The following is a 57,671-nucleotide window of genomic DNA, read 5'->3' as shown; positions in this document are numbered from 1 at the left end:
AAGCGCCTTGGCGGTCTGGTCGGAAAGCGTCGCATTGTCGTGTTCGGCAATCAGAAGAATTGTCATCTTTTTGTCCCTTCCCAGCCCTACAGCACGCCTGCTTCGTTCTTGAGCTTGTCGACCAGTTCGGCGACGCTCTTGACCTTGACGCCCGCCTTGCGGCCGCCCGGCTCCTCGGTCTTGATCACCTTCAGCCGCGGCTTGACGTCGGCGCCGTAATCGGCGGGAGACTTCTCGTCGAGCGGCTTCTTCTTGGCCTTCATGATGTTGGGCAGCGAGGCATAGCGCGGCTGGTTGAGGCGAAGATCCGCGGTGACAATCGCCGGCATCTTCAGCTCCACCGTCTGCAGGCCGCCATCGACCTCGCGCGTCACCTTGGCCTTGTCGCCATCGATGACGACCTTGGAGGCAAAAGTGCCTTGCGCCCAGCCCAGAAGCGCGGCCAGCATCTGGCCGGTTTGGTTCGAATCGTCGTCGATAGCCTGCTTGCCGAGAATGACGAGACCGGGCTTTTCCGCCTCGACCACGCCCTTCAGCACCTTGGCGACACCCAGCGGCTCGGTCTGCTCGTCGGTCTTGACCAGGATAGCGCGGTCGGCGCCCATGGCGAGCGCGGTGCGCAAGGTCTCCTGCGCCTGCTGCGGCCCGATCGAGACAACGATGATCTCCTCCGCCTTGCCGGCCTCCTTCAGCCGGATCGCCTCTTCGACCGCGATCTCGTCGAACGGGTTCATCGCCATCTTGACGTTGGCGAGTTCCACCGCCGAACCGTCAGCCTTCACACGAACCTTCACATTCGCATCCACAACCCGCTTCACGGGCACAAGGATCTTCATTTGCCTGTCACCTCTTTCACGATAGCCACCTCTTTCAAGGATAGTCACCTCTTTCAAGATAGTCGGCGCGCTATAGCAGTGCGCGCGTCTTCAGAGTTGTCGAAAGCCGACATTCCGGACGGAATTTTGGTCTCCGACCGTCTAAAGCGCGTCGCATTTGACCGACCTCACGCGCCTTGTTGTTTGTTTTATGCATGCCGCTATCGCAAAACCGCTGCACAGTTTTGCGCGACATGCATTGGTGTGGGAAAGCTTCCGTAGTTGCGGCGACCCCGCACGTCAATATCCGGGGCGCGCCCAAATCATCCGCGCCGCACTCAAATCGGTTCAGTCCGGCAAATCGGTTCAGTCCGGACTGGAGGCGCTTGCCCGTCCCCAGCGCGGTGCCGGCTGCGCCGGCAGCGGCTCGCCTGGCGCCGGCTCTGCTGCAACAGGCATTTGGCCGGCGACCACCACTGCCTCTTCGTCCGCACCGGCAAGCAGCGGTACGGCGCGGTTGCGCAAGATGAGCACCAGCACGGCCCCGGCGATGATGCCGCCGACATGGCAGGCCCAGGAAATCTGATCCTCGCCACCGGCGGCGAACATCACGATCTGGAACAGGATCCACAGGATGAGCGGGATGAAGGCCGGGATGCGCAGCGGAATGCGGGCGAAGGCCAGCACCCATACCTTCACCCTGGGATAGAGGATCAGATAGGCGGCGACCACGCCGGCAATGGCGCCTGAGGCGCCGATCAGCGGAACCTGCGAGTCCCACGCGATCAGGCCCTGGAAGAAGGCGCCGGCTGTAGCGCAGAGCAGGTAGAAGATGAGAAAGCGGATATGACCGAGCGCGTCCTCGACATTGTCGCCGAACACCCACAGGAACAGCATGTTGCCGCCGAGATGGAAAATATCGGCATGCAGGAAGGAATAGGTGACGTAGCTCAGGCTCTCCGGGATCACGACAAACTGCGGAGCCAGTTCGGCGCTGTCGTGGACGACCGACGGGATGAAGCCGAGGCCCAGCACAGCGGCGTTGGTGAACTGCTCGCCGCCAAGCGCGGTGGCGAAGTAGATGAGCGTGTTGAACGCGATCAGGCCGATCGTCACATATTGCTGCTTTATGTGGCGCAGCCGGTTGGTGTCATAAAGCGGGATGAACATCGGACCCCCTCCCGGCTCGGCAGATTCAGCGGTTCTTGCCGGGAACCCATAGCACGTCGGCGTTTCCATTGTCATTGACCGCGCGTGCGGCGACGAACAGAAAGTCCGATACGCGGTTGATGTATCTTACCGCCTCGCGGTTGACATGCTCGCCCGAGGCCTGCGTCAAAGCCACCATTATGCGCTCGGCCCGCCGCGCCACCGTGCGGGCGAGGTGAAGGGCCGCCGCCGCCGGCGTGCCGCCGTTGAGCACGAAGGATTTGAGCGGCTGCAGGTCCTTGTTGAGCAGGTCGATGTCCTTTTCGACGCGGTCGGTCTGCACAGCGGTGATGCGCAGCGGCTCATTGCCGAGCGGCTGGCCGTCGTCCGGCACCGCCAGATCGGCGCCGAGGTCGAAAAGATCGTTCTGGATGCGGCCGAGCATCGCGTCGATCGCCGGGTGTGTTGCCGCGGTGTGGATGCGGGCCATGCCGATGCAGGCATTGGCTTCGTCGATCGTGCCATAGGCGTCGATGCGCGAATCGGATTTCAGCCGCCGTTCACCGGTGCCGAGGCCGGTGGTGCCGTCGTCGCCGGTGCGGGTGTAGATCTTGTTGAGCTTGACCACGCTCTGCCTCCCGAAATCGCCGCCCTCGTCACTTGCGGGTGAAATACACCGCCAGCATGATCAGCACCAATGCCACGAACTGCAGCAGCACGCGCGTCTGCATCAGCTTGTTGGAGGTCATCCCGGAGCCGCCGCGCATCATGTTGATGAGGCCGCGGATCAGCACGATCACCACGGCGACCATGACGAGGACAGCGAGGATGTTGAAGACGGTTGCCATAGTGTGTTTCCAGTCGATTGCGTTCAGGCGCGTTTGGCAAGCAGGCGGTAGAGCATTGATGCCGGCAGGATGCGTTTGAGGACGACGCCGATCCTGGCCGGCACCGTTACCACATAATGCGGACGCGGGCGCCGCGACAGAAGCGCATGGCGCAAGGCCGCATGAACCACCTCCGGCCCGGGCTTCAGCCGTGACGTGCTGCCGCCGGCTTGCAGCCGTTGCAGCTGCGCCTCATAGGCGAGGCGGTGGACGGAAGTCTCACGCTCGATATTCCTGAGAAACCACACAAGGCCGTTGCTGGCGATCTTCGATGTCACCGGCCCCGGCTCGATCAGCGAGACATGGATGCCGCTGCCCTGGAGTTCCTGATGCATGCTCAGCATCAGCCCTTCGATCGCGTGCTTCGATGCCGAATAGGCGCCGCGAAAGGGCAGCGGCGCCAGGCCGAGGATCGAGGAGCAATGGACGAGACGGCCATGGCCCTGGCGGCGCATCACCGGCACGACACGGCGGGTGAGGTCATGCCAGCCGAACACATTCGCCTCGAATTGCTCCCTGAGTGCTGCGACCGGCAGGTCCTCGACGGCGCCGGGCTGTGCGTAGGCGCCGTTGTTGAACAGGGCATCGAGCCGTCCGCCCGTCCGCTCCAGCACCGACGCCACCAGCGTCTCGATGGATCCGGCTTCGCGGTAGTCCAGATAGAAGGCCTCGATGCCGTCGACCTCGAGGGCGGCGATGTCCTCCGGCTTGCGCGCCGTCGCGAACACCCGCCAGCCTTCCGCCTTCAGCGCCCGGGCGCAATAGGCGCCTATCCCGGAAGAAGCACCGGTGACGATGATGGTGCGCAACTCTTCTCCGGGAGGAAGCGTGGGTTGACCGAGGCTTGCCATTTGCCGCAATCCCTTCCCATATTCGCGGCGTCGAGACAATCGAAGGGAACGCGGTTCTTGTTGCGGAAGATCGTAGCCGTCAAACGCGTGCTCTATGACGCGGTCGGCCATTTCGATGCAGACGATGGCTGGGCGATGGCCAGCCATCTGGCGATCACGGCGCTGATGGCGCTTTTCCCCTTTCTGATTTTCGCCACGACACTGGCCAGTTTCCTCGGCGCACAGGCTTTTGCCGACACTGCCGTGCATCTCGTCTTCGACACCTGGCCCGAGCAGATCGCCAAGCCGATCGCGCGCGAGGTGCTCAACGTGCTCACCGTGCAGCGCACCGACCTGTTGACCTATGGCGTGCTGCTTGCCGCCTTCTTCGCCTCGAACGGCATTGAGGCGCTGCGCACCTCGCTCAACCGCGCCTACCGCGTTTCCGAAACGCGCGGCATCATCTATCGCCGGGTGCAGAGCATCGCCTTCGTTCTGATCGCCACGGCAGGTTTTCTGGTGATCAGCGTGCTCGTGGTTTTCGCGCCCATACTGGGACGGCTGGCCGAGGCCAATTTCGAATGGGTAAAACCCTATATGGGGACGATCACGCTGTGGCGTTACATTATCGCCTCCGCCGTCATCGTCGGTGGGCTGTTCGCGGTGCATTACTGGCTGCCCGCGGGCAAGCGCCGCTTCGTTTCGATCGTCCCGGGCATCATCTTCACGCTGATTGCCTGGCTCATCGGGTCGACCATCTTTGCCGCCTATCTCGATCGCTTCTCGTCCTATGTGACGACCTATGCCGGCCTTGCCTCGATCATGGTCGCGGTCGTCTTCCTCTATATCGTCTCGGCGATCTTCATTCTCGGCGGTGAACTCAATGCCGCGATCAGCCGCTATCTGGAGGCACGCGCCCGAGTTGGCTGATTCTTGGTTTGAGCATTATCTTCTCCGAAACCGGTTCCCACTTTTTGCTTCGCTGACCTTCGGTTCGGGATCATGCTTTGGTCGGCTGAGCGGTTGCCAGCCCGACGCCGAGCGTCGCGATCGCCATGCCGACGATCTGGACCAGGTTCAACTGTTCGCCGAACAATAGCCAGGCGATGAGTGCGGTGACGGCCGGGACCAGATAGAACAGCGAAGCGACTTTCGACATCTCGCCGTCGCGGATCATCACCATCAACAGGAAGATGGCGCCGATCGACAGCACCAGCACCAGCCATGCCATGGCGAAGATCAACTCGCCATTGACGACGACGGTTCGCGTCTCGAAAGCGAGCGAGGCCAAAGCCATCACCGATGCACCGCCGACATATTGCCAAGTGGTGGCCGCCACGAGATCGCCGCCGGAGGCGAAGCGCTTCTGCCAGATCGTGCCGGCGCTCATGCCAAGCACCGAGACAAGTGAGGCGGCCAGCGTCTCGGCCGTCACGCCGCCGCCGAGCGTCCCGAGCTTCGGCCAAAGCACGATGACCACGCCGGCAAGTCCGACAGTGAGGCCGGCCCAATGGCGCGGCAGGATGGCCTCGCCGAGAAACCGGCCGGCCATCACCGCCGTGATCAGCGGCTGCAGCCCGACGATCAAGGCCGAAAGCCCGGCCGGCATGCCCCTGTGGATGGCCCAGAAGACGCCGCCGAGATAGACGCCATGCATCAGGATGCCGGCGCCGGTCGCGTGAAGCGCCTCCTTGCGCGTCGCCCGCCTGGAGCCGAGTGCTGCCATCAAGGCGGCCAACAGGACGGCGGCCAGAACGAAGCGCGCGGCCAGGAAGGTGAAAGGCTCGGCCCACGGCATGGCATAACGCGCGCCAATGAAGCCAGTCGCCCACAGGACGACAAAGGAGGCGGGGATGAACCGCTTGATGCTGTGCATTTTTGGAAGGCTGCCGCGCTTGGTGACGATCGGGTGTCGCGACTGCTGTAATGTGGTTCAACCCGGCAAGCAAAACCAAACGGTTGATCCATAGGCTCATCCGAGTTGAAGGATGCGCTCTGGGTCGGGGATAAATGCTGATCTGCAGTGATCCTTCGCGCCCCCCTCTGTCCTGCCGGACATCTCCCCCACAAGGGGGGAGATTGGCCTTCATCACCGATTTCGCCAGCCACCAACCTTGCAAAAATGACGCTGTCCGCGAAGCTGCCGATCTCCCCCCAAGTGGGGGAGATGTCCGGCAGGACAGAGGGGGGCGCCTCGCTCTGCCATCAAAGGTTCTGCACCGTCATGACGCTGTGATGTAACGGAATGGACTAAATCCGAACCAGCCGGCGGACGTCTTCCGGTGATGCGCCGGCCTCGCGCAAGGCGGCAAGGCCGGTATCTCCAAAACTCTTCGACAGCTTTCGTCCGTCCGGGCCGAGGACCAGACGATGATGGAAGTAGCCTGGTTGCGGCAGGCCGAGGATCTCCTGGAGCAGGCGCTGCACGCCGGTGGCGGAATAGAGGTCCTGGCCGCGCACGACGTGGCTGATGCCCTGCAGCGCGTCGTCGACGACGACGGCGAGATGATAGCTTGTCGGGATTTCACGGCGCGCCACGATCACGTCGCCCCAGTCCTGCGGCCGGGCTTCTATCGTGCGTGTCGCGGAAAGGCTTTCATCGGAAAATTCCAGCCATGACAGACCCGTGCCGACGCGCGCCATCGCAGCGCCAACGTCCAGTCGCCAGGCGAAGGGCGCATTCTCGGCGATACGGCGCTTGCGCTCGCCGACCGGCAACGCCTTGTCGACGGCGGGATACAGCGGCACCCCGTCCGGGTCCCGCGGCCAGTCGCGGCCGCGCCTTTCGCTGTCTGCAATGAAGGCGCGGATTTCGCCACGGCTCATGAAGGCCGGGTAGACGAGCTCTTCCCTGATCAGCCGATCGAGCACCGCCCGATAGTCCGAAAAATGCTCGGACTGACGGCGCACCGGTTGTTCCCAGCCAAGCCCGAGCCATTCCAGGTCGCGAAAAATGCCGGCCTCGAATTCCGGCGTGCAGCGCGTCGTGTCGATGTCCTCGATGCGCAGCAACAGCCGCCCGCCGGTTGCGCTGGCCAATTTTTGATTGAGCAGCGCCGAATAGGCATGGCCGAGATGCAGTTCGCCATTCGGGCTCGGCGCGAAGCGGAATGTCAGGAGTGTCATCGTTCGGCGGCAATCGGGTTGTGCGGCGCTTTCGCCAGTTGCTACTTTGCGGCTGATTACATCTGACATTTTGCGCTGGGAACAAGCTGACATGCAACGCATCGCCACGCTCGACGACATCGCGCAAGGGCTCGACGCGCTCTGCCTGCTCGACCCGCGCCTGGAAAAGGTGCGTGGCATGGCCGGCGAGGTGCCGCTTCGGCTTTCCGACCCGGGATTCAGAAGCCTTGCCTCGATCATCGTCTCGCAGCAGGTTTCCCGCGCCAGCGCTGATGCCATCTTCGGGCGGCTGACAAAACTCGTCGATCCGCTGACGCCGCAAGCGATCCTTGCCGCCGACGAAGCCGTGTTTCGCGAGGCCGGACTGTCGCGACCGAAGCAGCGCGGCCTGATCGCCGTCGCCCAGGCGGTGGTCGATGGGCTCGACCTCGATCATCTCTGCCTGCTCGACGCGGCTGATGCGATCACGGCGATGACCAAGGTGTCGGGCATCGGCGCGTGGACGGCGGAAGTCTATCTTTTGTTCGCCGCCGGCCACCCCGATGTCTTCCCGGCACGCGACGTTGCCCTGCAGAACGCGGTCGGCCACGCGCTCGGCATCGATCCGCGTCCGCCTGAGAAAACACTGATCCAACTCGCCGAATCATGGAGCCCGTGGCGAGGTGTCGCATCGCGGCTTTTTTGGGCCTATTATCGCGAATTGAAGGGCAGGGACGCCGCGCCTCCGGCCTGAATTCGCAAAAAAGCATAGAAATCAGGCGCTTTTGGCGTGGCGTTTGATCGACAAGCCGCTTCACATCCCTGTCATGTCGGGCTTACAGTATCCGCGCCGACAGGCTACAGCGCCGCGCATCCGATCGGATGCGCAAAGGACGCTGTAGGACTTTTGAATCTGTGCATGATCCTTTCCGAAAATCAGTCGATTTCGGGGTCATGCACTGGACCAAGGAGGTCAATGACGTGACGGTTGCCGTATCTCCGGATGGGCTTCCAGCACTGGTGCTGAACGCGGATTACCGTCCGCTCAGCTATTACCCCCTGTCGCTCTGGTCGTGGCAGGACGCCATCAAGGCGGTGTTCCTCGAGCGGGTCAACATCGTCGCCGAATACGAGCACGCGGTGTCGTCGCCGACCTTCTCGATGAAACTGCCGAGCGTCGTCAGCCTGAAGGCCTATGTGAAGCCATCGCGGCATCCGGCCTTCACCCGCTTCAACGTCTTCCTGCGCGACCGTTTCCAGTGCCAGTATTGCGGCACGCCGGAGGATCTGACCTTCGACCATGTCGTTCCCCGCCATCGCGGCGGCGCGACGACCTGGGAGAATGTCGTCGCTGCCTGCTCGCCCTGCAATCTGAGGAAGGGCGGCATGATGCCGGCGCACGCCAAGATGTGGCCGCTGCAGAAACCTTTTCAGCCGACGGTGCACGATTTGCACAACAATGGCCGCCTGTTCCCGCCCAACCATCTGCATGAAAGCTGGATGGATTATCTGTACTGGGATGTCGAACTGGAGCCTTGAGATCATCCGATAATTCGGGAGGTTGGCCGTCTGAAGCGATTGTCTGCGCTTCCGATGCTCACGGACCAGCGCATGACCCCGGAAACCGATTTCGGTCTCCGGAAAGGATCATGCGCAAATGCAAAGTTTTAGAGCGTCCTTTGCGCGTCCAATTGGACGCGCCGCGCTCTAATGTCCGCTGCGCTTCGGTTCGCGACAATCACTCCATACGACTCAGCCTGCCGAATTCTTGAATGATCTCGCGCCGCACTAGATTAATCGCGGGCAAAGGCGCCGCGGAAGGCGATGACGGCCAGCACAAAACTGGCGATGGCGTTCCAGCCGGCCAGCGACAGGCCGAGGATGCGCACAGCCGCCTTGTCGCAGGAGGGCGGGACGAATCTGTCGAGCGCATCGAGCACGCCCTTGCCGCCGGTGTCCACCGGTCCGGCAGCCGCTGCACAGTCGGTCGGCCCCGGCCACCACGCCCATTCGACGCCGGAGTGATAGACGCCGAGATAGACGCCGTAGACCATCAGCAGCCCGCCGACGGCCAGCAGGCCGCGTGTCAGCCATGCGGGAGCGCGCAATGTCGACGCAAGCGCCGCCAGCAGCATCAGCGGCACGCCGATGTAATAGGGGGTGCGTTGCTCCAGGCAGAGCTTGCAGGGGATGTAGCCGCCGAGATGCTGGAAGGCCAGCGCCGAGCCAACGGTGGCGGCCATGGCAGCGGCGAGGAACAACGCCGTCCGCATGCGCTGGCCTCCCCTGTCGGCATTCACGGTCGCCGTCATCGATCTGCCGTTCGCCTTCTTGTTGAGCATGATCTTTTCCGAAAACCGCTTTTCGGGATCGTGCCTTAAAACGCGTATTTGACGACGATATAGAGCGAAATCAGGGCAGCGGCGCCAGCGCCGGCGATCAGGCCGAGGCGCTTTTCGATGAACTCGCGGATCGGTTCGCCATAGCGACGCAGCAGCCAGGCGAGGAACAGGAAGCGGGCGCCGCGCGCCACGATCGCCAGCACGATGAACAGCAGCAAAGGCGTGCCGATGACGCCGGACAGGATCGTCACCACCTTGATCGGCGGCAGATGGGCGAGGCCGGAGGTGATCAGCATCAGGACGATGAATCCGGTACCTGCCGAGCCGCGCAGTGGCTCACGCAGTGTCTCGAAGTCGTCATACTTGCCGTAGAATTCAAGGATCGGCCGCGCCACCGTGTCATAGGCGTAGTGGCCGATGTACCAGCCGGCTATGCCACCCAGAACGGAGGCCAGCGTGGCGACCAGCGCGTAGCGATAGGCGCGATCCGGCCGCGACAGCGCCATCGGCAGGTAGAGCACGTCGGCCGGCACCAGAAACACCGAGCTTTCGACGAAAGCGATGAAGGCCAGCCACCATTCGGCGGATTTCTTCGCCGCCAGCGACAAGGTCCAGTCGTAAAGTCCGCGAAGCATCGGCACTCCTGATGCACGTCGCCCAAATGCGCAGCGGTTTTGGGATAACAATGCATAAAAACAAAGACCAAAAGCGCGCCACATGAATCTCTCCGGACGCGACGCGCTTCAATGCGCTGCCTGTCTAGAAAGATTTTTCGCGCTGCACAATGGCCGCCGCTTCACGAAATCGAAAGGCCGCGGCCGAGCGAAAGCGACATGCCCGGAATTGGCCACCCCGAATTGGCCAGTTGACGAACAGGCCTCCAACCGTATAGTCCGCGCCCATCCAGGCCGCCCGGCCTGAGCCCCTATGGCGGAATTGGTAGACGCGCTCGACTCAAAATCAGGATGCTACCTTCAGCCCGCAGGGTAATAGGATTAGAGGTCAATAGGTTAGGAGTTGAGGGTCGCTCAATTCTCAAACTGCCACCTTCTACCTAGGTGCAGGATGAGAGCGTTGAGAGGTCAACGAGTTAGTGCTTTGCGGGTGTGGTGAAACTGGTAGACGCGCTGGATTCAAAATCCAGTTCCGAAAGGAGTGTCGGTTCGATTCCGACCACCCGCACCATTCAATTCTTAGTTGGCACGGCCGCACCTTGAGCGCTGCTCTCCGAAGGTGGAGTTGACACGTTCGAATCGTGTCGGGCGCGCCAAAATTTCGAACCCCTTGAGTTGAAACGGTTTTTCGAAGAGGCGCCCGAACAAAAGAGAGAACTGTCTGGGAGCCCATTCGTCACCAGCGAATAAGGTGACTCGGCGTTGCCGTTTGAACGCGAAGATCTGACCCTGAGCTGTCGTTGCGGGAGGTTGGCTCGAACGTCTCAAATGGGTGCTCGAAGCCGCCAATGGCACCAGTGGCGCAGAGGCGCGCCTAACCCTTTGCGCCGATGGCATTTGCATCTGGAGCTAAATCCGGCCCCATGCCTCGCATCTTGACATTATAGACGCGTACGTGCCCGTCGAGGCCTTTGAGGTGGCGAGTGCCGAGCTCGATGATCGGAACCTTGCCACCCACAAAGCGCGCCACGGAATGATCGATGAGGATTTGTTGATCATCAGCGGACGAACACAGTCTCGACGCCAGGTTCACGACATTGCCGATCGCGGTGTAGTCAACGCGGGCTTCATAGCCAATTCGGCCCACCGTTGCCCACCCCATTGCGAGACCTATGCCGAAACCAATCTGATGGCCACGCAGTCGCCACCCAGAGATGAGGCCTTGAATGGCATCCCGCATGTCGACAGCCATTTTCACAGCATGAAGCGCCGGCTCTTCGCACGGAACCGGGGCGTTGACGAGAACCATCAACCCATCCGCCGAAAAACTGGTCAGCGTTGCCTCATACCGGGTGATGATCGCGCCGAGCGCCTCATAGTACTCACGCAAGACCTGCATGATGTCCTCAGGCTCGGCATGCGCTGAAAAAGCGGTAAAACCACGCAAGTCGCAGAAAACAGCGACCACTTCCGCGCGCTGGCCAGCGAGCACGCTCTCGTCGCCAGCCTTTTCTACGAGCTCCGCGACCTGCGGTGCGAGGAAGCGCTTCAGCCGCGTCATTCGCTCCGCGCGGTCCCTCGATATGGCGAGTTCGTGCGCCATTTGATTGAACTGCGCCGCCAGCCGCTCGAGTTCATCTCCAGTGGCGATGTTGATCCGGTGATCGAACTGTCCGGCACCGATTTTGTGGGTGCCCTCTTCCAATAGTCGGATGGGGCCGCTCATCCGTCTGGCAAGCCAATAGGCGAGTGCCGCCGCAAGGACTGTGGCGGCGAGCAATAGACCACCGGTCCGCCACAATGAAGCGTATAGGGGCGCAAAAGCCTCTGCCTGCGACTGCTCGACAAACACCGTCCAGCCGGCTGCGGCAATCGGTGCAACAGCGGTCACAACGGGTTCATTCTCGGCGTTGCGGGTTGCAATCGCATTGCCGCCCGCGGCGGCGATTGCATCCCGCAATCTGCGCAGGGCTAACGCCGCTTTCTCGTCGGTGCCCTGCAATACCTTGGTGATGTCTCGGTGAGCTACTAGGCCGCCGGTCTGGTCGACAACAAATGCCTGGCCGCTGCGACCAATGCGAATTTCGGAAACGATGAGCCAGACAGGCTTCAGGCTGATTTCGGCGACGACTGTGCTGCCTGAGTATGCGGCCACCGCCATGGTCATGAGCGGTTCGGAACCCTGGCGATAGGTGACCGGGCCATACCAGAATTTCGCCGACCTGGCACCCACGACAGCGGGATCGCCGGAGCGGTCCGCTCCGCCTTCCGTCCTGTTCAAGCCAATGCGGGAGACGTGCAGCCGCTCTGCGCCAGTACTGTCGAGAAAACTGATGCTGACAATTCCCGGGGCTTGGTGCATCGCCCGTATGGCAAGGAACCGATACTGTTTCACGGCGTCCGTGGTCGACCGGATCTGGTTCACCGTCGGGGCGAGCTGACGCTTGATCTCGTCGAGAAAGCTCTCAATCTTGTCGGCTGCGGATGTTGCCTCGGACCGCAGCAGGGCGCTGAGGATCGCACGCTGGTCGCCATAGCTGAACCAGGCGTCGCTGATGCCGCCGGCAGCCATCGGAAAAATGACGGCGGCGAATAAGACTAGAAAGTACTTCCGGAATAGCGATCGACGCATGGGAGCGGCTTCGAGATTGATCGGCCCCCCAGAAGCGACCGACGATACGTCGGACAATTCAACCCCGGAAAGATACCCTATGTTCTTGTGGATTGGTATAGGCTGGGCCGTTCCCCGCCCATATGGGGGGCTTCCTACCTTCCCACCACTCCTAGTGGCACGATCGCTTTTTTTGGATCGCTCGCGACCTTTGCTAGCGAGACCAATGAGCTTTCGCAAATGGCGTCAAAACGCGACCTTCACGGCATCACGGCAAAGGTCCGGAGGTGGCGCAACCACGCCGTTGAGACAAATCGCGCTCCATCGAGGGACAGGGCATGAAACCCTTGACCCTAAGGTTATCATGCTGACGAGCCAGTTCTCATCTTCATCCTCTCCGGCGCGCCACTAAATACCCTGCAAAAACACAGGGTTGGAGGTGCCTCCCCACTCCCGAAATAGCTCTTTGTTGCGGCCGGTCACAATCTCGTCACATCAAAAGGAGCAACGCGTTATGGCATCCATACGCAAACGAAACGACAAGTGGCAGGCGCAAGTCCGCGGCGTCGGGGGTGCTCGGCGACACAGGCACAACGACCGGGCCATTACCCGGTCGTTATCACCATGCGGAACCGGGCTGCGCCGCTCATCATCCTCTCATAGGCTTCTGCCGCGCGCTCAAGCGGCATCGTTTCGATCATTGGGCGAATGTTGGCGAGGGCGCTGAAAGCCAAAGTGTCTTCGGAATCAGCCGAGGTTCCAGAAGGCCATCCCTGGATCGCCCGGCGGCCGCCGATCAGAAGGAATGGCGAGACCTCGATGGGGTCGGGTGAAGCGCCAACGACGATCATCTTGCCATCAACAGCCAGTCCGCCAAGCACCGCGCTCATCGCCTGCGAATTGGTGACGGTGGACAGGATCACGCGAGCCCCACCCAGCTTATTCAGTTCGGCGGCAGCATCCTGGGTGGTGCTGTCGAAATAGTGATGAGCGCCAAGCTTGTGCGCCAGCGGCCGCTTGTCAGCGCCCCGCGCAATGGCGACCGTGCGGCAGCCCATTTTGGCGGCGAACTGCACACCGAGATGACCTAGACCGCCGATGCCGAGCACCGCGACGGTATCACCCGCACGGATCCCGCTATTCCGCAACGCATTGTAGGTCGTGATGCCCGCGCACAGGAGCGGCGCGGCTTCGGCGGCCTGCAGATCATCTGGGATCGCAGCCAGGGCTTCGAACGGCGCGATCATGTAATCGGCATACCCGCCATCATAGGTGATGCCGGGAATCTGCCCATTCGCACATGTGATGAAATCACCACGACGGCAGGAGGGGCAATGGCCGCAATGACCGCCGTGCCAGCCAACGCCGACCCGCTGCCCAGGCTTCCAATTGGGCACACGCTCGCCGACCTTGTCGATGACACCCACAACTTCGTGGCCTGGCACCCGCGGATAGGCGATTCCCGGGAATACCCCCAATTTGGTCAAGGCATCGCTGTGACATACTCCACACGCTTGGACCTTGATCAGGACTTGGCCCGGAGCCGGGATCGGAATCTCGCGTTCGACCAGCTCGAATGGTCCATTGGCGTTTTTCACTTGAACAGCACGCATACGTGGCATTGGGGGCCTCCTGTAGTTGGGGTTGCGTCGGGCAAAGGGTTGATATCGATTGATCGCTCTCTAAGTCTTGCCCTGCTTAAACTCTGCGCTGGCATCACGTAAATCGCTTCAATCACCCGCCGCGGTGATCGTTGAGATCGAACTGCCAGCAATGCGCGACTATACGCCTGAATCCGAGCGCTGTGGCGCCGACCGAGGTCTGTCAAGCAGAAATAGCGCAATTTCTGCCTAAGACGCCCGTTTTCCAGACTGTGTCAAAGCTCAGAGAGGCCCGCCACAGGCCGGATGAAGCCTCGTGACGGCGCTGTCGTGTTTGACCCCTTCACGCGATTCCGACCTCGCGCCGCAATGGATGGAGCTGACGATGCTGACAGCCCTTGTTCTCATTTGCTCGGTTGCAACTACACCCAATCGACAGGACTGCACCTCTGACAATGCGGCGGCAGTCTTGCGTGCCCGTCGAGTTCGCGAGCCCGACCACGTGCTTCATGCACGGGCAGGCCTACCTGGCCGGCGGGACGACCCTCAAGCATAGACCAGCCACGCCGCTATTGTATTTTGCTAGATTGAGCAGATGCTTATTTAGCTGGAGCTCGGGCAACCCGGCATGACCCGGCTGCTTCGACTCCCACCCGATTCCCTGGGCAGCCGGGTCGCCTTTTCAGACCGTGGCAATCTCAGGGGATGTTCGCCGAGCCAACGTCTGCCCTGTCGCGCGCCAGTCACGCAGCCTTGCGACTAACGAGCCAGCAACTCCGTCTCGACCCGACTAGACGTGCATTGACGCAGATCAAAGAACGTGGCGCGGTTTCAGACCAACATGAAGTTTCGCGTAACTTACATGCTGCTTATCGACAGTGTGATGCATTGAGAAGATGTTGCGCCAGGTGGTCAGCACAGTCCGTTCTGCACCGGTTCGTTTGCATGCAAAGGAGGAAGGCTTGAAACGTCACCTTGGCAAAATAGCTACTTGCTCAATGAGAACGGTAGTTGCGGCGACCGGCATGGTTGTTGCCCTGACGGGCGTTGGGCAGGCACAGCAATCCGATGCGCCGCTGGGTTCTCCGGCTGCCACGCGAACGATCGACGGGCTCCAACTGCCTGCGCCCGACATGCCGTTTGGCGGCAAGACCGAGCGCAACGCGCTTGAATCGACCCCGTTCTGGCAGCCGCGCGTCGCCCCGCCAGAAGGAGCTCCGAACGTCCTGCTGATCATCACCGACGACGTCGGCTTTGGCGCTCCTTCAACGTTCGGAGGCGTAATTCCAACCCCGACACTCGACAAAATTGCTGACATGGGGCTGCGCTATACGAACATGCACTCCACGGCGCTTTGTTCGCCGACGCGGGCCGCCCTGATAACCGGACGCAACCACCATTCGACGGGTTTCGGGGTTATCTCGGAACAGGCGACCGGGTATCCGGGCTACGATAGCGTCATCACCAAGGACAAGGCGACCGTCGGCACGATCCTGAAGGACAACGGCTACAATACCTCGTGGTTCGGCAAGAACCACAACACGCCAGGCTATCACATCAGCATGGCCGGTCCCTTCGACCAGTGGCCCACAGGCATGGGCTTCGACTATTTTTATGGCTTCATGGGCGGCGACACGAGCCAATGGACGCCGGGCAACCTGTTCCGCAACACCACCCAGATCTACCCGTTTGAAACGCAGAAGGGCTACAACCTGATCACCGCGATGGCGGACGATGCCATCGACTATATGACCCAGCTAAATACTCTGTCGCCGGACCAGCCTTGGCTGGTCTACTACGCACCCGGCGGGACCCACGCGCCGCACCATCCGACGCCCGAGTGGATCAAGAAGACCGAAGACATGCATCTCTTCGACGGTGGCTGGAACAAGCTGCGCGACACGATCTTCGCCAACCAGAAAAAACTCGGCGTGATCCCGCAGACAGCGGATCTTACCCCTTGGCCTTCGGACCTTCTAAAGAACTGGGACCAACTGACGGATGACGAGAAGAAGATGTTCATCCGGCAGGCCAATGTCTATGCCGCCTATCTTTCCTACACCGACGCCGAGATTGGCCGGGTGGTTCAGGCTGTGGAGGATAGCGGCGACCTCGAGAACACGCTGATCATCTACATATCCGGCGACAACGGATCGTCTGCGGAAGGCACATTGATCGGCACGCCGAACGAAGTGGCGATGTTCAACGGCATTGAAGTGCCGGTCGACGTGCAGCTGAAGAGCTTCTACGACATCTGGGGCACCGAGTTCACCTACAACCACATGGCGGTTCCGTGGTCCTGGGCCTTCGATACGCCGTTCAAGTGGACCAAGCAGATTTCGTCCCATTTCGGCGGCACACGGCAGGGCATGGCGATTGCCTGGCCCAAAGTCATCACTGACAAAGGCGGCATCCGCAACCAGTTCGCCCACGTCATCGATATCGCTCCGACCATCCTGGAGGCTGCGGGAATCCGCGAACCCTCGGTCGTCGACGGCATTGCGCAGAGCCCGATGGAAGGATCGAGCCTCAGCTACACTTTCGACGCAGCAAACGCCGACGAACCCTCGCATCACGTGACCCAATACTTCGAGATGTTCGGCAATTACGCGATCTACCACGAGGGCTGGATGCTGGTGGACAAGGTGAGCCGTCCGGCGTGGGTGACGGCGGGTCCGCAGAACACCAACCCGGCCAAGGCTGACTGGGAACTCTACGACATCAACACGGACTGGACGCAGAACCGCGACTTGGCGGCGCAAAGTCCGGACAAGGTCAAGGAGCTTGAGGCGGTCTGGTGGCAGGAGGCCAAAAAGTACAACGTGATGCCGCTCGACGCTTCGGTGGTAAGCCGTCTCGTCACGCCGCGGCCATCAATCACAGCTGGCCGGTCCGAGTTCGAGTTCCCTGGCAAAATGACAGGCATCTCGAATGGCGTCGCGCCCGCGATACTGAACTCCTCGTACACTTTCACCGCCGAGGTAACGGTGCCCGATGGCGGCGGCGACGGCATGATCATTACGCAAGGCGGCCGCTTCACCGGCTACGGTTTGTTCGTCAGTAAGGGCAAGCCCACCTTCGTCTGGAACCTGCTCGGCCTGCAGAAAGTGGCCTGGGAAGCACCCGACGCCCTGACTCCCGGCAAACACACACTTGAGTTCGACTTCAAGTATGACGGGCTAGGGGCTGCGACGCTCGCCTTCAACGACTTCAGCGGCATCGGCAAGGGTGGCACAGGCGAGTTGAAGGTGGACGGCAATGTCGTGGCGACACAGAAGATGCCGGCCACCGTTCCGCTCATCCTGGCCTGGGACGAGAATATGGACATCGGCTCCGATACGGGGACGCCGGTGGACGACGCTTCCTACTCGGTGCCCTTCGCCTTCACGGGCACAATCGACAGCCTCAAGCTTGTGATCGATCGGCCTCAGCTGAGTGATGCTGACAAGGGACGGCTTGAGGAAGCTATGAAGAAGGCTGCCGAGTAACGCCTTTGGTTGGCCTGGCTTGCGCCATGGTCAACCTTTGCCTGCTTTGCTTCAACGCAAAACGACCACTAGGACGGGCGCCGACGCGAGAGAAGTCGACCCCACAGATAGGAAGGCGGCCGTGCTGAGGCCAAGGGAGGGTTCTACAATGACGGTCAGTCACAGCCTGATTGCGGGAGCAAGCCTTTTTGTCCTGAGTTGCGTCCCCGCATTGGCGCAGCAGGTTACCGGCACGCCGGGTACTCCCGGCGCCACGACGACGATCGACGGAAAACAGCTTCCAGCGCCGGATCCAACATTCGGCGGGTCAATCAAGGAAAAAGCTTCGGAGTCGCAGGCCTGGTGGGCGCCGCGCGTCGTGCCGCCGAAGGGCGCGCCCAACGTGCTGCTGATCATGTCGGACGATGCCGGCTTTGGCGCGCCGGGCACGTTTGGCGGCGTCGTCCCGACCCCTGCTCTGGATCGCATCGCCAATGCCGGACTGCGCTATACGAACTTTCACTCCACGTCGCTCTGCTCACCGACGCGGGCAGCGCTGATCACCGGGCGCAACCACCACGTGGCCGGCTTCGGGGTTGTCGGCGAAGCTGCAACGGGGTTCCCGGGCTACGACTCGATCATCCGAAAGGAAAACGGCACCGTCGGCACGATTCTCAGGGACAACGGATACGCCACCTCGTGGTTCGGCAAGGACCACAACACACCCTCCTACCAATCGACCCAGCCCGGGCCGTTCGATCAATGGCCGACAGGAATGGGGTTCGAATATTTCTACGGCTTCGTCGGTGGCGACGCCAGCCAGTGGGAGCCCAACCTCTACCGCAACACGACGGCCATCTACCCCTTTGAGGGCAGCCCCGGCTGGAACCTCACAACGGCGATGGCCGATGACGCAATCCAATATATGAAGCAGCTCAAGGAGATCGCGCCCGAAAAGCCGTTCTTCGTCTACTACGTTCCTGGCGGGACCCACGCGCCGCACCATCCGACCCCGGAATGGGTCAAGAAGATCGGCGACATGCACTTGTTCGACGACGGCTGGAACAAGCTGCGGGATACGATCTTTGCCAACCAGAAGCGGCTGGGCATCATGCCTGACAACGCCAATCTCACGGCCTGGCCGAAGGGACTGCCCGAATGGGACTCCCTCAGTTTCGAAGAGAAGAAGCTCTTCATCAAGCAAGCCGACGTCTACGGAGCGTACCTCGCCTACACCGACCATGAGATCGGCCGGGTCATTCAGGCCGTCGAAGACCTCGGCGAACTCGACGACACCTTGATTATCTACATCAGCGGCGACAACGGCGCGAGCCCGGAAGGCATGCTCAATGGCACGCCGAACGAATTCACCTTCTTCAACGGCGTTCAAGTGCCCGTCAAGGATCAGTTCCTCTGGTATCCGTTCTGGGGATCGGAACGGACCTTCCCCCACTTTTCGGCTGGCTGGGCGTGGGCGATGGACACGCCGTTCCAATGGACGAAGCAGGTGGCGTCACACTTCGGCGGAACGGCACAGGGTGTCGCCATGTCCTGGCCGGGCCACATCAACGACGTCGGCGGCATCCGCCGCCAGTTCCACCACGTCATCGATATCGTGCCGACCATCCTCGAAGTGACTGGCATCCCGGCCCCCGATACGATCGACGGCATCAAGCAGCGCCCTATGGACGGCGTGAGCATGGCCTACACCTGGGACCAGGCGAACGCCAACGCGCCATCCACCCGTAAGACTCAATATTTCGAGATGCTCGGCAACCGCGCCATCTACAGCGACGGGTGGGTCGCCGCCACGACGCCGGCGAATCTCCCGTGGGCGGCGACCACCGCGACGCCGCCGGACGTCATCACCGGATACAATTGGGAACTCTATAACGTGGCGGAGGATCCCACCGAGTCAAACGACCTGGCCACCAAGATGCCGGACAAACTCAAGGAGATGCAGGATCTCTTCTACGCCGAGGCAAAGAAGAATGACGTGCTGCCGCTCGATAACTCGGTGCTCGCGCGCTTCACCACGCCGCGCCCGAGTCTCACGGCAGGGCGGACCGAGTTCACCTATTCGGGAGAACTGACCGGCGTGCCGGCGAGCGGAGCGCCGAGCATTCTCGACAAGTCCTACACGATCACAGCCGAAGTCGACATTCCCGAGGATGGCGCAGAAGGCATGATTGTCACCCAGGGAGGTCGCTTCGGGGGGTACGGCCTGTTCCTGAGCAAGGGTGAGTTCGGCATCGGTGAGGGCAAAGTGGTGTTCCTCTACAACCTCCTCGATCTCAAGCGCACGACCTGGGAGGGGCCTTATCTGGAACCCGGCAAGCACACCATTGTCTTCGACTTCAAGTCCGACGGTCCGGGTTTGGGCAAGGGTGGAACGGGCGTGCTGTCCGTCGATGGCAAGGAAGTGGCCAAGAATACCATGGACAATACTACCCCGATCATGTTTCCGGAGGACGAAAGTTTCGACGTTGGCGCAGACACCCGCACTGGCGTCGCAATGGTGGAGTATCGCTACGACGCTCCGTTCAAGTTCACCGGCAAGATCGACAAGCTGACGTTCAAACTGCAGTAGCCGCAGTACACGCAGTAATTCTGAAGCAAAGCCCCTCGCGGCACTGGCAATTGCCAATCGAGTCGCGAGGGCGAATGACCGAGCGGACTGGTACAATGAAGAAGGTGCTCATTTTCGCGGCCGTCGGTGAAGTCTTGACAGGGGTGGCTTTGTTCGTCGTCCCGTCGCTCGTCGGGCGGCTGTTGCTCGGCCAGGAACTTGCCGGCATCGCCCTACCGGTCGCACGGGTCGCAGGGCTCGCCCTGATCGGGCTGGGAGTCGCCTGCTGGCCGGGTTCGCCGCTGCTCGGGATGTTGACCTACAGCACGGCCGTCGCTCTGTATCTCGCCTACCTCGGTTTCACAGGCGGCTTCACCGGCATCCTGTTGTGGCCGGCGGTTGTCCTGCACATACTCCTGACATCACTTTTGACTTGGGCATTTGTGCGAGACAAGGAAGGGCATGCGGCACGCTAAACTCGTTCCAAAAGGGGATGATGCGTGCGACGATGAGGAGGAGGAGCTAATGAGGAGGAGTTGTCTGATGATTAGCCTCAGATCGAAAACGACCAAAATTTCAAAAGCAACCTTGCTGGCGGCCGCCCTAAGCCTGTCAGCGCCTTTGGCCGCGAACGCCGACGAGACGCACGCCAAGAGCCTGCTGAAAGCCATGTCGGACTACATGGCAGCGCAGCAGATGATTTCGTTTGGCTACGATACGAACCTGGAAGTCGTCACCAAAGATCATCAGAAGCTTCTGTTCGCGAGCTCGGGCACCGCCACCCTCAACCGTCCCGACAAGATTCGCGCCGCACGCGATGGCGGTTTCGCCAGTGTCGAGATGATCTTCGACGGAAAGACTCTGACTCTACTGGGCAAGAATGCCAACCTCTACACCCAGGCCGAGTTACCCGGCGACCTTGACCATCTGATCGACGAGCTGCGCGACAAGTTCCATAGGCCCGTTCCGGGTGCCGATCTGCTCACGTCCAATGTTTACGACGTGCTGATGGACGGCGTGACCGACATCAAGGACCTCGGCAGCGGCGTGATCGGCGGCACCGAATGCGATCACCTGGCGTTCCGGGCCAAGGAGGTCGACTGGCAGATCTGGATCGCGCAAGGCGAGAACCCTTATCCCTGCCGGTATGTCATCACCTCCAAGGAGGTGGACCAAGGCCCGCAATACAGCGTCCAGGTCAGGGACTGGAAGGTTGGCAGCGAGGTCGCGGCCGACGATTTTGCCTTCAAGAACACGACCGATGCCAAGAAGGTCGAAGCAGCCGAACTCACCGATACCGATGAACTTCCCGCTCAGTTTTCCCCCGGAGGTAACCAATGACCATGACAATCAAGCTGAGAATTTTTTTCCTCGCCGGAGTGATCGGACTTGTCGGGATCGAAGCCTCTGAGAGGCTTGCGGTTCCCGGCTCATACGGCTTCATCTCGAGCGCCGAGGCCAGGGTCGGGCGTCCGCTTACGCCGGTCAGCGTTGCCGGCGTAGCGCGTCGCACCGTGCGGCGCTGCGCTGTTGGTGTATACTACTGCTAGAGAAGAGTTCACCAGTGCAGCGCAATGGGCGAAGAACGCAGATTAAGGCAGAGCGCAGCACCGTGTTCACAATTCTTCGGCCACCACGCCTCGCTGTCGAACTGTTGACAGCGATCGCCCTCTGCACGATGGCGTTGACGGGTTGCGTCGGAATTTCTTCCAAGGAATTGCTGGCGCTCGGTTCGACGGTCACGCCCAGCAAAGTCGATTTCGTAGAGCTTTCCGCTTATGCCGGTAGGGCAAAGACCGCCTATGCGGCGGAAGCGGCCATCCGCGCCAAATATCCCTCCACGGTGCGCGTCGGCTCGCCGGGCAAGACCGATGCGCTGTATTTCGTCGAGCGGGACGACAAGGCCAAGAGCCAATACATCTCGATCCGCGGAACGGCCAACAAAAAGAACATTTTCGAAGACATCGAGATAAGAGTCCGGCAGGATCTGGATATCGATATCCCGGTCCATTCCGGCTTCGACGCTACAGCTCGTGCCATCTACGATGACATGAAGCCGTATCTGAAGCCGAACTACAAGACCTTCATAACCGGACATTCGCTGGGCGGAGCGATCGCTGCGCTACTTGCGATATACATGGTCGAGGATGACTACGACGTCGTGAAGGTCGTCACCTTCGGGCAGCCGAAATTCACCACCTCGGCCGGCGTCGAACGGCTTGGGTTTCTGACGATCACCCGTGTCGTCGATGAGAACGACATCGTGCCGATGCTGCCGCCGACAACTGTATTCAACCGTATTCATGGTTCGTACCAGCATATCGGTCCAGAAGTCATTCTCCTGGAAGGTCCGCGCTACGTGTTCCTACCCGAGCACGATGCCGATCGCATTTCGCTCGGAGAGTTGTCGCGCTCCATCGGTCTTGCCGACCTCGCCGACCACCATATGGACAACTACGTGAATAGGCTCTCGACCAAGGCGAACAGCGCTGTCGCGGTTTCCTACAATGATCGCGAAGAGTACGTTGCGCTCAAAAAGAAACCCGCTTCGAACTGAAGCAATACGATCATTGTGGTTCAGCTACGTTACTGCGTCGGCATTCGCCGGCAAAAAAGGCTATACACCCTGCCTAGGCAGGATCGCCGCATGCCGGGAATTGGCCAGTTGACGAACAGGCCTCCAACCGTATAGTCCGCGCCCATCCAGGCCGCCCGGCCTGAGCCCCTATGGCGGAATTGGTAGACGCGCTCGACTCAAAATCGAGTTCCGCAAGGAGTGCTGGTTCGATCCCGGCTAGGGGCACCATTTTCCACCCGAGACGCCTTGAAAGCTCGGTTGAATGTTATCCCAGGAGCATCCTGGGAGAACCATAATTCAGGCCCACGCCGGTGCTTCCTGATTAGATCAGACTCCGTACTTCAGATCGCTATTACATCGGCCCCGGCACCATCTTGGTCGGCTGCTCCGGCATCGGAAACGCGTAATTGTCGCATTTCACGTCGGGGTTCGTCGGGCTGAACATTCCGAGCGGGTTGTCCTTGAACAGCCAGACGTGAAGATCGTAATGGTAGAACTCCACCGGAATAAGCGGATAATGCCCCTCCATCGGCCCCTGGAACGTCTGTCCAAAGAGTTTCGGCGGCTCTTTGGTGTCGGGCGTCAGCGGAACAAGCCATTCCACGGCCACCAGGCGCAAGCCGCCGTCGACCGGCTCATAGATAAGGACATTTGGGCGCGCTGGATCTGGTGTCGGGCTGACGCTCGCGACGTTGACGAAATGAATGCCCATCGCGCCCTTCGGGTAATCCATAGCTCCAGCCACTTTTTCGCCGCTGTAATAAACGCATCCGACCGTCGACAGATAGAGGTCGCGAATGGCGGCCTTATAGTCTTCGTACTTCGATAGCGATTGTTTCAGGGCATCGATCTCGACCTTGCCGGGCTCGCCGGCCTGAGCTGCGGCCGCAGTCAGGCAGGCGCCGATGAGGCCAGTCAAAGCGAGAATACTGCGACGCCTGAAGTGAGTTGTTTTCGTCATGCATTCCTCCCAGATTTTTGTTCTGGCCGTGCAGGATCGAGGCGGCAATGATGCTGGTTGCGCGGCCGAGATTGTCGCCGATGCTAATCCTTTCCGCTGGTTGGGAGAATTAACCCTGATGACCTAGGCCCTCGACACAGTGATTTGGTTCTTCGACTGAGCCTGAAAGGGACTGTGGAAGGTCGCTGCCGGCCGGCCTGCAGCTACCAATCTCCAACGTCTGCGATTAGCTAAATCCCACACTGCTTCGGCGGCGGGGGCAACGCCCCAAGCTCCCTTGGGACCGGTTCAGAGCCACCCTGGCGCGCATCCCGCTCCCGGCACCGCGGATCGTGCACAACTGACGCTAAAGCGCGAATGCGGTTGGGTAACCTGGTGGAAGAGCCCGGTGCGGGAAAGCTGCACGCCGGGATCTGTGAGGGGGGCGATGGGCGACCATCACCTCTACTCGACCGAAGTGGAGGGATGCGTCGGCTAATCTCGAAGGTTTGCGATTTGCCACTGACAGGAAATATCGACGTTCGCTGCTGATTGGCCCGACCTGTCAAACCAAGTCCTATAGCAGGACCGCCAACGCTACCGCCGTCCAAGCAAGCTCTTCACTCGGTTGCGCAGCAGGCGCGCCATGTTGCGGGTTTCGCTGTAGAGGTGGATCTGCGACGCCGCCTGGCGGGCGAGGCGGTCGGCGTCCGGCGTCAGGCCGAGGACCAGCGTGCCGATCAGCCGGCGCTCCATCCATAGCCGGCTCATCACCGGATGGTCGGGCACTGCGCAGGAATCGGTCATCATGATGTTGGGATCGTCGAGATGCTGCCTGGTCACCTCGATCATCAGCAGCGTGCCCGGCGAATAGGCGGCGAGCGTCTCGTCATAGGCCGTCTTCCAGGTGTAGGCGACGCCGGCCTCGACGAAGACGACCAGGCAAGCGATGGTGCGGTCATCGAGCGTCAGTGAATGGATGCGGCACAGATCCCGTTCGGCCAGCCGGTGCACGGCCTCGCGGGCAAAGGCAGCGCGGTAGCGGTCGATGGCCATGGCGGTGCGCTCGCGGCCTTTCCAGCCGGCGGCCTCGAGCGTCAAAAAACGCTCGATGGCATGGCGGATGTTTTCCGGTCCGCGCGCCACCTGATGCTCCAGCCTGCCTAGGTCCGCGAGGCGGCGCTTCAGGCGGCGGAACTCGCGATAATGGTGCGAGTGCAGCGAGGCCTTCAGATACTCATCGCCGTCGATCTGGCTTTCGAGCATCGGCCGTTCGGCCTTGCCGGTGGTCACCAGCGCCAGGCCACGCGTCTCGGCGACGGTGGCCAGCAGGCTGGCCACCGGGCCGTCGAGCCGGATGTCGGGCAGCACGAAGACTTTTGGCAGTTTGAGATGCGACCGCGACAGCATCGCGAAGAAATCCTCGATGACGCCGACGGGATCGTCGCGGTCGACCAGCGGCGCGCCGATCGGCCCGAACGGGCTCGACCATGTGCGCATCACCCGCACGCCAAGCGGCGTCGCCGGCCGCTCCACCGAGAACGGCACCAGCAAGCGCAGCCGGTTGCGGTATTCGTCGCCGTCGCGGATGACCGCCAGCCGCACCTCGCGGTCTTCCAGTCGCGGCATGGCTGGTGCCAAGAAGCGCGGGTTGAAGAACACGTTGGGCTCGATCGTGCGGGCGCAGAGATAGTCGAGTTCCTCGACCAGGTCGAAGCCGGCGGAGGCGGCGTAAATAGCCAGTTTGCGCTGGGGCCGGCCGTTGGCCAACAATTCGATATGGGCGGGATCGGCTTCGCGGGCGAGCCCGGCGAGGCCCGACACCAGGGCGCCGGCCGGGCCGCCGCTGGTTTCCTCGAGCAACGGGATGGCAGCCATCACGCGGCTCCTTTGGCGGCTACGAAAATGACCATGACGATGCCGAGCCTGCGCCAGACCGTGAAGGCCAGCGCGCCGGCCTCGAAGATCATCGCGAAGGCGGTGGCCATCGCCGCGCCCCACAGGCCGAAAAGCGGGATCAGCACCAGATTGAGGCCGATGTTGAAGGCCAGCGTCATGGCGTAGACGGCGGCGCAGATATTCTGGTTGCCGCTCATGGTGAGCAGGCTTTCACAGGGGCCGACGGCGGCGCGGGCGACGACGCCAACGACCAGCAGGAACAACAGCGGGTAGCCGGCAACGAATTCAGGCCCGAACAAGCTCAGCATCGGCTCGCCCAGCACCAGCACCAGCAGCGCCATCAACAGCGATGGCCAGAACGTCCACGACACGGTTTCGCGGGCGAAGGCGGCGAGTTTTTCGGGCTCGCCATGGGTGAATTGCGCGTAGCGCTGGGCAACGCCCGCCTTGACCGCAAAATAGACGAAATGCACCAGCGCCAGCGTCTTGACCGTGGCGAAATAGACGGCGACGTCGTTAGGATTCATATAGGCGCCGACCATCAGCACGTCGGCATTGGTGAGCAGGAAGAAGAAGCCTTCGACCAGGAAGATCGGCAGCGACACGAGGACCCATTGCGCGAAATGCAGCTTCATCGGCCCGGCCGAAATATTCCTGTTCATCCGCGCGGTGATGCCGATGAGCTGGCCGAGCGTGGTGGCATAGGCGGCGGCGATCGAGGCGAAGATCGCCGTCCTGGCATCGGGCGCAAAGCCGACCAGAAGCATCAGCGCCATCAGCGCCAGGATCAGCACCGGCCGCATCAGATAAGTCGGCGCCAGCGCAAACAGCGCCCACGAGTTGGCCCGCGCCAGCCCCTGCAGCAAATCGGACATGGCGATCATCGGCATGCAGACGAGGCCGAGAATGAACGGCACGACATAGTAGTTTTCAATAAAGGGCGAGAGCAGCCAGACGCCGAGGGCGCCCAGCCCGGCGATCGCCGTCGAGGCAACCAGCACGAACAGGCGGCTGGTCAGCACGATGCCGCGCAATTCGGCCAGCATGTTGCGCTCGCGATATTCGGGAATGAAGCGAATGACCGAGGTGTGGAAGCCGAGGCAGGCGAGATTGCCGACGATGACCATCGTCACCCAGACAAGGACAAAAATGCCGTATTCGAACGAGCCCATCCAGCGCGCCATCAGTACTTGGCTGACAAAGGCGATGACGGCGCTGACGATGCGGATGGAAAAGGCGATCAGCGACATGCGGCTGGCTTCGCCGCGCTCGTCGGCGGTGAACAGCACGGCATCGATGCGGCCAAGCAGCGGCTTTGCGTGCAGCGCAAGGCGCTGCGGCAGGAACCGCCCGGCTGTCGTCGCCGCGGAAAAGCGCACCCTGATCACACTCCGTTTTCGCCTCTTTTCTGCCTCCGCGTCTAACGAAAACACATTAAGAAACGGTTGGGTGGAGTGCTCCCTTCTCCCCGTTCACGGGGAGAAGGTGCCGGCAGGCGGATGAGGGGCGGCGCGAGCGGACGAAAGGTTAGCGCTACTTACACGCTTTCGCGAGATTCTAGCGGATCAAGCTGGCGGGACACCACCCTCTCTGGCCGCCTGATATCTCCCCCTCAGGTGGGGAGATTGGCTAATCGCGGGTGTTGGCGCCGCCCCTCATCCGCCCTTCGGGCACCTTCTCCCCGTGAACGGGGAGAAGGAAGAGCTTACGCGAACGCCCCATGACAATGCTTGTACTTTTTCCCTGAGCCGCACGGGCAGGCCTCGTTGCGGCCGACCTTGCCCCAGGTGGCGGGGTTTTGCGGGTCGCGGTTTTCGGGGGCGACGGTGGCGTGGGTCTCCTGGCGGACCAGAAGCCCGGTTTCGCCGCCGTCAAAATCGTCCTCGCCGGTGGTGCCGTCGAGATGGCTGCCGAACATGTCGGGCGCCTCGGGCGGCGGCGCTTCGGCGGCCTGGCGGACCAGTTCGACGCGCATCAATTGCGCGGTGACGGCCTGGCGCAAGTTGCCCAGCATCGCCTGGAACAGCTCGAACGCCTCGCCCTTGTATTCCTGCAGCGGGTCGCGCTGGGCGTAGCCGCGGAAGCCGACGACCGAGCGCAAATGGTCGAGGTTGACGATGTGCTCGCGCCACAGATGGTCGAGCGTCTGCAGCACCACGGAGCGCTCGACATAGGCCATCACGTCGGGGCCGAAACGCTCGGCACGCTCTTTCGCGGCAGTCTCGGCGGCCTGGCTGATGCGCTCGCGGATGTCGTCCTCGGCAATACCCTCTTCCTTGACCCAGTCCTCGATGGGCAGGTCGAGATTGAGGAATTCGGCGACCTCGGCCTTGAGGCCGGCGACGTTCCACTGCTCGGCATAGGCGTTTTCGGGAATAGCCTTGGCGACGACCTCCTCGATGACGCCCTCGCGCATCTCGGCGATGGTCTCGGACAGGCCTTCACCGTCCATCAGCTCGAGGCGCTGCTCGAACACCACCTTGCGCTGGTCGTTCGAGACGTCGTCATATTTCAGCAGGTTCTTGCGGATGTCGAAGTTGCGCGCCTCGACCTTCTTCTGCGCTTTTTCCAGCGCCTTGTTGATCCACGGGTGGATGATCGCCTCGTCTTCCTTGAGGCCGAGCTTCTGCAGCATGCCGTCCATGCGCTCGGAGCCGAAGATGCGCATCAGATCGTCCTGCAGCGACAGGAAGAATTTTGAGCGGCCGGGATCGCCCTGGCGGCCTGAGCGGCCGCGCAACTGGTTGTCGATGCGGCGCGATTCATGGCGCTCGGTGGCGAGCACGTAGAGGCCGCCGGCGGCGAGCGCCTTCTCCTTCAGCCGGGCGACGTCGTCGCGGATTGCCTTTTCCTTGGTGTCGCGCTCGGGACCGGCCGGCATGTCGCCAAGCTCCTCGGCGATGCGCATGTCGGCATTGCCGCCGAGCTGGATGTCGGTGCCGCGGCCGGCCATGTTGGTGGCAATGGTGATGGCGCCGGGTTTTCCCGCCTGGGCGACGATCGCCGCCTCACGCTCATGGTGGCGGGCGTTCAGCACCTCGAAATCGGTAAAACCTTCCTTGCGCAGGCGTTCGGCCAGCAGCTCGGATTTCTCGATCGAGGTGGTGCCGACCAAGGTAGGCTGGCTCTTGGCGCGGGCTTCCTTGATCTCCATGACGATCGCCTTGTACTTCTCCTCGACGGTCCGGTAGACCTCGTCGTCCTCGTCGATACGGATGACCGGCAGATTGGTCGGGATCTCGGTGACGTCGAGATTGTAGATGTTGGCGAATTCCTCGGCCTCGGTCAGCGCCGTGCCGGTCATGCCGGCGAGCTTCTTGTACAGGCGGAAATAGTTCTGGAAGGTGACGGAGGCGAGCGTCTGGTTCTCCGGCTGGATCGCCACATGCTCCTTGGCCTCGAGCGCCTGGTGCAGGCCTTCCGAATAGCGACGGCCCGGCATCATGCGGCCGGTGAATTCGTCGATGATGACGATCTCGCCGTTGCGCACGATATAGTCCTTGTCCTTCTGGAACAGCTGGTGCGCCTTCAGCGCATTGTTGACGTGGTGGACGATGGCGACGTTCTCGACGTCGTAGAGCGACTCGCCCTTGAGCAGGTCGGCGTCGCGCAAAAGGTTCTCCAGCTTCTCGGTGCCCTCCTCGGTGAAGATCGAGGTCTTCTGCTTCTCATCGATCTCGTAGTCGGCCGGCTCGAGCTTCAGCATGAAGGCATCGATGGTGTTGTACATTTCCGAGCGGTCCTCGAGTGGACCGGAAATGATCAGCGGCGTGCGCGCCTCGTCGACCAGGATGGAATCGACCTCGTCGACGATCGCGTAGCTGTGACCGCGCTGCACCATCTGGGCGCGCTCGTATTTCATGTTGTCGCGCAGATAGTCGAAGCCGAGCTCGTTGTTGGTGGCGTAGGTGACGTCGGCGGCATAGGCGGCGTGGCGTTCCTCGTCAGACAGGCCATGGACGATGACGCCGACGGTAAGGCCGAGGAACTTGTAGACGCGACCCATCCATTCCGAGTCGCGTTTGGCAAGATAGTCGTTGACGGTGACGACATGGACGCCTTTGCCGGCGAGCGCGTTGAGATAGACGGGCAGCGTGGCGACCAGCGTCTTGCCCTCGCCGGTGCGCATCTCGGCGATGCCGCCATTGTGCAGCACCATGCCGCCGATCAACTGCACGTCGAACGGGCGCATGCCGAGCACGCGGCGCGCCGCTTCGCGCACGGTGGCGAAGGCCGGCACCAGGAGATCGTCGAGACTGGCGCCGTTGGCGACGTCCTGGCGGAATTTTTCCGTGCGGGCCGTCAGTTCGGCGTCGGAGAGCGCCCGCATCTCGTTTTCCATGGCGTTGATCGCTTCGACGCGCGGTCGGGTCGACTTGACCCGGCGATCGTTGGAGGAGCCGAAAACCTTACGGGCGAGACCGCCAAAACTGACCATTCAATGGTCCTTTCGATAGCATTCCAAGTCGTTGCGACGGGTGCCGGCCGGCCCCATCAAATCCACGTGAAACGCGGACAAACGCAAAAAGCGCCCGGAAAACGGTTCTGGACGCAAAGTCGTTGGACAGATAAGAGGGGGCTCAATCGATGTCAACGGCGCGCTGGCCCTGACGACCGTGCCAAATTCCGCCACAATCCGGCTGGTCTGGAAGCCATCCCGCCCTAGCTATCCCCCATTGGAGTTAATTGTATGTCCTTATTGTTCCGCCGCGCGTCGCTCGCCAGCCTTGGCCTGGCATTCGGGCTGACGGCGCTGTCGCTGTCGCCAGCGATGGCGCAGGACACCGCGCCCGCCCAACCAGCCCCCGCCCAACCGGGCGCACCCGCCCAGCCGGCCGCGCCGGTCGATCCGAACGCCGTGGTCGCGACGATCAACGGCCAGAAGCTGACCGAGGCGGACCTTGCGCTTGCCGAAGGCGAACTGTCGCAGCAGTTCGCGCAGATGCCGCCCGAACAGCGCCGCGCCGCGGCACTTTCGGCGGCGATCGAAATCAAGGTCATGGCCGCCCAGGCGGTCACCACCGGCCTCGACAAGGATCCCGACTTCCAGCGCCGCATGGCGTTCCTGCAGCAGCGCGCCCTGCATGGCGAAATGGTCGAGAAGGATGTTGTCGGCAAGATCACCGATGCCGAGGTTCGCGCCCGCTACGACCAGGAAATCGCCAACACGCCGCCGGCCAACGAGGTGCATGCCCGTCACATCCTCGTGAAGACGAAGGAAGAGGCCGATGCGATCATCAAGCAGCTCGACGGCGGCGCCGATTTCCAGAAACTCGCCAACGAGCACACCAGCGATCCGAGCGGCAAGACCAGCGGCGGCGATCTCGGCTGGTTCGGACCCGGCCAGATGGTGCCGGAATTCGACAAGGCGGTCTTCGCGCTGGCGGTCGGCAAATACACCGAGCAGCCGGTGCAGTCGCAGTTCGGCTGGCACGTCATCCAGGTCGAGGACAAGCGCGCCAAGCAGCCGCCGGCCTTCGACCAGGTCAAGGACCAGGCCCGTCAGGCAGTCATCCGCGACAAGTATATCGCGCTGGTCAAGTCGCTGCGCGCCGAGGCCAAGGTCGAGATCCCGGACGAAAAGCTGAAGAAGACGGTCGACGCGCTGGAAAACACCAAGTAGGCGAGGGCGGTCGTCGGTTCTTCCCTTCTCCCCCTGTTGTAGAAGGAAAGAAGCGCGGTGCCGAGAGCGCTCTATCCTACAATGCGTCGACGCCTTGAACGCTGCCGGATCGCCGGCGGCGAGTTCGACGGTGGAGCTATGCCCTTCAACAGATAGTTAACCGCCTTGCGCAGCGTCGTTTCGTCTTCGTCGAGGCGATTGGTCAAAAGATGCGTCCAGGCAAAGGAGGCGACCAGGTCGGCGACGAGCGTGGCATCGACGTCGGCCGCGACTTCGCCTCTTGCCTTGGCGCGTTCGATCATCTGGCCGGAATGGGCATGGCGTCCTTTGGTGTATTCGGCAAGCACGGCGGCCACGGCTGCGTCCGACTGCGCCTCGGCGATCAGCGATTTGAAGATGCTGCCTGACGATGTTTCGCGCCAGTGCGAGAACAGGCTTTTGAGGAAGCCGACGAGATCGTCCTCGAGGTTGCCAGTATCGGGATAGTCGACGCGCTTTAGTCGCTGATAGACGTCGAACAGCAAGGCGGCCTTGCTCGGCCACCAGCGATAGATTGTCGGCTTTCCTGCACGCGCCCGCCGCGCCACCGCTTCGATCGAGAAGCCGGAATAACCGGCCTCGACCAGCACTGCCTCGGCGGCGTCGAGAATGGCGTCGGCACTGTCGGGGTTGCGCCGCGCGCCGATCGACCTGCGCCCCGGATCCAGCCCCATTCCTGTTTTCCTTCTGATGCTTTTTCGTCGGCAGATCGTACACGCTCTCTCGATGAAACGAAACGGTCCGTTTCGTGCAACCGGGCGTTTCGTTCCGATGAGAAAGGGTATGTGCCCAACCACCAAACGCCCTTGCGCCGGCGCCCGCTATCGGGCAAACCGGCGCTCTCTTGCGTTTCTCCCGCCCGAGGTCTTCATGTCAGCCACGCTTTCGCCGCTCGCGCCGAAGAAATATCCCAACATGCCTCACATCGAGGGCGTCCGCATCGCCACAGCCGAGGCTGGGATAAAGTACAAGAACCGCACCGACCTGCTGACCATGGTCTTCGATGTCGGCACCACGGTCGCCGGCGTGTTCACCAAGTCGAAATGCCCGTCGGCGCCGGTCGATTTCTGCCGGCAGAATCTCGGTCAGGGCAAGGCGCGCGTCCTGGTCGTCAATTCCGGCAATGCCAATGCCTTCACCGGCAACAAGGGCCGAGCCTCCACGGCAATGACCGGCGAGGCTGCGGCCAAGGCTGCGGGCTGCACGCCGGGCGAGGTGTTTCTGGCCTCGACCGGCGTCATCGGCGAGCCGCTCGATTCCGGCAAGTTCGGCCATTTGCTCGCCGGACTGGTCAGGAACGGCAGGCCTGACCTGTGGACCGAAGCCGCCAAGGCGATCATGACCACCGACACCTATCCGAAACTGGCGACCGCGACGGTAAAACTCGGCGACGCCGACGTCACCATCAACGGCATTGCCAAGGGCGCCGGCATGATCGCACCTGACATGGCGACGATGCTCTCCTTCATCGCCACCGACGCGCCGATCGCAGCCCCCGTGCTGCAGGATCTTTTGTCGCGCGGCACCGCCAAGACCTTCAATGCGGTCACCGTGGACAGCGACACCTCGACCAGCGACACGCTGCTGATATTCGCCACCGGCACCGCATCCAGGCGCGGCGCCCCTGATATCACGAATGTCGGCGATGCGCGCCTCGGCGCCTTCCGCCGCGCGCTCGGCAAGGTGCTGAAATCGCTGGCGCTGCAAGTGGTGCGCGACGGCGAGGGCGCGCGAAAACAGGTCGAGGTCACCGTCACCGGTGCGAAATCGGCCCGCTCGGCCAAGCGCATCGCGCTGTCGATCGCCAATTCGCCGCTGGTCAAGACGGCGGTCGCCGGCGAAGACGCCAATTGGGGCCGCGTCGTCATGGCCGTTGGCAAGGCCGGCGAACCGGCCGACCGCGACCTGCTCTCGATCTGGTTCGGCGACATCAGGCTGGCGCATCAGGGCGAGCGCGATGCCGCCTACTCAGAAGAGGCGACATCGGCCTACATGAAACGCGACGAGATCCGCATCCGCGCCGATATCGGCATCGGCCGCGGCAAGGCGACGGTGTGGACTTGCGACCTCACCAAGGAGTATGTCGCCATCAACGGCGATTATCGGAGCTGATGGCATTGGTTTCCAGACATCCGGCAAGCGTGCTTGCCATCGTGCGCCGCTACGAGGCGGCCGGCTTTCGCGCCTGGCCGGCGGCGGCCGTCCATTATGACGGCACCTGGGTGGTGCGGCTGACGGCGGGCCATCCGGCCAAGCGGCTGAATTCGGTCAACCCGCTCGATCCGGGCGATATCCAGCACATTGCCGAGCGCATCGGCCGCGCCAGCCGCCGTTTCGACGCCTATGGCCGGCCGCTGACCTTCCGCATATCGCCGCTGTCGGGGCCGATCCTTGCCAAACATCTCGACAGCGAGGGCTGGAGCACATTCGACGAATCGCTGGTCATGCGGCTGCCGCTGGCCGACGCCCAGCTCGACGCCGCCATGGACCAGATCCCGCTGAAGGACATCAGCCGCTTCATCGGCGCGGCGCTCAAGGTAAGCGGCTCGGATGTGTCGCTGCGGCCGGGCCTGTCGGAGATCATCGGCGCCATCCAGCCGGAGGCCGGGCTGTTCGCGCTTGAAGACGGCACCGAACCGCTGGCGACGCTGATCTGCGTCCATGACGGCGATCTTGCCGGGCTGTTCGAGATCGCCACCGACAGATCGGTGCGCAACCAGGGCCACGGCCGCCACCTCATCCTGTCGGCGCTGAAATGGGCGCGGCTGCGCGGCGCCCGGGAAGCCTGGCTGCAGGTCGAGGCCGACAACGCGCCGGCGCTGGCGCTCTATCTTTCGCTCGGGTTCGACGAAGTCTATCGTTACCATTATCGCCGGCCGCCCGGCGCATGACCGGCGTGAACCCTGTCGGCAAGCGCCTGCTCCTGGTCGCAGCCTGCGCGCTGGTCGATACCGACGGCCGCGTGCTTCTGGCGCAGCGCCCCGAAGGCAAGCAGCTGGCCGGCCTGTGGGAGTTTCCGGGCGGCAAGGTCGAGCCCGGCGAGACGCCGGAAGAATGCCTCATCCGCGAGTTGTACGAGGAGATCGGCATCGAAACCGATATCCCCTGCCTGGCGCCATTCACCTTCGCCAGCCATTCCTACGACGATTTTCACGTGCTGATGCCGCTGTTCGTCTGCCGTCGCTTCCGCGGCATCGCGCAGCCGAAGGAGGGTCAGGTGCTGAAATGGGTGCGGCCGCGCCAGATGCGCGATTTTCCGATGCCGCCGGCTGACGCGCCACTGATCCAGTTCCTCATCGATCTTCTGTGATTTTGCCCTCCGAGACTTAGACAACGTTAATGGAAGATTTATCTGGCCGTGAAAAAATGACGGCAGAAATCGAAGGAAGGTCGTGTCCAGGCCTTCGCCGGAGGGCGGCTGCATGAGCCTCGACAGGGACTGGGAATCGATCCGACCCGACCGCAGCTTTAGGGCTGCCGGCATGGGAATATTGCGAATCACGCTTTTGTTCGGCTCGGCCGCGGTGGCGCTGGCCTTGATCGCGACGCCCCTCCTCGACAGCCGGACGCGATCCGGCCGCGCCGATTTTGCCGGCGGCCTCGACAGGATGAGCACAGGGTCGGTTGGGCGCACGGGCTCGATTGGAAGCACGGGCTCGACCGGCCGTGGTGATACGTATACCGTGCGCAGGAGCGTGCTGCAGCCGCTGCCCACTTCGATCTGCGTGATACGCGACAATGGCCAGCGCAGCGGCGACTGCTGACACCGGCCAATGCGGCCCTTTCATCGCCTGTTAAGCCTGTGTCATTAACCTTTCTTAACAGGTCCGCGCTAGGGTTCCGGCAAGCGGGATCGACGGCCATGAAAATATTGCTGCAACGATTTTTGGAAGACGAGAGCGGCGCGACGGCCATCGAATATGGGCTGATCGCGACCGTGCTGTCGCTTACCATCATAGGCGGCATCGGCCAGGCGGCTGACGCAATCTCGTGGCTGTTCAGCGACAATTCCAGCAGGCTTGTGAACGCTTTCGCGCAGTGATCACGACCGGCCAGCCGCATCCATAGAAATCCGGTCGACAGAATCCGGTCAACGCCCGCCGGGATTTTCCAGTATCGTCTTCAGCGATATTTTCGCTGAGCCCGGCTTCAGCGGTTTTTGCTGCGAGGCGTCGGGCGCCCAGCCTGACATCCAGACGATCGGAAAACTCGCCCTGACGCGACCATCGGCATCCGAAAACCGCTCGGCGTAGATTTCGGCGACGCGGGCAAACAGCCTTCGTGTGCCCGGTCGCCTGCTGCGGTCGACAAGCGCGCTGGTCTCGCCCGTCGCCCGCAGATCCGCCATCAGGCCGAACAGGGAATCGTAGCGCACCGTCACCGTCTCGACATCCGCGACGGGCAAGGCCAAGCCGGCGCGTTGCAAAAGCGCGCCGGCGTCGCGCACGTCGGTGAACGGGATGACGCGCGGGCTGGCGCCGCCGTAAAGCTCCGTCTCGGCGGCGAGCAGGCTTTCGCGCAGTTCGGAAAGCGTACCGGCGCCGGCAAAAGCGCCTAGGAAAAGACCGTCCGGCTTCAAAGTGCGGCGGATCTGCACCAGCATGCCGGGAATGTCGTTCATTGCCTGAAGCGACAAAAGCGACACGGCGAGGTCGAGGCTTTCCGGCTCGAACGGCACGGTCTCCAGCGGCGCCACCAGTCCCGCGGCATCGCCCAGGAACGCCGCATCCGCCTCTACGCGTACGATGTCCGCCACCTTGCCGCTTGTCGCAAGCACGTCGACTGCCGCCGCAGTCTGGCAAAACAGGACGGCCGCCCTGTCGAATTTGCGTTCCACCGTGCCCAGCCGGTCGGCAAGTTCCTCGGCCGCCCGCCGCATCAGGAAATCCGCGCCGGCAGTCGGATAGGCGAGCGCCCGGCGCTTGTGGGCCAGCCAGAGAGAGGTGTCGACTATGGGTTGCAACTGACGGTTCCTGGTTTCCGCTGTCTGATATAGGGTGGCGGAGAAAGAACCACGTGGCCGATCCAATGCCGGATATCAAGAGTATCGCTCGAAAGGCGTTGGACTGGCCGGCGCGCATCCTGTTTCCGCCGGTCTGCGCCGGCTGCCGACGGCATGTCTCGCAGCCAGGCGTGCTGTGCGGCACCTGCTGGCCGAAGCTTAGGCTTCTGGAGCGGCCATGGTGTCCGGTGATGGGCACTCCGTTCATCCATCACATGGGCGAGGGGTTCCTGTCGGCCGAGGCGATCGCCGACCCGCCGCCCTTCGAGCGCGCGCGGGCCGCGGTCGCTTACTCCGGTGTCGCCCGCCAGATGGTGCAAGGGTTGAAATACCAGGATCGCACCGATCTGGCGCCGTGGATGGCGCGCTGGATGATCCGCGCCGGTGCCGAACTGATCGCAGAAGCCGATGTGGTCGTGCCGGTGCCGCTGCACTGGCGGCGTTTTTTCAGGCGCCAGTTCAACCAGTCGGCGGAACTGGCAAGGGTGGTATCGCAACTTGGCGGCCTGCCTTTTGCGCCCTCCGCGGTCAGGCGCGTCAAACTCACCCGTCAGCAGGTTGGGCTGGAGCGGCGGGAACGCGAGGAGAATGTGCGTGCCGCATTCAGAGTGCCGGAGGAGGCCGAGATCGAGATCGCCGGCCGCCGGGTGCTCTTGATCGACGATGTCTATACCACCGGCGCCACTGTCCGCGCGGTCGCCAAGGCGCTCAAGAAGGGCGGTGCCGGGACGGTCGACGTGCTGACCTTTGCGCGCGTGCTGCCGGGGGACTTTCGGGCCGACGAGTCCGCGACTATATAGATTGAAGAAAGGCAGGATTGCTGACCGATGGTCGACGTGACGATCTATACACGGATGATGTGCGGCTATTGCGTGGCGGCCAAGCGGCTGCTCGAGCGCAAGGGTGTCGCTTACACCGAGCACGACGCCTCTTTCTCGCCGGAACTGCGCCGGGAAATGATTTCCCGCGCGAATGGCCGCTCGACCTTTCCGCAGATATTCATCGGCGACACGCATGTCGGCGGCTGCGATGATCTCCATGAACTGGAGGCGGAGGGCCGGCTGGACCGTCTGCTCGCCAACGGCTCGACGAATTAAGGATGTGACGATGGGTGCTTTCACGGCGGCGGCGATCCAGATGCGTTCGGGCACCAGTCCCGAGCGGAATGCGGTCGATTTGGAGCGGCTGGTGCGCGAGGCCGCGGGCCAGGGTGCGACCTATATCCAGTCACCGGAAATGACCGGTGCGCTGGTCCGCGACAGCCAGGCGCGGGCCGCCGCCTTCACGTCCGAGGACAAGGACATCATCGTCTCGACCTCGCGCAATCTGGCGAAGGAGCTTGGCGTCTTCCTGCATATCGGCTCGACCGCCATCCTGCGCGCCGACGGCAAGCTCGCCAACCGCGCGCTTCTGTTCGGGCCGGATGGCGCCGCGATTGCCACCTACGACAAGATCCACATGTTCGACGTCGATCTAGACAATGGCGAGAGCTGGCGCGAATCCGCCGCCTACGAGCCCGGCACCGAGGCCGTCGTCACCGAGATCAGCGGCGCCGGGATCGATGGGGCGAAGCTGGGTTTCGCCGTCTGCTACGATTTGCGCTTTCCGCAGCTCTTCCGCGCCGAGGCGATGGCCGGCGCCGACCTGCTTTCGGTGCCCGCCGCCTTCACCCGCCAGACCGGCGAGGCGCACTGGCATGTGCTGCTGCGGGCGCGCGCCATCGAGAACGGCGCCTATGTCGTCGCCGCGGCGCAAGGTGGCCTGCACGAGGACGGCCGCGAGACTTATGGTCATTCGCTGATCGTCGATCCTTGGGGCCGCATCGTCGCCGAGGCGGCGCATGACAAGCCCGCGGTGATCGTCGCCGAGATCGACCCGGCGCAGTCGGCCGCCGCGCGCAAGAAAATCCCAAATCTAAAAAATTCACGCGACTTCGCCGTGAACGCCACTCCGGTCGAGGCGCAAAGTCTCAGGGGTGCGGCGTCTTGATTCGCTTTTCACTGATCTGCGACCACGAGCATGAATTCGAGGGCTGGTTTCGCAGCAACGACGATTTCGACACCCAGAAGAAGCGTGGCTTCGTCGACTGCCCGACATGTGGCTCGCACAAGATCGAGAAGGCGTTGATGGCGCCGGCCGTCTCCACCGGGCGCAGCCGAGAAAAGATCGCGCTCGCCATGGGTGAGGCCCAGAAGCAGGCGCTGGCGCAATTGAAGGCGATGGCCGAGAAGGTGCGCGAGAACGCCGACTATGTCGGCGACAAGTTTGCCGAGGAAGCGCGCAAGATCCATTTCGGCGAGAGCGATCCGCGCGGCATCTATGGCGAGGCGACGCTGGAGGAGGCCAAGGGTCTGGCCGAGGACGGCGTCGAATTCATGCCGGTGCCGGTATTCCCGGAGGATCGTAACTGACTGCCAGGAGCCATCCTGACCGGTCGGGATAGGTTCTGCCGACTGCCTTCAGCCGCCAATCTCCAACATTTGCGATTAGCTACAGCCACCACACCTTCGTCATCCCAAGGGTCTGCGCCGCGTCGCTTCGCTCCTTGCTCCGCCCTGGGAAGACGACGGGAGGGATGTTTCGGCCAATCTCCAAGGTCTGCGATTTGCCGCTGAACGGAAATGATCGGCGTTCGCTGCCGATCGGCCCAGATCTGTCAAAATCACTGATATTCACCCCCGGCTGACGCTCTCTATCAACTTCTCAAGCAGGCCAGCAAGTGTGTCCTGTTCGGCGCGCGTCAGGCCGGAAAGTATCTCGTGTTCGTTGGCGACGTGAGCGGCCACCGCCTCATCGACCAATGCGAGACCTTTATCGGTCAGTTGCACGACAACCCCGCGCCGGTCGTTGGGATGCGGCCCGCGCTTGATCAATCCGGTTTTCTCAAGCCGGTCGAGCCGGTTGGTCATGGCGCCCGACGTCACCATCGTCGCCTCATAGAGGGCGGTAGGCGTCAGCGCGTAAGGTGATCCGGAACGGCGCAGCGTCGCCAGCACGTCGAATTCCCCGGATTGCAATCCGAAACGCGCAAACAGCGGAGCGAGGCGTTCTCGTGCAATCAGCGACGAGGCTTCGTTCAACCGTCCAAGCACGGCCATCGGCGAGACATCGAGGTCCGGCCGTTGTCTTTTCCACTGCTCGATCGCTTTCGCGGCGCGATCCATCTATCTCACCGTTAAATATCTTGACGTTAAGAATCTTTGCATTATCTTAGCTTGAGTCACAGTGCTGGCCAAGGGGCCGCAAAGACAAGGGCCGCAAAGACAAGGGCCGCAAAGACAAGGGCCGCAAAGACAAGGGCCGCAAAGACAAGGGCCGCAAAGACAATAAGGTTCGTTATGAAATTTCTCTGGGATTCAGCGCTCGGCCTTTTGCTCGTCACCGGCGGCCTACTCGGCCTGACGCTGCCGTTCGGCAAGATCGCGACGGCGGCCGGCGTTTCGGCCATGGTCTGGGCCCTCGTCATCTCGCTCGGCGCCGGCGGCGTGCTTTTGTGCGTCCTGCTGCTGCGCGGGCAGCGCATCCGGCTCACCCCGCACAAGCTGCGTTATTTCTTCGTCACCGCAGCGGTGTCCTACGCCTTCCCCAATCTCTTGATGTTCTCGGCCATTCCGCATCTCGGTGCCGGCTACACCGGCATCATGTTCACGCTGTCGCCGGTGGTCACACTGGTGTTTTCGATCCTGCTCGGCGTTCGGCGCCCCAACCTGCTTGGCGTGGTCGGCATTGTCGTCGGCTTCGTTGGTGGGGTCATGGTGGCGGTGACGCGTGGCGAGGCCGGGCAGCCGGCCGAATTTATCTGGGTGGCGGTGGGGCTGCTCATCCCGGTCAGCCTAGCCGCCGGCAATATCTACCGCACGCTCGACTGGCCCTTAGGGACCGGACCGATCGAGCTTGCCGTCGGCAGCCATCTGGCATCGGCTGCACTGCTTGTTTGCGGCATCTTCACGCTAAAGGGCGGCGGTTCGCTCGCCCTGCTCGCCGGCGTGCCGCTGGTGGTCGTCGGCCAGGTCGCGTCAGCCGCGGCGATGTTCGCTTTCTTCTTCCGGCTGCAGGCGGTTGGCGGCCCGGTCTATCTCAGCCAGATCGGCTATGTCGCGGCTGCGGTCGGATTGTTTGCCGGGACGATGTTTCTCGGCGAGCACTATCAATTGCTGACCTGGGCCGGCGCTGCCATCATTGTCGCCGGCGTGTTCATCACCACCAAGGCGCAAACCCAGATCCCCACAAAGTCACAAAATCAGACGGGTGAGAAGGTGGCGGCGTGAGAAGGCGTCGTGAGAAAGTTCAGGCGGGTGCCTTCTCCGCCAGAACCATGTAATTGACGTCCATGTCCTTCGAACGCTGCCAGCGGTCGGCGAGCGGATTGTAGGTGACGCCGGTGCGGTCGATGATGGTCAGGTCAGCGCCGGCAAGCGCCTTTTCCAGCTCGTCGGGCCGCACCAGCTTGCCAAACTGGTGGGTGCCGCGCGGCAACCAGCGCAGCAGATATTCGGCGCCGATAATGGCCAGGCCCAGCGCCTTCAGCGTGCGGTTGATGGTGGCGACGAACATGATGCCGCCGGGCTTGAGCATCTCGCCGCATTTGGCCACGAACAGGTCGATGTCGGCAACATGCTCGACCACTTCCATGTTGAGGATGACGTCGAATTTCTCAGCGGCGTCAGCCAGGTCCTCTGCTGTCGTGGCACGGTAATCCACCGTCACGCCGACCTCCGCCGCATGCAGTCTGGCCACTTCGATGTTGGTGGCGGAGGCGTCGGCGCCGACCACTTCGGCGCCAAGCCGCGCCATCGGCTCGCACAACAGCCCGCCGCCGCAGCCGATGTCGAGGATGCGCAGGCCCTCGAACGGCCGCGCCGCTCGTGGGTCGCGGCCGAAGCGCGCCGCCACCTGGTCGCGTATATAGGCAAGCCGGATCGGATTGAACTTGTGCAGCGGGCGGAATTTGCCGTTCGGATTCCACCATTCGGCGGCAAGAGCGGAAAAACGCTCCACTTCTCCGGCATCGATCGTCGATCGTCGGGGTTCTGGCATCGTGTGGTCTCCCGCAGACTCAAAAGTTCAGAGCGCGATCGGGCGCAAAACCGGATACCACTTTTGCTGATCGTGCTCTGGTGCGCTAGGAAGTCGGTCGAGAGCCGGCGAATGTCAAGGCAGCAAATTTCGGCTGTTGCCGGCTGGGCCTATGCGACAGGCATGCGGGTACGCGCGTTGCGCTCGTATGTCGCCTTCGTCGCCCAGGGCAAGCGGGGGGCAAGCGGCGGCACGCCTTGCGAAACCCAAAGCATTTGGCTAAGGAGGCCGCGAATTCAGCGGCTGGCCCAGCCCGACGCTCGCTTTCCGTTTTTCGGCCGCCGCTCCGGCACCCAGTCAAAGGCATTTCGCTTCCATGGCGCGCATCGTGATGAAATTCGGCGGGACCTCCGTCGCCGACATCGCCCGCATCCGCAATGTGGCGCGCCATGTCAAACGCGAGGTCGATGCCGGCCATGAGGTCGCGGTCGTCGTCTCGGCGATGGCCGGCAAGACCAACGAGCTCGTGCAGTGGACGCGCGAAGCCTCGCCGATGCACGATGCCCGCGAATATGACGCCGTCGTTGCCTCCGGCGAGCAGGTGACTGCCGGCCTGCTGGCGATCACGCTGCAGAACATGGGCGTCCATGCCCGTTCCTGGCAAGGCTGGCAGATCCCGATCAAGACCGACAATGCGCATGGCGCGGCGCGCATTCTCGATATCGACGGCGCATTCCTGATCAAGCGCTTCGGTGAGAGCCAGGTGGCGGTGGTCGCCGGCTTCCAGGGCATCGGGCCGGACAACCGCATCGCGACGCTCGGCCGCGGCGGCTCAGACACCAGTGCTGTCGCCATCGCGGCGGCGGTCAAGGCAGACCGCTGCGACATCTATACCGACGTCGACGGGGTCTACACCACCGACCCGCGCATCGAACCGAAGGCGCGGCGGCTGGCCAAGATTTCCTTCGAGGAAATGCTTGAAATGGCCTCGCTCGGCGCCAAGGTCCTGCAGGTACGCTCGGTCGAGCTTGCCATGGTGCACAGGGTGCGTACTTTCGTGCGGTCGTCCTTCGACGATCCCGACGCGCCCGGAATGGGGGATTTGCTCAATCCGCCCGGAACGCTTATTTGCGACGAGGAAGAGATCGTGGAACAGCAGGTCGTCACCGGAATTGCCTACGCCAAGGACGAAGCGCAGATATCGTTGCGCCGTGTCGGCGACCGGCCGGGGGTTGCCGCCGGCATTTTCGGGCCGCTGGCCGAGGCCAACATCAATGTCGACATGATCGTCCAGAACATTTCCGAGGACGGCAAGTTCACCGACATGACCTTCACCGTGCCGTCCGGGGATGTCGACAAGGCGCTTGCCGTGCTCGAGCGGCTGAAGTCCACGATCGGCTACGACGTCGTGCAGTCGGAAGCCGGCATGTCGAAAGTCTCGGTCATCGGCATCGGCATGAGGAGCCATGCCGGCGTCGCCGCCACCGCCTTCAAGGCGCTGGCCGACAAATCGATCAACATCCGTGCGATCACGACATCCGAGATCAAGATTTCGATCCTGATCGACGGTCCCTACACAGAACTTGCTGTTCGCACTTTGCATTCCATCTACGGTCTGGATAAGCAGTAGCAGACTGCTCGGTCCGGAAATCGGAGGTCGATCTTCGGAAAGCACGATGCAGCAGTTCGAAGTCTTGGAGCGTCCTTTGTGGGTCCAATTGGACCGACGCCGCTCTATTTGAGTTGTTGCGTGAGCGCCGGCCGCGGGAGAAACTGCGGCGGGCATAATGTCCATTGGAGAACAAGCCGCGATGCGTGATACGGCCAGTGGCCCGCGCGTTTTGCTGAAACGGCTCCGCGAGCTCATGCAGGAGCCGCTGGAGCCGCAGGAGCGGCTCGACCGCATCGTGCGCGACATCGCCGCCAACATGGTCGCCGAAGTGTGCTCGCTCTACGTGCTGCGCGCCGATTCGGTGCTCGAACTCTATGCCACCGAGGGTCTGAACCCGAAGGCTGTCCATTTGGCGCAGCTCAGGCTGGGGGAAGGCCTCGTCGGCACGATCGCCGCCTCGGCACGGCCACTCAACCTCTCCAACGCGCAGGAACATCCAGCCTTCGCCTACCTGCCGGAGACGGGGGAAGAGATCTACAATTCCTTCCTCGGCGTGCCGGTGCTCAGGGCAGGGCGCACGCTCGGTGTGCTGGTCGTCCAGAACAAGACCATGCGCCATTATCGCGACGACGAGGTCGAGGCACTGGAAACGACGGCGATGGTGATCGCCGAGATGATCGCCACCGGCGACCTTGCCCGGCTGACCCGGCCCGGCCTGGAACTCGACCTGCGCCGCCCGGTGAGCTTTACGGGCCTGTCCTTCAACGAGGGCGTCGGACTTGGCCATGTCGTGCTGCACGAGCCGCGCATCGTCGTCACCAATCTGTTCAACGAGGACAGCGATGAGGAGATCAAGCGGCTCGATGCGTCGCTCGGTTCGCTCCGGCTCTCCATCGACGACATGCTGGAACGCCGCGAAGTCGCCTTCGAGGGCGAGCACCGCCAGGTGCTCGAAGCCTATCGCATGTTCGCCAACGACAGCGGCTGGGTGCGCCGGCTGGAAGAGGCGGTCCGCAACGGCCTGACCGCGGAAGCGGCGGTGGAAAAAGTGCAGAGCGACATGCGTGCCCGCATGCTGCACATGACCGATCCTTATCTGCGCGAGCGGATGAGCGATTTCGACGATCTCGCCAACCGGCTGCTGCGCCAGCTGATGGGGCGCGGGCCGGACGATGTCGCGGCCTCGTTGCCGAAGGATGCCATCATCGTTGCCCGCTCGATGGGGGCTGCCGAACTGCTGGATTATCCGCGTGACAAGCTGCGCGGGTTGGTGCTCGAGGACGGCGCGGCGACCAGCCATGTCGTCATCGTGGCGCGGGCCATGGGCATACCGGTCGCGGGCCAGATGAAGGGCGCGGTCTCCATGGCGGAGAACGGCGACGCCATCATCGTCGACGGCGAGGAAGGCGCGATCCACCTGCGCCCCCAGCCCGACCTCGAAGCCGCCTATGCCGAAAAGGTCCGCTTCCGGGCGCGGCGGCAGGAGGTCTATCGCGAGCTGCGCAAGAAGCCGTCGATGACCAAGGACGGCGTCCAAGTCGACCTTTTGATGAATGCGGGCCTAGCCGTCGATCTGCCGCAGCTTGCCGAGGCCGGCGCCGCCGGCATCGGCCTGTTCCGCACCGAGCTGCAATTCATGGTCGCCTCGACCTTTCCGCGGGCGGAAGCCCAGGAACGGCTCTACCGTGACGTGCTCGACGCGGCGCGCGGCAAGCCGGTGACCTTCCGCACCATCGATATCGGCGGCGACAAGGTGCTGCCCTACTTCAAGGACACGATCCAGGAAGAAAACCCGGCGCTCGGCTGGCGCGCCATCCGCTTGACGCTCGACCGGCCGGGCCTATTGCGCACCCAGATCCGAGCGCTTTTGAAGGCATGCGGCGGGCGTGAACTGAAGCTGATGCTGCCGATGGTGACGGAGCTCGGCGAAATCGCCCAGGCGCGCGAAATCATCGATCGCGAAGTGCGGCATCTGTCGCGTTTTGCCCATCATCTGCCGACCAGCCTAAAGCTCGGGGCCATGCTGGAAGTGCCTTCGCTGCTGTTCCAGCTCGATGAACTGATGAAGGCCGTCGATTTCGTCTCGGTCGGCTCGAACGATCTGTTCCAGTTCGTTATGGCGGTCGATCGCGGCAACACGCAGCTCGCCGACCGCTTCGATGTGCTGTCGACGCCGTTCCTGCGCGCGCTGAAGCAGATTGCCGACGCCGGAGTGCGCAATCAAACCCCGGTGACCTTGTGCGGCGAGCTGGCGGGCAAGCCGATCTCGGCGATGGCGCTGATCGGCCTTGGCTACCGATCGATCTCGATGTCACCGGCCTCGATCGGTCCGGTCAAGGCGATGCTGACGGAACTACCGCTGGCCGAGCTGGAAGCGTTCTTCGACGACAATCTCATGGCGCCGGCCCAGGGGTTGCCGATGCGGGCGCTGCTGCAGGCCTTTGCCGACGACCGCTCCATTCCGTTGTAGACTTTCGCCATGATCAACCTGCCCCGCGACCGTATGGATCAAGTCGTCAAGCGTTTCGACATGCTCGAAGCGCAGATGTCGGCCGGGCCGGCGGCGGACGCCTATGTCAAGATGGCGTCGGAATATGCCGACATGCAGGAGATGGTGGCAAAGATCAGGGCGCTGCGCACCGCCGAGCATGAACAGGCCGACCTGCAGGCGATGCTCGCCGACAAAAGCACCGATGCCGAAATGCGGGCATTGGCCGAGGCCGATCTGCCGGAGGTCAAGGAACGCATCGAAGCGTTGCAGAAGGACATCCAGATCCTGCTTCTGCCCAAGGATGCCGCCGACGACAAGAACGCCATCCTCGAAATCCGCGCCGGCACCGGCGGCGACGAGGCGGCTCTCTTTGCCGGCGACCTGTTTCGCATGTACGAACGCTATGCCGCCGCACGCGGCTGGCGTTTCGAGACGGTGTCGGCCAGCGAGGGCGAGGTCGGCGGCTACAAGGAAATCATCGCCACGATTTCAGGCAAGGGGGTCTTTGCCCATCTGAAATTCGAGTCTGGCGTGCATCGCGTGCAGCGCGTGCCGGCGACCGAGGCCGGCGGGCGCATCCACACCTCGGCGGCGACGGTTGCCGTGCTGCCCGAAGCGGAAGAGGTCGACATCGACATCAGGGCCGAAGACATCCGAATCGACACGATGCGCGCCTCGGGTTCGGGCGGCCAGCACGTCAACACTACCGATTCGGCAGTGCGCATGACCCATCTGCCGACCGGCATCATGGTCGTGCAGGCGGAGAAGTCGCAGCACCAGAACCGGGCCAAAGCCATGCAGATCCTGCGCGCCAGGCTTTACGACCTCGAGCGCAGCAAGGCTGACGAGGAACGCTCCGAATCGCGCAAATCGCAGGTCGGTTCGGGTGATCGCTCGGAGCGCATCCGCACCTATAATTTCCCGCAGGGCCGCGTCACCGACCATCGCATCAATCTGACGCTGTATAAGCTCGACAGGGTGATGATGGGCGAACTTGACGAGATCATCGACGCACTGATCGCCGATCATCAATCAAAGCTGCTCGCCGATATCGGCCTCGATGGCTGACGGTCTGCCCGCTAAGCTAGGGCTGCTGCTGAAAGCGGCGCGGGCACGCCTTGCCGCGGCCGCAGTCGCCGACCCGGCGCTGGATGCGAGGCTGATCGTCGAACATTTTTCCGGCACGACCCGCACCCAAGCCATCGCCGATCCCGAATGCAGTGTCGATGCCGGCGCGATTGCCGCGATCGATGCAGCCCTGAGACGGCGGGTTGCCGGTGAGCCGGTGCATCGCATCCTGGGCTATCGCGAATTCTACGGCTTGCGCCTGTCGCTGACACCGGAAACGCTGGAGCCACGACCGGACACCGAAACGCTGGTCGAAGCGGTGCTGCCCTTGGTGAAGGCGACAGCGGAGCGGCAAGGCCAATGCCGCATCCTCGATCTCGGCACCGGCACCGGCGCCATCGCGCTGGCGCTGCTCAGCGCTGTTCCGGCGGCGGTCGCCACCGGCGTCGATATTTCGCCAGGCGCGCTGGCGACCGCCATGCGCAATGCCGGGGAATTGGGGTTGGCCGACCGGTTCCAGGTGCTCGAATCCGACTGGTTCGAAAAAGTTTTTGGCCGATACCATGTAATTGCCGCCAACCCGCCCTATATAGCGTCCATAGACATTGAAAATCTGCAGGACGAAGTCCGCGATTTCGATCCACGCCAAGCCCTCGATGGCGGCGTGGACGGTCTGAGTTCCTACAGGATCATCGCCGCCGCGGCGGCAGGTTTTTTGGAAGCCGAGGGCAGGATTGCGGTCGAGATCGGCCACACCCAACGCAAAGAGGTCACGGGCATATTCTCCGCAGCCGGCTATATGCCGGCGGGGGTATTCCGCGACTTTGGCGGAAACGAGAGGGTTCTGATCTTTGAACTGACAAAGCCGTGATGCAGTGCAAAAAAAGCGCTTGGCAATGCCGGGGAATGCGGCTAGGGTCGCCTTAACCGGATGAGACGAAGCAGGCAGTGCTCTTAGCGATTCGGTTTCCTTGGAAATAGCTGCCTTCTTGCGCAAACGACGCCCAAGCTTCGTGCGGGAATCGTCCGGCAAGTGATGTAACCGGAACAGGATGACACGTGGCGCCAACGCAATCGATGCGGGCGAACGCCGGTGAAGAGACGAAACGGCTGGCTGCATGAGCGCCTCCGTTCGTGAAAAAGTTTTCGAAAATTTCAAAATGAAGAGAGTCGAATGAGGCCACAACAGCAGAACAGGCGCATGCGCGGTCGCAACAACAATGGCGGCGGCAACAACAATAACAACAACCGCAAGGGGCCAAATCCCCTGACGCGCAATTACGAGAGCAACGGTCCGGACGTGAAGATCCGCGGATCGGCTCAGCAGATCGCCGAAAAATACGCAACCCTTGCCCGTGATGCGCAAAGCTCCGGCGACCGGGTGATGGCGGAAAACTATCTCCAGCACGCCGAGCACTACAATCGCATCATCGCTGCCGCGCAGGCGCAGCTACCGATCCAGAACGCTCAGCAGAACCGCGACGATTTCGACGATGACGGCGACGAAGATCGCGACGAGTTCGACAATGCCGGCAACAGCAATGTCGGCGAGACTGCGGCTCCGGTGGTCAACCACGGTGCAGGCCCGCAGCCGGTCATCGACGGCACGCCGGCCGAATTGACGTTCAACCAGGAAAACGGCCGCGACAATCGTGATGCCAGTGGGCGTGATGCCAGTGGGCGCGATAACAGTGGGCGAGACAACCGCCATCGCGACCGCCGCCCCAATGGCGGCTACGGCCAGAACGGCCAGCGCGGCGAATTTGGTGCGCGCGGCGAGCAGGGCGGACAGCGCGGCGATCAGAACCGGCGCAACGAGAAACCGGTACAGAACGAAACGCTCGTGCAGGCGGAAGCCGTATCTCCGAACGAGCCTGTTTCTGTGGCCGACCCCGCACCGCAATTCGAAAGCTTTTCGCCGGCGGCTCTGGCTGCCCAGGCCGAGATGAACGAAGCCGCCGCCGAAAGCGGCGCTGCCCGCCGCCCCAGGCGTCCGCGCCGTCCGCGCGTCAATGCTGATCAGGCTGATCAGGTGGATGGCGGCAACGACAATGCAGGCGGTGACAACGCAAATGCAGCGCCGGCGGAAGACGCCGGTGGCGAGCCCGCCATCATCGACGTCAACAACTGATCGCGCAGGTCCAGACATTCCAAAACGGTGGAGAGAAATCTCCGCCGTTTTGCTTGTGCGCCCGCGGAATATTATGAGTCCGCCGTCATCGGGACGTCTTGAGGGTCCGTGGCTTGCGCCCCATATCTCGCGTGAACAGGACCCGGCTCGAACGGGCGGGTCCGTCACCGCAATCTGATCCGGTGCCGCAAAGCGGGCCGGTGACGGAAGGAGACAGATATGAACCTCGAAAAATATTCCGAGCGCGTGCGCGGCTTCATCCAGTCGGCGCAGACCTTGGCGCTCTCGCGCAACCACCAGCAGTTCACCCCCGAACATATATTGAAAGTACTCGTCGACGATGACGAGGGCTTGGCAGCGTCGTTGATCGAGCGCGCCGGCGGCGGCGTCCGCGACGTCAAGCTGGGCGTCGAGACGGCACTTGAGGCAATGCCCAAGGTGGAGGGCGGAAACGGCCAGCTCTATCTTGCGCAACCGCTGGCCAAAGTGTTCTCGACCGCCGAGGAACTGGCAAAGAAGGCCGGCGACAGCTTCGTCACGGTCGAGCGGCTGCTGACGGCGCTGGCGGTCGAGAAATCCGCCAAGGCTGCCGACATCCTCACCAAGGCCGGCGTGACGCCACAGGCGCTGAATCAGGTGATCAACGACGTCCGCAAGGGTCGCACCGCCGATTCGGCGAGCGCCGAGCAAGGCTATGATGCGCTGAAGAAGTACGCGCGCGATCTCACCGCCGACGGTCGCGCCGGCAAGCTCGATCCGGTCATCGGCCGCGACGACGAGATCCGCCGCACCATCCAGGTGCTGTCGCGCCGCACCAAGAACAATCCGGTGCTGATCGGTGAACCCGGCGTCGGCAAGACGGCGATCGCCGAAGGGCTGGCGTTGCGGATCGTCAATGGCGACGTGCCGGAATCGCTCAAGGACAAGCAGTTGATGGCGCTCGATATGGGATCGCTGATCGCCGGCGCCAAATATCGCGGCGAATTCGAGGAGCGGCTGAAGGCGGTTCTTTCGGAAGTTACCGCTGCGGCCGGCGGCATCATCCTGTTCATCGATGAGATGCACACGCTGGTCGGCGCCGGCAAGGGGGATGGCGCCATGGATGCGTCGAACCTGTTGAAACCGGCGTTGGCACGCGGCGAACTTCACTGCGTCGGCGCAACGACGCTCGACGAATACCGCAAGCATGTCGAGAAGGACGCCGCCCTTGCCCGCCGCTTCCAGCCGGTCTTCGTCAATGAGCCGACGGTGGAGGACACCGTCTCCATCCTGCGCGGCCTGAAGGAGAAATACGAGCAGCACCACAAGGTGCGCATTTCGGATTCGGCGCTGGTCGCGGCAGCGTCGCTGTCCAACCGCTATATCGCCGACCGCTTCCTGCCGGACAAGGCGATCGACCTTGTCGACGAGGCCGCGTCGCGGCTGCGGATGCAGGTCGATTCGAAGCCGGAAGCGCTGGACGAGATCGACCGCCGCATCATGCAGCTCAAGATCGAGTGCGAGGCGCTGAAGGTCGAGAAGGACGACGCGTCGAAGGACCGGCTCGCCCGGCTCGAAAAGGATCTTTCCGCCCTGGAAGAGGAATCGACCGAACTGACCTCGAAGTGGCAGGCCGAGAAGCAGAAGCTCGGGCTCGCCGCCGACCTGAAGAAACAGCTCGACGAGGCGCGCAACGAACTCGCCATCGCCCAGCGCAAAGGTGAGTTCCAGCGCGCCGGCGAGCTTGCCTATGGCAAGATTCCGGAGCTCGAAAAGAAGCTGACGCAGGCCGAGGCGCAAGACGGCAAGGTCGGCATGGTCGAAGAGGTGGTCACCCCCGATCACGTCGCCCACATCGTGTCGCGCTGGACCGGCATTCCGGTCGACAAGATGCTGCAAGGCGAGCGTGACAAGCTGCTGCGCATGGAAGATGAGATCGGCAAGCGCGTCGTCGGCCAGGGCGAGGCGGTGCAGTCCGTGTCGAAAGCCGTTCGCCGTGCCCGCGCCGGCCTGCAGGATCCGAACCGGCCGATTGGTTCGTTCATGTTCCTGGGACCGACCGGCGTCGGCAAGACCGAACTGACCAAGGCGCTTGCAAGCTTCCTGTTCGACGACGAGAGCGCCATGGTGCGCATCGACATGTCGGAATTCATGGAGAAGCACGCGGTCGCCCGGCTGATCGGCGCGCCTCCCGGCTATGTCGGCTATGAGGAGGGCGGCGCGCTGACCGAAGCGGTGCGGCGCCGGCCCTACCAGGTCGTGCTGTTCGACGAGATCGAGAAAGCGCATCCGGACGTGTTCAACGTGCTGCTGCAGGTGCTCGATGACGGCCGCCTGACCGACGGGCAGGGCCGCACGGTCGATTTCCGCAACACGCTGATCATCATGACGTCGAACCTCGGCGCCGAATATCTGGTCAATCTCGGCGAGAACCAGGACGTCGATGTCGTGCGCGACGAGGTGATGAGTGTCGTCAGGGCGTCGTTCCGGCCGGAGTTCCTCAACCGCGTCGATGAGGTGATCCTGTTCCACCGGCTGCGCCGGCAAGATATGGGCCGCATCGTCGAGATCCAGCTCAAGCGGCTGGAAAGCCTGCTCGCAGATCGCAAGATCACGCTTTCGCTGGATCAGGAGGCGATCGACTGGCTGGCCGCCAAGGGCTACGATCCGGCCTATGGCGCGCGGCCGTTGAAGCGGGTGATGCAGAAGGACCTGCAGGATCCGCTGGCGGAGAAGATCCTGCTCGGTGACATCCTCGACAGTTCGACCGTCAAGGTCACCGCTGGTTCCGACCGGTTGAACTTCCGGTCGAAGCCGACGGTCGTGGCGACCGAGGCGGCGGCCTGATTTTCGAGGCCGCCACATGATTAAGCATTAAACGGGGGCGCAGATGACGTTGGACGACTACAACAGCTTCTGCGCCTCGCTGCCGTCGGCGACCCATGTCGTCCAGTGGGGCGGTGCTCATGTCTGGAAGGTCGGAGCCAAGGTCTTTGCGATCGGCGGTTGGAGCGATGGCAAGGAGCCGTTCGTCACCTTCAAATGCTCCGACATCGCTTATGACATCTTGAAGGAACAGCCGGGCCTTCGGCCCGCTCCCTATCTTGCCTCACGCGGCATGAAATGGATCCAGCGCCAGGCAAGCCAAAGCATGGACGACGATGCGCTGAAGGACTATCTGCGCGAAAGCCACCGCCTTGTCGTACTCAAGCTGACGAAGCAGGCGCGCAAGGAATTGGGATTCGTCGCCAGCTAAAGCGCGCCGCATTTGACCAGCCTCATGCGACGCGCTTTAGGTTGTTGTTTGTGCATGTCGTTATCGCAAAAGCCGCTGCACACTTTTGCGCGACATGCATTTGTGTTCTTGCTCCAGACCGCCAGAAATCCGCCATCTTCATGCCCGGTTCATGTTGGAACCTTATGGTTGGCAACTGATTTGCTGGCGAAGGGGTTCGCCTGCCGCAAAGGCCCGAAAATCGAATTGGATTTTCGGAAAGCATGATGCGGAGATTTGTAAGTGTTAGAGCGTCCCTGCGCATCCGAAGGGACGCGCGGCGTTCTGAAGAAACAACGCCGGGCGGCGGCAATTACGGACCGGAGAATTTGGCCAGCATGTTCCGCACGATCTTCACCCTTTCGGCGCTCGCCGCCGGGCTGCTTTCTTCGAGTGTAATGGCCGCGCCGACGGAGGACATCGCGCCGCGATCTGCCCGCGCCGCGGATGCCCGAGCCGCGGATAGCCACGCTGTGCTGGTCGCCCAGGACGGCGATTTCGACGTCTACTACGACGCCAGAGGCAACCGCGTCATCGTCGATACGGAAACCGGCAAGGTGCTCGCCATCCAGCCGCCGCAGACCAGGTTCGATCGCCGCGCACTCCGCCGCGAGCGCTTGCGCAATCTCGGACCGGTCGAGGACGACCGCTATTATCTCGACGATCCGGAAGACACGGCGCGCTTGCGCCGCAGGCAATTGGAAGAGGAAGGCGTCGTCGTTGTACCGCCGGTCGAAGAATATGATCCCTACGGCGATCCGGTGGACGCTTTTCCCGAAGCACCGCCGGATGGCGGCAACTATGGCAACAATTATCCGGAAGCGCCGCAGCCGGCAAAGCGCCAGCCGCTCAACGAGGCTGCGATCGAACCGGTCGAGCCGACGGCGCCGGGCGACCAGGCGGCACTGCCGCCAAAGATCGACGGCAAGATTGTCGTCGATCCGTCGCTTTCACTCGGTGCACGCCAGGAGGTCGCGGCGCTGCAAGTGCTGCTCGACCGCGCCGGCGCTTCGCCCGGCGTGGTAGACGGACGCTTCGGCTCGAATGTCGACAAGGCGCTCGCCGCCTACAACGAGATCACTGGCAGCAATCTGCGGTCGACCGATGTGGTCGGCATCCAGGCGGCGCTTGAGCAATCCGGCGGCGATGCCTTCGCCTCCTACAGCATCACGCCCGAGGATGCTGCCGGTCCCTATGTCGCATCGGTGCCGGAAGACTACGGCCAGAAGGCGCAACTCGAACGGCTGAGCTACACCTCAGTCACCGAAGCGCTGGCGGAGCGGTTCCACATGGACGAGAACTATCTGAAGGCGCTCAATCCGGAAGCCAATTTCAACCGTCCTGGCACGATCATCAAGGTCGCCAATTTCGGCAGGCTGGTGGCCAAGCCGGTGGCACGCATCATCGCCGACAAGGGCAAGAAGCAGGCCCGCGCCTATGACGCATCGGGCAAGCTAATCGCGGCCTATCCAGCCACCATCGGCTCGGCGGACACGCCTTCACCCACCGGCACGCATGCGGTGTCGCGGGTCGCTCTCGACCCGAACTACACCTACAATCCGAACATCAATTTCAGACAGGGCGAAAACAACAAGATCCTGACCATCCCGCCGGGCCCGAACGGCCCGGTCGGCTCGGTCTGGATTGCGCTGGACAAGCCGACCTACGGCATTCACGGCACGCCTGACCCCTCCAAGATCGGTAAGACCGAAAGCCATGGCTGCGTGCGGCTGACCAATTGGGACGCGCGCGAACTGGCAAAAATCGTCTCGCCGGGTGTCACGGTGGAATTCATCGACTGAGCGCCGTATCCCAAATCACTGCACACCCCGGGGCTCGACTTCGGGGGGCAGGCCTTTTGGCTACGTGCATTAATCAGCCGGTGATTTTCGCCGCGGTCCGACGGCATCGAAGTGCCGATCCTGTTCTGGTTTCAACGACAGCAACCCTCTGGCCGGTTGTTGCCGGCGCGTAGGAGGTCTAAGCAGGCTTCATGCGTTCTCCAAGCGAAGTCGGCGCCGAAGCCGTCCCCCTGGTCAGGCCGCTGCCGGCCGATACGTTTTGCCCGCAATCGCGGCGCAGCTTCGTGCTGATCGCGGCGATCCTGGCTTCCGCTCTCGGCTTCATCGACGGTTCGATCCTGGCCATCGCCACGCCGGCGATCCGCGTCGATCTTGGCGCCAGTTTCGCCGAGGCGCAGTGGATTTCAAACGCCTATGCGCTGACGCTTTCGGCACTCATTCTTGTTGGCGGCGCCGCCGGCGACCGTTTTAGCCTGCGGCATGCTTTCGTGGCAGGCATCGCGCTGTTCATTTCCGCCTCGCTTGCCTGCGCGCTGGCGCCGAACCCGCCAATGCTCATTGCGTTTCGCGCCATTCAGGGCATCGGTGCTGCCATCATGGTGCCGGGCAGCCTCGCCATTATCGCCAAGGCCTATCCGAAGAAGGAGCGCGGCAGGGCGATCGGCATCTGGGCGGCGGCCTCGGCGCTGACCACGGCGCTTGGCCCGGTGCTGGGCGGCGTTGTCTTGTCGGCCTTCGGCGACGGCATCTGGCGGGTGATCTTCGCGGTCAATCTGCCGCTTGGTCTTGGCTCGATCTATCTTCTGCTCGCCAAGGTCCCGGCCGACGCACCGACCGAAAAGCGCAGCCTCGATCTCGGCGGCGCTGCACTCGCCACCTTGGCGTTCGGAGCGCTTGCCTACGGCTTGACTTCGATGAGCGCAGAGGGCGAGGGGCAAATATCCGGCCCGAGCATTGCCGCCGGCGCGGTGCTGCTCATCGTGTTCATTGAGTTCGAGCGTCGGCAGCGCGAACCGATGATCGATCTCTCGCTGTTTCGGGTCGGCGCCTTCGCCGGCGCCAATGTGGCGACCTTCTTCCTCTATTTCGCACTGTCGGCCAACCTGTTCTATCTGCCGATGCTGCTCATCGCCGGATGGGGGCTGAGCGCCGCCGAGGTCGGCTTCATCTTCCTGCCGCTGTCGGTCTTGATCGCGCTGTTGTCGGGGCCGGTCGGCCAGTGGTCCGACCGGATCGGTCCGCGTTTTCCGATCGCCAGCGGCAGTCTCGTCGTCGCTGTCGCCTTTGCCGGGCTTGCCTTGCTGGCCTATGCCGGCATCCACAGTTTCTGGTGGGGCGTGTTTCCGCTGATGGCGCTGATGGGGCTCGGCATGGCGCTGGTGGTGTCGCCACTGTCGACGGCGGTGATGACGGCGGTCGAGGACAAGGATACCGGTGCGGCCTCGGGAATCAATAATGCCGTCTCGCGCATTGGCGGCCTGATCGCAGTGGCGGCGATGGGGTCACTGGCGGCCTGGGTCTATGCATCAGCGCTGAACAGCGGTGCCGCATTCGGCATTCCGGGTTTCGGCGAACCGGCGGGCCTGGCGCCGGATCTCAATGCAGCAAGGCTTGCCGCCAGCGACGCAGCGTTCGCAGCCGTCGCCTTGGTGACGGCGCTGCTTTGCCTGCTCTCAGCGATCGTGGCGTGGACAACTGTTTCCGGCGAGCGACTGCCATGGCCGCGTGGATCTGAGGCTCCGCAGCGCTGAGCAGCCGCAAAGGCCCAGCTCGGCTCAGCCTTCGATCTTGGCGCTCGCGACCTTCAGCGAATCATTGTCTTCCTGCTTGAGCAGATCATCGATGCGCCCGCGCTCGCGCTTGAAGGCGACGAGGTCGTCGCCCTTCAGCACCTTGCCGACCGGCAGGCGAACGCGCATCGGGTCGACCTTGGTGCCGTTGACGATCAGCTCGTAGTGGAGGTGCGGACCGGTGGCGAGGCCGGTCTGGCCGAGAAAGCCGATGGTCTGGCCTTGGCGGACGCGCACGCCCGGCGCAATGCCTTTGGCAAAAGCGCTCTGGTGATTGTAGGAGGTCTCGTAGCCATTGGCGTGACGGAGGATGATCTGTTTGCCATAGCCGCCGGCCCAGCCGGCCTTCTCGACGACACCGTTGCCGGCGGCGATGATCGGCGTGCCGATGGCGGCTGACCAATCGACGCCGGTATGCAAGCGCACATAGCCGAGAATCGGATGCCTGCGGGCACCGAAGCCGGAGCGGAATTTTCCTGCGGGCAGCGGATTGCGTAGCAGGAATTGCTGGGCGCTGCGGCCGTCCTCGTCGAAATAGTCGGTGCTGCCGTCCTGCATCTGGAACCGGTAGAAATTGCGCGTCGTGCCGCCGAAGCTCGCCGAAACATAGAGCAGCTCGGATTCGTCGGATGCCCGGTCGTCGCCGTCCGGCTGCGAAAACAGCACCTCGATGCGGTCCGACGGATTGAGCCGCGACTGGAAATCGACGCCGGACGCCAGGAGCTTGATCAGCCGCTTGGTCATCGCCTTGGACATGCCGTAGGAGTAGGCGGCGCGGTAGATGCCGTCATAGACGTTCGGCAGATTGCCGCGCACCACCACCGGCGGCGAATCATCGAACGCGGTCAGCAATTCGGGATTTGGCTCCGGCTCCTGCGCCGGCACATATTGGCCGTGATCATCGAGCGCGATGGTGACGATATGCTGGGCCCTGTCGTAGATGCCGGTGCGAACGACCTTGGCGGCGTCGCCATGGATCTCGAGGCCGACGCGCAGCACGGTTCCCGCCTTGAGCGCTGTCGCGTTCAACAATTTGGCGATCGCCTCGGCCATACCGGTGGCGTCCTCGCCGGTATAGCCCGAATCGGCGAGGGCCTCGACGATGTTGCGGTCCCTGGTGAAGGGGATGATCTCCTCGGCGAAGGCCGGCGCCTGATCGTCGGGGGCAGCACGCGGCGACACCGAGACGTTTTCCGGAACGATCCTGACGTCGTAGGAGCCGGCCATGCTCTCGGCGAATGCATCGCCGAATCGCTGCGGGTCGACATAATGCAGCGACGCGACTTGCACGGCGCCGTCGCTCAGACCCGTGCCGGCCTCGCGCACCACATTCTCCACCTCGTCGGCGGACAAGTCACTCTTTTCGTCGAACGCTGCCGTCTCGATCGGGAAATCGACCGTCTTCAGGCTCAACTCGCTTTCGACCTTGGCACCATAGATCTGGCCGGCGGCGGCGGTCGCCGGCTGACCGGCATTGCCGTCGCGGTCGTCGCCAAACACCTGCATCGGATTGAAAGGCGGATAGGCGCGGCTGGTCGTGTGCCCGGCGGCAAGCGCCATCTTGATCTGCACGAAAGGCATGGTGTGGATGACATCGCGGTCGCCGACCTTGGTCACCATCGGCACTTCCATGCGCCGGCGGTCCTTGGCCCTGGCGATTTGGCGCGGCGCCACCAGCCTGGTGGTCTTGGCGATCTCGCCGGAATCGTCGCCTCTCGCAAGGCTGATCAGTTCGGCGATCTCGGGCGGCGTCGCCAATTGCTGACGGCCGTCGAGGGCTGCGAACAGCGCCACGCCCATCAGCACGCTCGACGTCACGCCGGTAAGAAAAGTGCCCGACAGCCAGCGCGCCGAAACCTCGCGCCGGTCGGGCGGGCCACTGCGACCGTCCGCAATCAGCGGCGGCTCGTTGCCGAGTTCGGCTATGACATTTTCCGTATCTGGCATCCAGAAAGGCTGCTTCTTCCCCGGGCGGGACGGCTTGTCGCTTTGTTGTGGCCATGACATTTGCCTGTCACGGCGGGCGAAGTCAACGAAGCGCCTGGCTTCGGACGAGATCCCCAGTCATACTTCTCTCTTAGTGGCTCTCTTACAGTCTCTTATAAGGCGCCGCGCCGGCGGTGCATGCGCCGGCTTCGTTGGCGTTGGTGTCAAACCGCAATGCGGCGGCAATAGGGCTCCGTGGCGGTGTTCGGCTTTGTTATCCCCATGCCGCCGCGGAAGTCGGCTACCGAAAATCGGCGCCGCAATCTTTCGTCGCAAAAAATTCAAAAAAGACCGAAATCGTTGTTGACACTTTGAACGCCTGCCGACTATATACGCCTCACCAACGAGGGCGGCGCGCCGCTGGCGACGAAGAAGTTCGCTTCTAGATCTGCCCTCTGCGAAATTCAAGAGAGCCGCGTGAGCGACACTCGAACGGCCCCGAAGCCAAAAG

General features: G+C 62.7%; 50 protein-coding genes and 2 tRNA genes (1 of these 52 running past the window's edge). 31 read left to right on the top strand and 21 right to left on the bottom strand.

Annotated elements, in window-relative coordinates; translation table 11 throughout:
• The 6 genes from AC0L16_RS15890 to AC0L16_RS15865 all read right to left on the bottom strand — a co-directional run.
• Positions 1-66, bottom strand: the 5' end (the start) of a protein-coding gene (locus AC0L16_RS15890) for an electron transfer flavoprotein subunit alpha/FixB family protein (RefSeq protein WP_473621828.1). 864 nt of this gene lie to the left of the window's left edge; the window shows 66 of its 930 coding nt (coding positions 1-66); its start codon is at positions 64-66; its stop codon lies beyond the left edge, outside the window.
• 20 nt (positions 67-86) lie between these two features.
• Positions 87-836 carry an electron transfer flavoprotein subunit beta/FixA family protein gene (locus AC0L16_RS15885; protein WP_023797241.1) on the bottom strand — a complete coding sequence of 250 codons (750 nt, stop codon included), beginning with the start codon at positions 834-836 and terminating at the stop codon, positions 87-89.
• A 345-nt stretch (positions 837-1,181) separates the two neighbouring features.
• Entirely contained in the window at positions 1,182-1,985 is an 804-nt protein-coding gene (locus tag AC0L16_RS15880) for a rhomboid family intramembrane serine protease (RefSeq protein ID WP_473621827.1), read from the bottom strand.
• A 25-nt stretch (positions 1,986-2,010) separates the two neighbouring features.
• On the bottom strand, positions 2,011-2,592 hold the full coding sequence (locus tag AC0L16_RS15875) for a cob(I)yrinic acid a,c-diamide adenosyltransferase (protein ID WP_473621825.1): 582 nt from the start codon (positions 2,590-2,592) through the stop codon (positions 2,011-2,013).
• Between the two features lie 28 nt (positions 2,593-2,620).
• Positions 2,621-2,812 carry a twin transmembrane helix small protein gene (locus AC0L16_RS15870; RefSeq protein WP_023797244.1) on the bottom strand — a complete coding sequence of 64 codons (192 nt, stop codon included), beginning with the start codon at positions 2,810-2,812 and terminating at the stop codon, positions 2,621-2,623.
• 23 nt (positions 2,813-2,835) lie between these two features.
• Positions 2,836-3,702 (bottom strand): SDR family oxidoreductase, encoded by an 867-nt coding sequence (locus AC0L16_RS15865; RefSeq protein WP_473621823.1) that lies wholly within the window; start codon positions 3,700-3,702, stop codon positions 2,836-2,838.
• Between the two features lie 57 nt (positions 3,703-3,759).
• Between AC0L16_RS15865 and AC0L16_RS15860 the strand changes: the two genes are divergently transcribed.
• Entirely contained in the window at positions 3,760-4,611 is an 852-nt protein-coding gene (locus AC0L16_RS15860; RefSeq protein WP_473621822.1) for a YihY/virulence factor BrkB family protein, read from the top strand.
• 70 nt (positions 4,612-4,681) lie between these two features.
• On the opposite strand, the gene AC0L16_RS15855 is transcribed toward AC0L16_RS15860, so the two are convergent.
• Together AC0L16_RS15855 and gluQRS are read right to left on the bottom strand one after the other, a co-directional pair.
• Entirely contained in the window at positions 4,682-5,557 is an 876-nt protein-coding gene (locus AC0L16_RS15855; protein ID WP_473621821.1) for a DMT family transporter, read from the bottom strand.
• 374 nt (positions 5,558-5,931) lie between these two features.
• Entirely contained in the window at positions 5,932-6,807 is an 876-nt protein-coding gene (gene gluQRS, locus AC0L16_RS15850; RefSeq protein WP_473621819.1) for a tRNA glutamyl-Q(34) synthetase GluQRS, read from the bottom strand.
• A gap of 91 nt (positions 6,808-6,898) precedes the next feature.
• Between gluQRS and AC0L16_RS15845 the strand changes: the two genes are divergently transcribed.
• A complete protein-coding gene (locus AC0L16_RS15845) occupies positions 6,899-7,540 on the top strand; it encodes a DNA-3-methyladenine glycosylase family protein (RefSeq protein ID WP_473621818.1) in 642 nt (213 codons plus the stop codon).
• Positions 7,541-7,767: 227 nt separating this feature from the next.
• Complete coding sequence (locus AC0L16_RS15840; protein WP_023797250.1) at positions 7,768-8,325, top strand: HNH endonuclease; 558 nt, start codon at positions 7,768-7,770, stop codon at positions 8,323-8,325.
• A gap of 254 nt (positions 8,326-8,579) precedes the next feature.
• Here the strand turns inward: AC0L16_RS15840 and AC0L16_RS15835 are convergent, their stop codons facing one another.
• Both AC0L16_RS15835 and AC0L16_RS15830 read right to left on the bottom strand, forming a co-directional pair.
• The gene (locus tag AC0L16_RS15835) at positions 8,580-9,098 is read right to left on the bottom strand and encodes a disulfide bond formation protein B (protein ID WP_473621924.1); all 519 of its coding nucleotides are present in this window, start codon (positions 9,096-9,098) and stop codon (positions 8,580-8,582) included.
• A 65-nt stretch (positions 9,099-9,163) separates the two neighbouring features.
• On the bottom strand, positions 9,164-9,763 hold the full coding sequence (locus tag AC0L16_RS15830) for a YqaA family protein (protein WP_473621816.1): 600 nt from the start codon (positions 9,761-9,763) through the stop codon (positions 9,164-9,166).
• Between the two features lie 465 nt (positions 9,764-10,228).
• Here AC0L16_RS15830 and AC0L16_RS15825 point away from each other — a divergent pair.
• Positions 10,229-10,313: transfer RNA gene (locus tag AC0L16_RS15825), tRNA-Leu, on the top strand.
• 303 nt (positions 10,314-10,616) lie between these two features.
• On the opposite strand, the gene AC0L16_RS15820 is transcribed toward AC0L16_RS15825, so the two are convergent.
• Positions 10,617-12,374: an adenylate/guanylate cyclase domain-containing protein gene (locus AC0L16_RS15820; RefSeq protein ID WP_473621922.1), complete on the bottom strand. Its 1,758-nt coding sequence runs from the start codon at positions 12,372-12,374 to the stop codon at positions 10,617-10,619.
• Between the two features lie 584 nt (positions 12,375-12,958).
• The gene (locus tag AC0L16_RS15815; RefSeq protein WP_077372807.1) at positions 12,959-13,975 is read right to left on the bottom strand and encodes an alcohol dehydrogenase; all 1,017 of its coding nucleotides are present in this window, start codon (positions 13,973-13,975) and stop codon (positions 12,959-12,961) included.
• A 1,004-nt stretch (positions 13,976-14,979) separates the two neighbouring features.
• On the opposite strand from AC0L16_RS15815, the gene AC0L16_RS15810 reads away from it, so the two are divergent.
• The 7 genes from AC0L16_RS15810 (at position 14,980) to AC0L16_RS15780 (ending at position 22,796) form a co-directional block, all read left to right on the top strand.
• Positions 14,980-17,442, top strand: coding sequence for an arylsulfatase (locus AC0L16_RS15810; protein ID WP_473621814.1), 2,463 nt, complete (start codon positions 14,980-14,982; stop codon positions 17,440-17,442).
• 148 nt (positions 17,443-17,590) lie between these two features.
• Positions 17,591-20,011: an arylsulfatase gene (locus AC0L16_RS15805; RefSeq protein ID WP_473621813.1), complete on the top strand. Its 2,421-nt coding sequence runs from the start codon at positions 17,591-17,593 to the stop codon at positions 20,009-20,011.
• A 95-nt stretch (positions 20,012-20,106) separates the two neighbouring features.
• Positions 20,107-20,466: a hypothetical protein gene (locus AC0L16_RS15800; RefSeq protein ID WP_473489264.1), complete on the top strand. Its 360-nt coding sequence runs from the start codon at positions 20,107-20,109 to the stop codon at positions 20,464-20,466.
• Positions 20,467-20,533: 67 nt separating this feature from the next.
• Positions 20,534-21,331, top strand: a complete 798-nt coding sequence (locus AC0L16_RS15795; protein ID WP_473621812.1) for a DUF2092 domain-containing protein — start codon at positions 20,534-20,536, stop codon at positions 21,329-21,331.
• Positions 21,328-21,540, top strand: a complete 213-nt coding sequence (locus tag AC0L16_RS15790; protein WP_473621811.1) for a hypothetical protein — start codon at positions 21,328-21,330, stop codon at positions 21,538-21,540. Before AC0L16_RS15795 ends, AC0L16_RS15790 begins: the two co-directional genes overlap by 4 nt.
• Before the next feature lie 62 nt (positions 21,541-21,602).
• Complete coding sequence (locus AC0L16_RS15785; protein WP_473621810.1) at positions 21,603-22,547, top strand: lipase family protein; 945 nt, start codon at positions 21,603-21,605, stop codon at positions 22,545-22,547.
• A gap of 164 nt (positions 22,548-22,711) precedes the next feature.
• Positions 22,712-22,796, top strand: a tRNA-Leu gene (locus AC0L16_RS15780).
• Between the two features lie 124 nt (positions 22,797-22,920).
• Here AC0L16_RS15780 and AC0L16_RS15775 read toward each other — a convergent pair.
• The 4 genes from AC0L16_RS15775 to secA form a co-directional block, all read right to left on the bottom strand.
• Positions 22,921-23,529, bottom strand: coding sequence for a hypothetical protein (locus tag AC0L16_RS15775; protein ID WP_473621808.1), 609 nt, complete (start codon positions 23,527-23,529; stop codon positions 22,921-22,923).
• A 576-nt stretch (positions 23,530-24,105) separates the two neighbouring features.
• The gene (locus AC0L16_RS15770; protein ID WP_473621806.1) at positions 24,106-25,386 is read right to left on the bottom strand and encodes a GNAT family N-acetyltransferase; all 1,281 of its coding nucleotides are present in this window, start codon (positions 25,384-25,386) and stop codon (positions 24,106-24,108) included.
• The gene (locus AC0L16_RS15765) at positions 25,386-26,786 is read right to left on the bottom strand and encodes a lipopolysaccharide biosynthesis protein (RefSeq protein ID WP_473621920.1); all 1,401 of its coding nucleotides are present in this window, start codon (positions 26,784-26,786) and stop codon (positions 25,386-25,388) included. Before AC0L16_RS15765 ends, AC0L16_RS15770 begins: the two co-directional genes overlap by 1 nt.
• Before the next feature lie 326 nt (positions 26,787-27,112).
• Positions 27,113-29,845, bottom strand: a complete 2,733-nt coding sequence (secA, locus tag AC0L16_RS15760; protein ID WP_473621805.1) for a preprotein translocase subunit SecA — start codon at positions 29,843-29,845, stop codon at positions 27,113-27,115.
• A gap of 252 nt (positions 29,846-30,097) precedes the next feature.
• On the opposite strand from secA, the gene AC0L16_RS15755 reads away from it, so the two are divergent.
• Positions 30,098-31,030: a peptidylprolyl isomerase gene (locus tag AC0L16_RS15755; protein ID WP_473621803.1), complete on the top strand. Its 933-nt coding sequence runs from the start codon at positions 30,098-30,100 to the stop codon at positions 31,028-31,030.
• A 71-nt stretch (positions 31,031-31,101) separates the two neighbouring features.
• On the opposite strand, the gene AC0L16_RS15750 is transcribed toward AC0L16_RS15755, so the two are convergent.
• The gene (locus tag AC0L16_RS15750; protein ID WP_473621802.1) at positions 31,102-31,743 is read right to left on the bottom strand and encodes a TetR/AcrR family transcriptional regulator; all 642 of its coding nucleotides are present in this window, start codon (positions 31,741-31,743) and stop codon (positions 31,102-31,104) included.
• Positions 31,744-31,939: 196 nt separating this feature from the next.
• Here AC0L16_RS15750 and argJ point away from each other — a divergent pair, with 196 nt between their 5' ends.
• The 5 genes from argJ (at position 31,940) to AC0L16_RS15725 (ending at position 35,111) form a co-directional block, all read left to right on the top strand.
• A complete protein-coding gene (argJ, locus tag AC0L16_RS15745) occupies positions 31,940-33,181 on the top strand; it encodes a bifunctional glutamate N-acetyltransferase/amino-acid acetyltransferase ArgJ (RefSeq protein ID WP_473621801.1) in 1,242 nt (413 codons plus the stop codon).
• Positions 33,181-33,960, top strand: coding sequence for a GNAT family N-acetyltransferase (locus AC0L16_RS15740; RefSeq protein ID WP_473621799.1), 780 nt, complete (start codon positions 33,181-33,183; stop codon positions 33,958-33,960). The genes argJ and AC0L16_RS15740 overlap by 1 nt, the downstream gene beginning before the upstream one ends.
• The gene (locus AC0L16_RS15735; protein ID WP_473621798.1) at positions 33,957-34,379 is read left to right on the top strand and encodes a (deoxy)nucleoside triphosphate pyrophosphohydrolase; all 423 of its coding nucleotides are present in this window, start codon (positions 33,957-33,959) and stop codon (positions 34,377-34,379) included. Before AC0L16_RS15740 ends, AC0L16_RS15735 begins: the two co-directional genes overlap by 4 nt.
• A gap of 112 nt (positions 34,380-34,491) precedes the next feature.
• A complete protein-coding gene (locus tag AC0L16_RS15730; RefSeq protein ID WP_473621796.1) occupies positions 34,492-34,833 on the top strand; it encodes a hypothetical protein in 342 nt (113 codons plus the stop codon).
• A 98-nt stretch (positions 34,834-34,931) separates the two neighbouring features.
• Positions 34,932-35,111 (top strand): Flp family type IVb pilin, encoded by a 180-nt coding sequence (locus tag AC0L16_RS15725; RefSeq protein ID WP_473621795.1) that lies wholly within the window; start codon positions 34,932-34,934, stop codon positions 35,109-35,111.
• Between the two features lie 48 nt (positions 35,112-35,159).
• Here the strand turns inward: AC0L16_RS15725 and AC0L16_RS15720 are convergent, their stop codons facing one another.
• The gene (locus tag AC0L16_RS15720) at positions 35,160-36,032 is read right to left on the bottom strand and encodes a methyltransferase domain-containing protein (protein WP_473621793.1); all 873 of its coding nucleotides are present in this window, start codon (positions 36,030-36,032) and stop codon (positions 35,160-35,162) included.
• 53 nt (positions 36,033-36,085) lie between these two features.
• On the opposite strand from AC0L16_RS15720, the gene AC0L16_RS15715 reads away from it, so the two are divergent.
• Genes AC0L16_RS15715 through AC0L16_RS15700 form a run of 4 tightly spaced genes read left to right on the top strand, consistent with a single transcriptional unit; the run spans position 36,086 to position 38,482 of the window.
• A complete protein-coding gene (locus tag AC0L16_RS15715; RefSeq protein WP_473621792.1) occupies positions 36,086-36,871 on the top strand; it encodes a ComF family protein in 786 nt (261 codons plus the stop codon).
• Between the two features lie 27 nt (positions 36,872-36,898).
• Complete coding sequence (gene grxC, locus AC0L16_RS15710) at positions 36,899-37,168, top strand: glutaredoxin 3 (RefSeq protein ID WP_027153348.1); 270 nt, start codon at positions 36,899-36,901, stop codon at positions 37,166-37,168.
• Between the two features lie 10 nt (positions 37,169-37,178).
• A complete protein-coding gene (locus AC0L16_RS15705) occupies positions 37,179-38,060 on the top strand; it encodes a carbon-nitrogen hydrolase family protein (RefSeq protein ID WP_473621790.1) in 882 nt (293 codons plus the stop codon).
• Positions 38,057-38,482 carry a DUF1178 family protein gene (locus AC0L16_RS15700; protein WP_473621789.1) on the top strand — a complete coding sequence of 142 codons (426 nt, stop codon included), beginning with the start codon at positions 38,057-38,059 and terminating at the stop codon, positions 38,480-38,482. The genes AC0L16_RS15705 and AC0L16_RS15700 overlap by 4 nt, the downstream gene beginning before the upstream one ends.
• Before the next feature lie 261 nt (positions 38,483-38,743).
• Here the strand turns inward: AC0L16_RS15700 and AC0L16_RS15695 are convergent, their stop codons facing one another.
• Positions 38,744-39,235, bottom strand: coding sequence for a MarR family winged helix-turn-helix transcriptional regulator (locus AC0L16_RS15695; RefSeq protein WP_473621788.1), 492 nt, complete (start codon positions 39,233-39,235; stop codon positions 38,744-38,746).
• Between the two features lie 174 nt (positions 39,236-39,409).
• On the opposite strand from AC0L16_RS15695, the gene AC0L16_RS15690 reads away from it, so the two are divergent.
• Positions 39,410-40,339 carry an EamA family transporter gene (locus AC0L16_RS15690; protein WP_473621786.1) on the top strand — a complete coding sequence of 310 codons (930 nt, stop codon included), beginning with the start codon at positions 39,410-39,412 and terminating at the stop codon, positions 40,337-40,339.
• Positions 40,340-40,358: 19 nt separating this feature from the next.
• On the opposite strand, the gene ubiG is transcribed toward AC0L16_RS15690, so the two are convergent.
• Entirely contained in the window at positions 40,359-41,108 is a 750-nt protein-coding gene (gene ubiG / locus AC0L16_RS15685; protein WP_473621785.1) for a bifunctional 2-polyprenyl-6-hydroxyphenol methylase/3-demethylubiquinol 3-O-methyltransferase UbiG, read from the bottom strand.
• A gap of 355 nt (positions 41,109-41,463) precedes the next feature.
• Here ubiG and AC0L16_RS15680 point away from each other — a divergent pair, with 355 nt between their 5' ends.
• The 9 genes from AC0L16_RS15680 (at position 41,464) to AC0L16_RS15640 (ending at position 55,195) form a co-directional block, all read left to right on the top strand.
• A complete protein-coding gene (locus AC0L16_RS15680; RefSeq protein ID WP_473621783.1) occupies positions 41,464-42,717 on the top strand; it encodes an aspartate kinase in 1,254 nt (417 codons plus the stop codon).
• 181 nt (positions 42,718-42,898) lie between these two features.
• Positions 42,899-45,169, top strand: a complete 2,271-nt coding sequence (gene ptsP, locus AC0L16_RS15675) for a phosphoenolpyruvate--protein phosphotransferase (RefSeq protein ID WP_128188093.1) — start codon at positions 42,899-42,901, stop codon at positions 45,167-45,169.
• Between the two features lie 9 nt (positions 45,170-45,178).
• The gene (prfA, locus tag AC0L16_RS15670) at positions 45,179-46,258 is read left to right on the top strand and encodes a peptide chain release factor 1 (protein WP_473621782.1); all 1,080 of its coding nucleotides are present in this window, start codon (positions 45,179-45,181) and stop codon (positions 46,256-46,258) included.
• Positions 46,251-47,129 carry a peptide chain release factor N(5)-glutamine methyltransferase gene (gene prmC / locus AC0L16_RS15665; protein WP_473621780.1) on the top strand — a complete coding sequence of 293 codons (879 nt, stop codon included), beginning with the start codon at positions 46,251-46,253 and terminating at the stop codon, positions 47,127-47,129. Before prfA ends, prmC begins: the two co-directional genes overlap by 8 nt.
• A gap of 303 nt (positions 47,130-47,432) precedes the next feature.
• Entirely contained in the window at positions 47,433-48,389 is a 957-nt protein-coding gene (locus AC0L16_RS15660; protein ID WP_473621779.1) for a DUF4167 domain-containing protein, read from the top strand.
• Positions 48,390-48,608: 219 nt separating this feature from the next.
• Positions 48,609-51,215 carry an ATP-dependent chaperone ClpB gene (gene clpB, locus AC0L16_RS15655; RefSeq protein WP_473621778.1) on the top strand — a complete coding sequence of 869 codons (2,607 nt, stop codon included), beginning with the start codon at positions 48,609-48,611 and terminating at the stop codon, positions 51,213-51,215.
• A gap of 43 nt (positions 51,216-51,258) precedes the next feature.
• Positions 51,259-51,624, top strand: coding sequence for an MmcQ/YjbR family DNA-binding protein (locus AC0L16_RS15650; RefSeq protein WP_473621776.1), 366 nt, complete (start codon positions 51,259-51,261; stop codon positions 51,622-51,624).
• A gap of 356 nt (positions 51,625-51,980) precedes the next feature.
• Entirely contained in the window at positions 51,981-53,444 is a 1,464-nt protein-coding gene (locus AC0L16_RS15645; protein ID WP_473621775.1) for a L,D-transpeptidase family protein, read from the top strand.
• 191 nt (positions 53,445-53,635) lie between these two features.
• Positions 53,636-55,195 carry an MFS transporter gene (locus AC0L16_RS15640; protein WP_473621774.1) on the top strand — a complete coding sequence of 520 codons (1,560 nt, stop codon included), beginning with the start codon at positions 53,636-53,638 and terminating at the stop codon, positions 55,193-55,195.
• A gap of 24 nt (positions 55,196-55,219) precedes the next feature.
• Here the strand turns inward: AC0L16_RS15640 and AC0L16_RS15635 are convergent, their stop codons facing one another.
• Positions 55,220-57,181: a M23 family metallopeptidase gene (locus AC0L16_RS15635; RefSeq protein ID WP_473621772.1), complete on the bottom strand. Its 1,962-nt coding sequence runs from the start codon at positions 57,179-57,181 to the stop codon at positions 55,220-55,222.
• Between the last annotated feature and the right edge of the window lie 490 nt (positions 57,182-57,671).

It is taken from the genome of Mesorhizobium sp. WSM4848, from assembly GCF_055811375.1.
This window is presented reverse-complemented; position numbering and strand designations above follow the sequence as displayed.

Excerpts from the sequence above, each read along its gene's own strand:
- argJ (WP_473621801.1), top strand. The coding sequence starts at position 31,940 with ATGTCAGCCACGCTTTCGCCGCTCGCGCCGAAGAAATATCCCAACATG.
- ubiG (WP_473621785.1), bottom strand. The coding sequence starts at position 41,108 with ATGCCAGAACCCCGACGATCGACGATCGATGCCGGAGAAGTGGAGCGT.
- AC0L16_RS15660 (WP_473621779.1), top strand. The coding sequence starts at position 47,433 with ATGAGGCCACAACAGCAGAACAGGCGCATGCGCGGTCGCAACAACAAT.
- AC0L16_RS15650 (WP_473621776.1), top strand. The coding sequence starts at position 51,259 with ATGACGTTGGACGACTACAACAGCTTCTGCGCCTCGCTGCCGTCGGCG.
- AC0L16_RS15800 (WP_473489264.1), top strand. The coding sequence starts at position 20,107 with ATGAAGAAGGTGCTCATTTTCGCGGCCGTCGGTGAAGTCTTGACAGGG.
- ptsP (WP_128188093.1), top strand. The coding sequence starts at position 42,899 with ATGCGTGATACGGCCAGTGGCCCGCGCGTTTTGCTGAAACGGCTCCGC.
- AC0L16_RS15695 (WP_473621788.1), bottom strand. The coding sequence starts at position 39,235 with ATGGATCGCGCCGCGAAAGCGATCGAGCAGTGGAAAAGACAACGGCCG.
- AC0L16_RS15640 (WP_473621774.1), top strand. The coding sequence starts at position 53,636 with ATGCGTTCTCCAAGCGAAGTCGGCGCCGAAGCCGTCCCCCTGGTCAGG.
- AC0L16_RS15775 (WP_473621808.1), bottom strand. The coding sequence starts at position 23,529 with ATGACGAAAACAACTCACTTCAGGCGTCGCAGTATTCTCGCTTTGACT.
- AC0L16_RS15635 (WP_473621772.1), bottom strand. The coding sequence starts at position 57,181 with ATGCCAGATACGGAAAATGTCATAGCCGAACTCGGCAACGAGCCGCCG.
- AC0L16_RS15690 (WP_473621786.1), top strand. The coding sequence starts at position 39,410 with ATGAAATTTCTCTGGGATTCAGCGCTCGGCCTTTTGCTCGTCACCGGC.
- AC0L16_RS15730 (WP_473621796.1), top strand. The coding sequence starts at position 34,492 with ATGAGCCTCGACAGGGACTGGGAATCGATCCGACCCGACCGCAGCTTT.
- AC0L16_RS15645 (WP_473621775.1), top strand. The coding sequence starts at position 51,981 with ATGTTCCGCACGATCTTCACCCTTTCGGCGCTCGCCGCCGGGCTGCTT.
- AC0L16_RS15790 (WP_473621811.1), top strand. The coding sequence starts at position 21,328 with ATGACCATGACAATCAAGCTGAGAATTTTTTTCCTCGCCGGAGTGATC.
- AC0L16_RS15815 (WP_077372807.1), bottom strand. The coding sequence starts at position 13,975 with ATGCCACGTATGCGTGCTGTTCAAGTGAAAAACGCCAATGGACCATTC.
- gluQRS (WP_473621819.1), bottom strand. The coding sequence starts at position 6,807 with ATGACACTCCTGACATTCCGCTTCGCGCCGAGCCCGAATGGCGAACTG.
- AC0L16_RS15735 (WP_473621798.1), top strand. The coding sequence starts at position 33,957 with ATGACCGGCGTGAACCCTGTCGGCAAGCGCCTGCTCCTGGTCGCAGCC.
- AC0L16_RS15885 (WP_023797241.1), bottom strand. The coding sequence starts at position 836 with ATGAAGATCCTTGTGCCCGTGAAGCGGGTTGTGGATGCGAATGTGAAG.
- AC0L16_RS15830 (WP_473621816.1), bottom strand. The coding sequence starts at position 9,763 with ATGCTTCGCGGACTTTACGACTGGACCTTGTCGCTGGCGGCGAAGAAA.
- AC0L16_RS15865 (WP_473621823.1), bottom strand. The coding sequence starts at position 3,702 with ATGGCAAGCCTCGGTCAACCCACGCTTCCTCCCGGAGAAGAGTTGCGC.
- AC0L16_RS15870 (WP_023797244.1), bottom strand. The coding sequence starts at position 2,812 with ATGGCAACCGTCTTCAACATCCTCGCTGTCCTCGTCATGGTCGCCGTG.
- AC0L16_RS15795 (WP_473621812.1), top strand. The coding sequence starts at position 20,534 with ATGATTAGCCTCAGATCGAAAACGACCAAAATTTCAAAAGCAACCTTG.
- AC0L16_RS15755 (WP_473621803.1), top strand. The coding sequence starts at position 30,098 with ATGTCCTTATTGTTCCGCCGCGCGTCGCTCGCCAGCCTTGGCCTGGCA.
- AC0L16_RS15845 (WP_473621818.1), top strand. The coding sequence starts at position 6,899 with ATGCAACGCATCGCCACGCTCGACGACATCGCGCAAGGGCTCGACGCG.
- AC0L16_RS15880 (WP_473621827.1), bottom strand. The coding sequence starts at position 1,985 with ATGTTCATCCCGCTTTATGACACCAACCGGCTGCGCCACATAAAGCAG.
- AC0L16_RS15770 (WP_473621806.1), bottom strand. The coding sequence starts at position 25,386 with ATGGCTGCCATCCCGTTGCTCGAGGAAACCAGCGGCGGCCCGGCCGGC.
- prmC (WP_473621780.1), top strand. The coding sequence starts at position 46,251 with ATGGCTGACGGTCTGCCCGCTAAGCTAGGGCTGCTGCTGAAAGCGGCG.
- prfA (WP_473621782.1), top strand. The coding sequence starts at position 45,179 with ATGATCAACCTGCCCCGCGACCGTATGGATCAAGTCGTCAAGCGTTTC.
- AC0L16_RS15810 (WP_473621814.1), top strand. The coding sequence starts at position 14,980 with ATGGTTGTTGCCCTGACGGGCGTTGGGCAGGCACAGCAATCCGATGCG.
- AC0L16_RS15805 (WP_473621813.1), top strand. The coding sequence starts at position 17,591 with ATGACGGTCAGTCACAGCCTGATTGCGGGAGCAAGCCTTTTTGTCCTG.
- AC0L16_RS15835 (WP_473621924.1), bottom strand. The coding sequence starts at position 9,098 with ATGACGGCGACCGTGAATGCCGACAGGGGAGGCCAGCGCATGCGGACG.
- AC0L16_RS15855 (WP_473621821.1), bottom strand. The coding sequence starts at position 5,557 with ATGCACAGCATCAAGCGGTTCATCCCCGCCTCCTTTGTCGTCCTGTGG.
- AC0L16_RS15705 (WP_473621790.1), top strand. The coding sequence starts at position 37,179 with ATGGGTGCTTTCACGGCGGCGGCGATCCAGATGCGTTCGGGCACCAGT.
- secA (WP_473621805.1), bottom strand. The coding sequence starts at position 29,845 with ATGGTCAGTTTTGGCGGTCTCGCCCGTAAGGTTTTCGGCTCCTCCAAC.
- AC0L16_RS15820 (WP_473621922.1), bottom strand. The coding sequence starts at position 12,374 with ATGCGTCGATCGCTATTCCGGAAGTACTTTCTAGTCTTATTCGCCGCC.
- AC0L16_RS15750 (WP_473621802.1), bottom strand. The coding sequence starts at position 31,743 with ATGGGGCTGGATCCGGGGCGCAGGTCGATCGGCGCGCGGCGCAACCCC.
- AC0L16_RS15725 (WP_473621795.1), top strand. The coding sequence starts at position 34,932 with ATGAAAATATTGCTGCAACGATTTTTGGAAGACGAGAGCGGCGCGACG.
- grxC (WP_027153348.1), top strand. The coding sequence starts at position 36,899 with ATGGTCGACGTGACGATCTATACACGGATGATGTGCGGCTATTGCGTG.
- AC0L16_RS15740 (WP_473621799.1), top strand. The coding sequence starts at position 33,181 with ATGGCATTGGTTTCCAGACATCCGGCAAGCGTGCTTGCCATCGTGCGC.
- AC0L16_RS15680 (WP_473621783.1), top strand. The coding sequence starts at position 41,464 with ATGGCGCGCATCGTGATGAAATTCGGCGGGACCTCCGTCGCCGACATC.
- clpB (WP_473621778.1), top strand. The coding sequence starts at position 48,609 with ATGAACCTCGAAAAATATTCCGAGCGCGTGCGCGGCTTCATCCAGTCG.